The organism is Agromyces sp. NPDC056389 (assembly GCF_042262385.1).
GTDB lineage: Bacteria > Actinomycetota > Actinomycetes > Actinomycetales > Microbacteriaceae > Agromyces.
In genome coordinates this window covers 57,358-111,882 of sequence record NZ_JBHJPN010000002.1, presented here as the reverse complement: position 1 = coordinate 111,882, position 54,525 = coordinate 57,358, and the positions used below count along the sequence as shown (strand labels likewise).

General features: G+C 70.5%; 56 protein-coding genes (2 of these 56 cut by a window edge). 36 read left to right on the top strand and 20 right to left on the bottom strand.

The window, feature by feature from the left end:
* Positions 1–449 carry the 3' portion of an LLM class flavin-dependent oxidoreductase gene (locus ACFCVM_RS13475; RefSeq protein ID WP_375836923.1) on the top strand. It extends 439 nt beyond the left edge of the window, so only the last 449 of its 888 coding nucleotides appear in the window; the start codon falls outside the window, past its left edge; it ends in the stop codon at positions 447–449.
* Positions 450–522: 73 nt separating this feature from the next.
* Positions 523–1,134, top strand: coding sequence for a hypothetical protein (locus ACFCVM_RS13470; RefSeq protein WP_375836921.1), 612 nt, complete (start codon positions 523–525; stop codon positions 1,132–1,134).
* A gap of 24 nt (positions 1,135–1,158) precedes the next feature.
* On the opposite strand, the gene ACFCVM_RS13465 is transcribed toward ACFCVM_RS13470, so the two are convergent.
* Complete coding sequence (locus ACFCVM_RS13465; protein ID WP_375836919.1) at positions 1,159–1,536, bottom strand: thioredoxin family protein; 378 nt, start codon at positions 1,534–1,536, stop codon at positions 1,159–1,161.
* Between the two features lie 271 nt (positions 1,537–1,807).
* Between ACFCVM_RS13465 and ACFCVM_RS13460 the strand changes: the two genes are divergently transcribed.
* Entirely contained in the window at positions 1,808–2,695 is an 888-nt protein-coding gene (locus tag ACFCVM_RS13460) for an alpha/beta fold hydrolase (protein WP_375837628.1), read from the top strand.
* Positions 2,696–2,724: 29 nt separating this feature from the next.
* Here the strand turns inward: ACFCVM_RS13460 and ACFCVM_RS13455 are convergent, their stop codons facing one another.
* On the bottom strand, positions 2,725–3,540 hold the full coding sequence (locus tag ACFCVM_RS13455; protein ID WP_375836917.1) for a glycosyltransferase family A protein: 816 nt from the start codon (positions 3,538–3,540) through the stop codon (positions 2,725–2,727).
* A gap of 155 nt (positions 3,541–3,695) precedes the next feature.
* Between ACFCVM_RS13455 and ACFCVM_RS13450 the strand changes: the two genes are divergently transcribed.
* The 3 genes from ACFCVM_RS13450 to ACFCVM_RS13440 all read left to right on the top strand — a co-directional run bounded on the left by ACFCVM_RS13450 (position 3,696) and on the right by ACFCVM_RS13440 (position 7,264).
* Positions 3,696–5,294, top strand: a complete 1,599-nt coding sequence (locus tag ACFCVM_RS13450) for a M28 family metallopeptidase (protein ID WP_375836915.1) — start codon at positions 3,696–3,698, stop codon at positions 5,292–5,294.
* Positions 5,295–5,483: 189 nt separating this feature from the next.
* Positions 5,484–6,632 (top strand): LLM class flavin-dependent oxidoreductase, encoded by a 1,149-nt coding sequence (locus tag ACFCVM_RS13445; protein ID WP_375836913.1) that lies wholly within the window; start codon positions 5,484–5,486, stop codon positions 6,630–6,632.
* Between the two features lie 2 nt (positions 6,633–6,634).
* Complete coding sequence (locus ACFCVM_RS13440) at positions 6,635–7,264, top strand: FMN reductase (RefSeq protein WP_375836911.1); 630 nt, start codon at positions 6,635–6,637, stop codon at positions 7,262–7,264.
* Here the strand turns inward: ACFCVM_RS13440 and ACFCVM_RS13435 are convergent.
* The 3 genes from ACFCVM_RS13435 to ACFCVM_RS13425 all read right to left on the bottom strand — a co-directional run bounded on the left by ACFCVM_RS13435 (position 7,190) and on the right by ACFCVM_RS13425 (position 9,891).
* Positions 7,190–7,867: a DedA family protein gene (locus ACFCVM_RS13435; RefSeq protein ID WP_375836909.1), complete on the bottom strand. Its 678-nt coding sequence runs from the start codon at positions 7,865–7,867 to the stop codon at positions 7,190–7,192. The two genes, ACFCVM_RS13440 and ACFCVM_RS13435, sit on opposite strands and share 75 nt — an antisense overlap.
* 81 nt (positions 7,868–7,948) lie before the next feature.
* Positions 7,949–9,376 carry a DUF5979 domain-containing protein gene (locus tag ACFCVM_RS13430; RefSeq protein ID WP_375836907.1) on the bottom strand — a complete coding sequence of 476 codons (1,428 nt, stop codon included), beginning with the start codon at positions 9,374–9,376 and terminating at the stop codon, positions 7,949–7,951.
* 308 nt (positions 9,377–9,684) lie between these two features.
* Complete coding sequence (locus ACFCVM_RS13425) at positions 9,685–9,891, bottom strand: dodecin family protein (protein WP_375836905.1); 207 nt, start codon at positions 9,889–9,891, stop codon at positions 9,685–9,687.
* A gap of 199 nt (positions 9,892–10,090) precedes the next feature.
* Between ACFCVM_RS13425 and ACFCVM_RS13420 the strand changes: the two genes are divergently transcribed.
* Positions 10,091–12,130, top strand: coding sequence for a glycosyltransferase (locus ACFCVM_RS13420; protein WP_375836903.1), 2,040 nt, complete (start codon positions 10,091–10,093; stop codon positions 12,128–12,130).
* Positions 12,131–12,137: 7 nt separating this feature from the next.
* On the opposite strand, the gene ACFCVM_RS13415 is transcribed toward ACFCVM_RS13420, so the two are convergent.
* Entirely contained in the window at positions 12,138–12,329 is a 192-nt protein-coding gene (locus tag ACFCVM_RS13415; protein WP_056658069.1) for a DUF5302 domain-containing protein, read from the bottom strand.
* A 331-nt stretch (positions 12,330–12,660) separates the two neighbouring features.
* Between ACFCVM_RS13415 and ACFCVM_RS13410 the strand changes: the two genes are divergently transcribed.
* Positions 12,661–14,943 carry a polyribonucleotide nucleotidyltransferase gene (locus ACFCVM_RS13410; protein WP_375836900.1) on the top strand — a complete coding sequence of 761 codons (2,283 nt, stop codon included), beginning with the start codon at positions 12,661–12,663 and terminating at the stop codon, positions 14,941–14,943.
* A gap of 168 nt (positions 14,944–15,111) precedes the next feature.
* Positions 15,112–15,972: an SGNH/GDSL hydrolase family protein gene (locus ACFCVM_RS13405; protein WP_375836898.1), complete on the top strand. Its 861-nt coding sequence runs from the start codon at positions 15,112–15,114 to the stop codon at positions 15,970–15,972.
* A 21-nt stretch (positions 15,973–15,993) separates the two neighbouring features.
* Here ACFCVM_RS13405 and ACFCVM_RS13400 read toward each other — a convergent pair whose 3' ends face one another.
* The 4 genes from ACFCVM_RS13400 to ACFCVM_RS13385 all read right to left on the bottom strand — a co-directional run bounded on the left by ACFCVM_RS13400 (position 15,994) and on the right by ACFCVM_RS13385 (position 18,953).
* Positions 15,994–16,203, bottom strand: a complete 210-nt coding sequence (locus tag ACFCVM_RS13400; protein ID WP_375836896.1) for a hypothetical protein — start codon at positions 16,201–16,203, stop codon at positions 15,994–15,996.
* Positions 16,200–16,862: an ArsR/SmtB family transcription factor gene (locus ACFCVM_RS13395; protein ID WP_375836894.1), complete on the bottom strand. Its 663-nt coding sequence runs from the start codon at positions 16,860–16,862 to the stop codon at positions 16,200–16,202. The genes ACFCVM_RS13400 and ACFCVM_RS13395 overlap by 4 nt, the downstream gene beginning before the upstream one ends.
* Before the next feature lie 58 nt (positions 16,863–16,920).
* Positions 16,921–17,856, bottom strand: coding sequence for a RimK family alpha-L-glutamate ligase (locus ACFCVM_RS13390; protein WP_375836891.1), 936 nt, complete (start codon positions 17,854–17,856; stop codon positions 16,921–16,923).
* A gap of 65 nt (positions 17,857–17,921) precedes the next feature.
* On the bottom strand, positions 17,922–18,953 hold the full coding sequence (locus tag ACFCVM_RS13385) for a LacI family DNA-binding transcriptional regulator (protein WP_375836889.1): 1,032 nt from the start codon (positions 18,951–18,953) through the stop codon (positions 17,922–17,924).
* A 211-nt stretch (positions 18,954–19,164) separates the two neighbouring features.
* Between ACFCVM_RS13385 and ACFCVM_RS13380 the strand changes: the two genes are divergently transcribed.
* The 4 genes from ACFCVM_RS13380 (at position 19,165) to ACFCVM_RS13365 (ending at position 24,249) form a co-directional block, all read left to right on the top strand.
* A complete protein-coding gene (locus tag ACFCVM_RS13380; RefSeq protein WP_375836887.1) occupies positions 19,165–20,457 on the top strand; it encodes an ABC transporter substrate-binding protein in 1,293 nt (430 codons plus the stop codon).
* A 95-nt stretch (positions 20,458–20,552) separates the two neighbouring features.
* A complete protein-coding gene (locus tag ACFCVM_RS13375) occupies positions 20,553–21,467 on the top strand; it encodes a carbohydrate ABC transporter permease (RefSeq protein ID WP_375836885.1) in 915 nt (304 codons plus the stop codon).
* The gene (locus ACFCVM_RS13370) at positions 21,464–22,339 is read left to right on the top strand and encodes a carbohydrate ABC transporter permease (RefSeq protein ID WP_375836883.1); all 876 of its coding nucleotides are present in this window, start codon (positions 21,464–21,466) and stop codon (positions 22,337–22,339) included. Before ACFCVM_RS13375 ends, ACFCVM_RS13370 begins: the two co-directional genes overlap by 4 nt.
* A 23-nt stretch (positions 22,340–22,362) precedes the next feature.
* The gene (locus ACFCVM_RS13365) at positions 22,363–24,249 is read left to right on the top strand and encodes a glycoside hydrolase family 35 protein (protein WP_375836881.1); all 1,887 of its coding nucleotides are present in this window, start codon (positions 22,363–22,365) and stop codon (positions 24,247–24,249) included.
* Between the two features lie 66 nt (positions 24,250–24,315).
* Here ACFCVM_RS13365 and ACFCVM_RS13360 read toward each other — a convergent pair whose 3' ends face one another.
* Positions 24,316–24,774, bottom strand: a complete 459-nt coding sequence (locus ACFCVM_RS13360; RefSeq protein ID WP_074261157.1) for an Lrp/AsnC family transcriptional regulator — start codon at positions 24,772–24,774, stop codon at positions 24,316–24,318.
* A gap of 166 nt (positions 24,775–24,940) precedes the next feature.
* Here ACFCVM_RS13360 and pdhA point away from each other — a divergent pair, with 166 nt between their 5' ends.
* The 4 genes from pdhA (at position 24,941) to ACFCVM_RS13340 (ending at position 28,937) form a co-directional block, all read left to right on the top strand.
* On the top strand, positions 24,941–26,125 hold the full coding sequence (pdhA, locus tag ACFCVM_RS13355; protein ID WP_375836878.1) for a pyruvate dehydrogenase (acetyl-transferring) E1 component subunit alpha: 1,185 nt from the start codon (positions 24,941–24,943) through the stop codon (positions 26,123–26,125).
* Positions 26,122–27,132: an alpha-ketoacid dehydrogenase subunit beta gene (locus ACFCVM_RS13350; RefSeq protein ID WP_375836876.1), complete on the top strand. Its 1,011-nt coding sequence runs from the start codon at positions 26,122–26,124 to the stop codon at positions 27,130–27,132. The genes pdhA and ACFCVM_RS13350 overlap by 4 nt, the downstream gene beginning before the upstream one ends.
* Before the next feature lie 2 nt (positions 27,133–27,134).
* Entirely contained in the window at positions 27,135–28,556 is a 1,422-nt protein-coding gene (locus ACFCVM_RS13345) for a dihydrolipoamide acetyltransferase family protein (RefSeq protein WP_375836873.1), read from the top strand.
* Positions 28,557–28,625: 69 nt separating this feature from the next.
* A complete protein-coding gene (locus ACFCVM_RS13340; RefSeq protein ID WP_375836871.1) occupies positions 28,626–28,937 on the top strand; it encodes a 4a-hydroxytetrahydrobiopterin dehydratase in 312 nt (103 codons plus the stop codon).
* Between the two features lie 57 nt (positions 28,938–28,994).
* On the opposite strand, the gene ACFCVM_RS13335 is transcribed toward ACFCVM_RS13340, so the two are convergent.
* Together ACFCVM_RS13335 and ACFCVM_RS13330 are read right to left on the bottom strand one after the other, a co-directional pair.
* Positions 28,995–29,477 (bottom strand): GNAT family N-acetyltransferase, encoded by a 483-nt coding sequence (locus tag ACFCVM_RS13335; protein WP_375836870.1) that lies wholly within the window; start codon positions 29,475–29,477, stop codon positions 28,995–28,997.
* Positions 29,456–30,124: a TetR/AcrR family transcriptional regulator gene (locus ACFCVM_RS13330; RefSeq protein ID WP_375836868.1), complete on the bottom strand. Its 669-nt coding sequence runs from the start codon at positions 30,122–30,124 to the stop codon at positions 29,456–29,458. The genes ACFCVM_RS13335 and ACFCVM_RS13330 overlap by 22 nt, the downstream gene beginning before the upstream one ends.
* Positions 30,125–30,228: 104 nt before the next feature.
* On the opposite strand from ACFCVM_RS13330, the gene ACFCVM_RS13325 reads away from it, so the two are divergent.
* The gene (locus tag ACFCVM_RS13325) at positions 30,229–31,836 is read left to right on the top strand and encodes a carboxyl transferase domain-containing protein (protein WP_375837627.1); all 1,608 of its coding nucleotides are present in this window, start codon (positions 30,229–30,231) and stop codon (positions 31,834–31,836) included.
* Between the two features lie 337 nt (positions 31,837–32,173).
* Entirely contained in the window at positions 32,174–33,076 is a 903-nt protein-coding gene (locus tag ACFCVM_RS13320; protein ID WP_375836866.1) for an endonuclease domain-containing protein, read from the top strand.
* Positions 33,077–33,247: 171 nt separating this feature from the next.
* Here the strand turns inward: ACFCVM_RS13320 and ACFCVM_RS13315 are convergent, their stop codons facing one another.
* On the bottom strand, positions 33,248–33,973 hold the full coding sequence (locus ACFCVM_RS13315; protein ID WP_375836864.1) for an MBL fold metallo-hydrolase: 726 nt from the start codon (positions 33,971–33,973) through the stop codon (positions 33,248–33,250).
* Positions 33,974–34,083: 110 nt separating this feature from the next.
* Here ACFCVM_RS13315 and ACFCVM_RS13310 point away from each other — a divergent pair, with 110 nt between their 5' ends.
* From ACFCVM_RS13310 to ACFCVM_RS13275, 8 genes are all read left to right on the top strand, one after another.
* A complete protein-coding gene (locus ACFCVM_RS13310; RefSeq protein WP_375836861.1) occupies positions 34,084–34,695 on the top strand; it encodes a TetR/AcrR family transcriptional regulator in 612 nt (203 codons plus the stop codon).
* A 102-nt stretch (positions 34,696–34,797) separates the two neighbouring features.
* Positions 34,798–36,783: a biotin carboxylase N-terminal domain-containing protein gene (locus tag ACFCVM_RS13305; RefSeq protein ID WP_375836859.1), complete on the top strand. Its 1,986-nt coding sequence runs from the start codon at positions 34,798–34,800 to the stop codon at positions 36,781–36,783.
* Positions 36,780–37,958, top strand: a complete 1,179-nt coding sequence (locus ACFCVM_RS13300; RefSeq protein ID WP_375836857.1) for an acyl-CoA dehydrogenase family protein — start codon at positions 36,780–36,782, stop codon at positions 37,956–37,958. Before ACFCVM_RS13305 ends, ACFCVM_RS13300 begins: the two co-directional genes overlap by 4 nt.
* 8 nt (positions 37,959–37,966) lie before the next feature.
* Complete coding sequence (locus ACFCVM_RS13295) at positions 37,967–38,524, top strand: MaoC family dehydratase (RefSeq protein ID WP_375836856.1); 558 nt, start codon at positions 37,967–37,969, stop codon at positions 38,522–38,524.
* Entirely contained in the window at positions 38,521–39,336 is an 816-nt protein-coding gene (locus tag ACFCVM_RS13290; protein ID WP_375836854.1) for an HpcH/HpaI aldolase/citrate lyase family protein, read from the top strand. Before ACFCVM_RS13295 ends, ACFCVM_RS13290 begins: the two co-directional genes overlap by 4 nt.
* A 102-nt stretch (positions 39,337–39,438) precedes the next feature.
* Positions 39,439–40,524: an aldo/keto reductase gene (locus ACFCVM_RS13285; protein ID WP_375836852.1), complete on the top strand. Its 1,086-nt coding sequence runs from the start codon at positions 39,439–39,441 to the stop codon at positions 40,522–40,524.
* Positions 40,525–40,594: 70 nt separating this feature from the next.
* The gene (locus ACFCVM_RS13280; protein WP_375836850.1) at positions 40,595–41,980 is read left to right on the top strand and encodes a M16 family metallopeptidase; all 1,386 of its coding nucleotides are present in this window, start codon (positions 40,595–40,597) and stop codon (positions 41,978–41,980) included.
* A 38-nt stretch (positions 41,981–42,018) separates the two neighbouring features.
* Entirely contained in the window at positions 42,019–42,621 is a 603-nt protein-coding gene (locus tag ACFCVM_RS13275; RefSeq protein WP_375836848.1) for a histidine phosphatase family protein, read from the top strand.
* Positions 42,622–42,650: 29 nt separating this feature from the next.
* Here the strand turns inward: ACFCVM_RS13275 and ACFCVM_RS13270 are convergent, their stop codons facing one another.
* Entirely contained in the window at positions 42,651–43,169 is a 519-nt protein-coding gene (locus ACFCVM_RS13270; protein WP_375836846.1) for a hypothetical protein, read from the bottom strand.
* Complete coding sequence (locus ACFCVM_RS13265; RefSeq protein ID WP_375836845.1) at positions 43,166–43,651, bottom strand: GNAT family N-acetyltransferase; 486 nt, start codon at positions 43,649–43,651, stop codon at positions 43,166–43,168. Before ACFCVM_RS13265 ends, ACFCVM_RS13270 begins: the two co-directional genes overlap by 4 nt.
* A gap of 94 nt (positions 43,652–43,745) precedes the next feature.
* Between ACFCVM_RS13265 and dapB the strand changes: the two genes are divergently transcribed.
* Positions 43,746–44,498 carry a 4-hydroxy-tetrahydrodipicolinate reductase gene (dapB, locus tag ACFCVM_RS13260; RefSeq protein WP_375836843.1) on the top strand — a complete coding sequence of 251 codons (753 nt, stop codon included), beginning with the start codon at positions 43,746–43,748 and terminating at the stop codon, positions 44,496–44,498.
* On the top strand, positions 44,495–44,935 hold the full coding sequence (locus ACFCVM_RS13255; protein WP_375836841.1) for a hypothetical protein: 441 nt from the start codon (positions 44,495–44,497) through the stop codon (positions 44,933–44,935). Before dapB ends, ACFCVM_RS13255 begins: the two co-directional genes overlap by 4 nt.
* Positions 44,936–44,986: 51 nt before the next feature.
* On the opposite strand, the gene ACFCVM_RS13250 is transcribed toward ACFCVM_RS13255, so the two are convergent.
* Genes ACFCVM_RS13250 through ACFCVM_RS13235 form a run of 4 tightly spaced genes read right to left on the bottom strand, consistent with a single transcriptional unit; the run spans position 44,987 to position 47,309 of the window.
* A complete protein-coding gene (locus ACFCVM_RS13250; protein ID WP_375836839.1) occupies positions 44,987–45,892 on the bottom strand; it encodes a TIGR01777 family oxidoreductase in 906 nt (301 codons plus the stop codon).
* Positions 45,893–45,895: 3 nt separating this feature from the next.
* A complete protein-coding gene (locus ACFCVM_RS13245) occupies positions 45,896–46,321 on the bottom strand; it encodes an OsmC family peroxiredoxin (protein ID WP_056013621.1) in 426 nt (141 codons plus the stop codon).
* A gap of 54 nt (positions 46,322–46,375) precedes the next feature.
* On the bottom strand, positions 46,376–46,885 hold the full coding sequence (locus tag ACFCVM_RS13240; RefSeq protein WP_375836835.1) for a DUF4395 domain-containing protein: 510 nt from the start codon (positions 46,883–46,885) through the stop codon (positions 46,376–46,378).
* Positions 46,869–47,309: a thioredoxin family protein gene (locus ACFCVM_RS13235; protein WP_375836833.1), complete on the bottom strand. Its 441-nt coding sequence runs from the start codon at positions 47,307–47,309 to the stop codon at positions 46,869–46,871. Before ACFCVM_RS13235 ends, ACFCVM_RS13240 begins: the two co-directional genes overlap by 17 nt.
* A 118-nt stretch (positions 47,310–47,427) precedes the next feature.
* Here ACFCVM_RS13235 and ACFCVM_RS13230 point away from each other — a divergent pair, with 118 nt between their 5' ends.
* The 7 genes from ACFCVM_RS13230 to ACFCVM_RS13200 form a co-directional block, all read left to right on the top strand.
* Positions 47,428–48,237, top strand: coding sequence for a thymidylate synthase (locus tag ACFCVM_RS13230; RefSeq protein ID WP_375836831.1), 810 nt, complete (start codon positions 47,428–47,430; stop codon positions 48,235–48,237).
* Positions 48,234–48,782: a dihydrofolate reductase gene (locus tag ACFCVM_RS13225; RefSeq protein ID WP_375836829.1), complete on the top strand. Its 549-nt coding sequence runs from the start codon at positions 48,234–48,236 to the stop codon at positions 48,780–48,782. Before ACFCVM_RS13230 ends, ACFCVM_RS13225 begins: the two co-directional genes overlap by 4 nt.
* A 183-nt stretch (positions 48,783–48,965) precedes the next feature.
* Positions 48,966–49,940, top strand: a complete 975-nt coding sequence (gene dapA, locus ACFCVM_RS13220; protein ID WP_375836828.1) for a 4-hydroxy-tetrahydrodipicolinate synthase — start codon at positions 48,966–48,968, stop codon at positions 49,938–49,940.
* 107 nt (positions 49,941–50,047) lie between these two features.
* Entirely contained in the window at positions 50,048–51,724 is a 1,677-nt protein-coding gene (locus tag ACFCVM_RS13215) for a ribonuclease J (RefSeq protein WP_375836826.1), read from the top strand.
* Between the two features lie 192 nt (positions 51,725–51,916).
* Positions 51,917–52,987: a hypothetical protein gene (locus ACFCVM_RS13210; RefSeq protein ID WP_375836824.1), complete on the top strand. Its 1,071-nt coding sequence runs from the start codon at positions 51,917–51,919 to the stop codon at positions 52,985–52,987.
* Entirely contained in the window at positions 52,984–53,772 is a 789-nt protein-coding gene (locus tag ACFCVM_RS13205; protein ID WP_375836822.1) for an ABC transporter ATP-binding protein, read from the top strand. Before ACFCVM_RS13210 ends, ACFCVM_RS13205 begins: the two co-directional genes overlap by 4 nt.
* Positions 53,769–54,525, top strand: partial view of an ABC transporter permease gene (locus ACFCVM_RS13200; protein WP_375836820.1) — the 5' portion only. It continues 485 nt past the right edge of the window; only the first 757 of its 1,242 coding nucleotides appear in the window; it begins with the start codon at positions 53,769–53,771; its stop codon lies off the right edge, out of view. The genes ACFCVM_RS13205 and ACFCVM_RS13200 overlap by 4 nt, the downstream gene beginning before the upstream one ends.

Below are 54,525 nucleotides of genomic sequence, written 5' to 3'. Positions count from 1 at the left end.
TCTCCTTCGAGGGCGAGTGGTTCACCGCATCCGGAGCCCGCATGGTCGGCGAACCCGCGCAGCGTCCCCGCATGCCGTTGCACCTCGCGGCCGAAGGCCCGAAGGGTCTCGATCTCGTCGCGCGCCTCGGCGACGGCTGGGTGACGACCGGCGGCACGGTCGACGACACCGACGCCTGGTGGCGACGGCTCGCGGAGTTGAGTGCACGGCTCGACGACGCCTGTGCACGTGAGGGCCGCGACCCGTCGAGCCTCGAGCGCATCCTGTCCCTCGACTCCGAGCCGAGGTACAGCCTCGAGAGCGCAGCCGCGTTCGAAGACGCCGTCGGGCGCGCGGCCGAGCTCGGATTCACCGACGTCGTCGCCCACTGGCCCCGCGAGCACGGCCTCTACGCCGGCGACGAGTCGGTGCTCGACGAAGTGGCGGAGCTCATGCGGCGCTTGCGCTGACGCGAGAGCCGAACACGTCGGCGGGGTCGTCCGGCGGGCTCGCGGCATCCGTGCTCGCGATAGCCTGAAGCACATGCCCGCGCCCCGTTCGAAGCCGTTTCTCGCCTGGGAGCCGCTCCCGTACCTCGTCGTGTTCGTGCTGCTCCTGTTGACGGGCGTGGTGCGGCCGGATGGCCCGCCGTGGCTGCTCTGGCCCTTCCTCGCCATCCTCGCGGCGGCGGTCGCATGGCTGATCCTCGGCCTCGTACGCGGGTCGCGGCGATCGAACCCCGACCAGTGGGGCGACCTCACGACACTCGACGGGATCGAGATCGTCGATGCGGTGCGCGTCGAGCGAGCGGTGCGTGCGGTGTCGCCCGTGGCCGATGTGCATCGGCACCAACCGGCGGTCGGGCTCGCGAGGTTGCACGGGGGCGCCGAACAGCACGCGGTGCTCGTGCCGCGCGCGAGCAGATGGCTGTCGCGGCGTTACCGGATCGGCGTGCAGCTCGTGGGCGGCGATCGTCCGCGTCACGCTGGATTCCTGAGCCCGGCGGCCGACGACCGGTGGCGCGAGCTGCTCGACGGGATGCGCGAGCGCGGCGCCTACGTGCGGGTGCCGGCCCTCATCACCGGCGGATCACGGCCGCACGGGGTCGAGCTCGACCTCAGCGGGCTCGAGCGTCTGGGTGCAGCGGAGGAGTGAGTCCGCGCGGGTGGAGCCGGTGGCTCAGGCCGAGGCCTCCTCGGCCTCCTGCTTGGCGAGGTCCGCTCGCACCTGCTCCATGTCGAGCGCCCGAACCTGGGAGATGAGCTCGTCGAGCATCGGGCGGGGCAGTGCGCCGGCCTGTGCGAACACGCCGATGCCGTCCTTGAACGCCATGATCGTCGGGATCGACGTGATGTTCATGGCCGCGGCGAGTTGCTGCTGGTCTTCGGTGTCGACCTTGGCGAACGTGAAGTCGGGGTTGGCCTCGGCTGCGGCCTCGTAGTTCGGCGCGAACTGCAGGCACGGACCGCACCAGCCGGCCCAGAAATCGACGAAGACGGTGCCGCCCTCGAGGATCGTCTTCTCGAAGGTGTCCAGGGTGAGCGCCACGGTAGCCATGCCCCCAGCCTAAGCGGGGTCCCTGTGGGCGGGCCCGGCGTTCGCTCAGCGCGAGCTGTGCGCCGGAACCGGTCGCTGCACCGATCGGGCTCGAGCGTTCTGGGCCGACGTGGGTCGGCGCCGGTATCGTGAAGGCGTGGTCGCATTCGGAGGCGCGCTCGGTTCGTTCCGTCGCCGCGGCTCGGTCTCCGACGAATCGTCGGAACCGGAGGTCGCGGTCGATGCCGCGCGACCGGGGGATTCGGCGCCTCCGGCAGGTCCGGCTCACCTGATCGATCCTGCGCGAGCGGCCGACGACGCGATCCCCGACCTCGACTGGCGGGTGTTCCCCGAGAACGCGGAGCATTCGAGCTTCGAGGCTCCGAGCGGCACGCTCGCCCGCGTCGCGCTGGGGGGGCCGTCGGCCCCGCGCATCGTGCTCGTGCCGGGCGCCACGGGCTCGAAAGAGGACTTCGTGCTCATGATGCCGCTCTTCGCGGAGGCCGGCTATCGAGTCGAGTCGTTCGATCTGGCGGGTCAGTACGAGTCGTGGCGCGCAGGTCCGTGGAACCTCCGCCCGCCGCGACAGCGATACGACGAGCGGCTCTTCCTCGACGATCTCCTCGCCGTGCTCGACGACGGCACGGCGCCCGCGCACGTGCTCGGCTACAGCTTCGCCGGCACGCTCGCCGAACTCGCACTGCTCGAACGACCCGAACGGTTCGCGAGCCTCACGCTGCTGAGCGCCCCGCCCGAACCCGGGCAGGCGTTCCGCGGGGTCAAGCGCATCGGGCCGATCAGTTCGTTCACCTCACCGCATCAGGGCGCCGCGCTCATGCTCTGGGGCATCCGGAACAACCTCAACCGGGTGCCGCCGCGCCGACTCGAGTTCGTGCGCGATCGCTTCGCACTCACCCGGCGCGAGAGCGTCGACGACATCATCGCGCTCATGATGCGGACGCCCGACCTGCGGGCGGGGCTCGTGGCGTCGACGATTCCGAAACTCGTCGCAGTGGGGGAGCACGACCTCTGGCCGCGTGAGCTGCACGAGCGGTTCGCGCGCGAGATCGGGGCGCACTTCGCGGTGTATCCCACCGGGCACAGCCCGTGCGAGACCGCGCCGCATCAGCTCGTGCGCGACATGCTCGCGCTCTTCGCCGCGACCGGGCTCACGCCGTAGGAACGTCGGCGGCGAGCCGCCGGTGCGCTTCACGCGGGCAGCGGTTCCTCGCCATCGGCCTCGGCCGCTTCGGCGACGTCGGGATCGGCGGGCAGTGCGTTCGCCTCCCAGACCCAGACGGGCGCACGACGGCGCTCGGCGCGCCGGGTGAGCGGCGGCCATTCCCGGGACTCGACCGACATCGTATGGAAGGCCATGCGCACACGCCGTGCGAGGCCGTCGAAGGTGTCGAACGGGCGCGCCGAGACGCCGACCTGCATTCGGCGGTCGCGCACGACCGTCATGCCGGGCTGCATCCACCACGCGAGGTCGAGGTCGTCGTGCACGTCGGCACGGTCGCGATGCACCAGATCACGGAGCCGCGCCCACGCGTCGGCGCGCATCGCGTAGTTCGAGCCGAAGATGGGCGGGTGGCCGAGCAGCGCGCCGATCACCGTGAAGTAGCCGCCGATGTAGATGTTGCGGGCGATCCACCGCACGACCGCATTGCGCCCGTAGAACGTGCCGCTGTTCGTCACGACGGTCGGTCGGTCGGCCATCGTCATGCGGCGCTCGACCTCTGCCATCCAGTCGGGCGCGGGGATCGAGTCGGCGTCGAGGCGGGCGAGCAGTTCGCCGGAGGCCGCGTCGAACCCGGCGGCAGTGGCAGGCCAGATCCCGCGGATCGGCTCGTGCACGACCCGTGCGCCGGCCGCGAGGGCGACCTCGGTCGTGGCATCCGTCGAGCCGTTGTCGACGACGACGATCTCGTCTGGGCGCCGGGTCTGCTTCGCGAGCGCATCGAGACACGCGGAGAGGAAGTCCGCGTCGTTCAGGCTCGGAATGATGACCGAAATCGTGCCCATCACGGCGAGTCTAGCCATGCGGCGGTGGCGCCACGCTCGATCCGTGCGTCGTTTCGGCGGATTCCGAACTGGGGCTGTCGGGCGGCGTCGTGAACGACATATGCTGACCGGCGACCGGGGGTCAATGGAGACGAACCGGCATGGAAGGGGAGACGATGTACCCATCTGCAACACTTTCCAAGCGCGCCCGCACGGTGGTGATCGCAACCGCGGCGATCGCCGGGCTGGCGCTCGTGCCCACCGGTGCTGCGATCGCGGCACCGTCCGGAAACGGCTGCGACAACCGCACCAACAACACGTATCAGAAGCTGCTCGAGTGCGTGCGCGTCGACGGAGTGCTCGAACACGAAGAGGCCCTGCAGGCGATCGCCGACGTCAATGACGGCAACCGTTCAGCGGGCACTTCGGGCTACACCGAGAGCGTCGACTACGTGGTCGAGACGCTGCAGGCCGCCGGGTGGAGCGTCGAGCTCGACGAGTTCGACTTCACCTACGTGCCGCCGCCCGAGCTCGAGCGGCTCACGCCGGCACCAGGGGCGAGCTACGAGACCGGCGTGTTCACGGGCACCGGCTACGGCGAGGTCAGCGGCAGGGTGATCCCCGTCGACATCGTGACGGCACTCCCGCGCGATCCGGTGAACAGCGGCTGCGAGGCATCCGACTTCACCGGCCTCGACTTCAGCGGCCCCGCCGACATCGCGCTCATCCAACGTGGAACGTGCGAGTTCGGCGTCAAGGCGGTGAACGCGCAGACCGCGGGCGCCGAGGCCGTGATCATCTTCAACCAGGGCAACACGCCGCTGCGCGAGGGCCTCGTCACCGGCACGCTCTTCGGCGTGAACACCCAGCCGCTCGACATCCCCGTCGTCGGAGCGAGCTACGCCGACGGCGTGGCCATGACGGCGGCAGGGTCGACGGCGAGGATCCTCGTCGATGCACCCGAGTCGCGTCCGCAGGTCAACGTGATCGCGGAACTGCCCGGCAGGAACGACGAGAACGTCGTGATGGCCGGAGCGCACCTCGACTCGGTGCAGGCCGGTCCCGGCATCAACGACAACGGCAGCGGATCGTCGGCTCTGCTCGAGATCGCCCAGCAGATCTCGAAGCTGAAGCCCGAGAACACCCTGCGGTTCGCATGGTGGGGTGCGGAGGAGAGCGGCCTGCTCGGCTCGCGCGCCTACGTGGCCGGACTCGATCAGGCGGCGCGCGACGACATCGCGCTCTACCTGAACTTCGACATGATCGCCTCGCCGAACTACATCTTCATGGTGTACGACGGCGACGAGTCGGGCTTCCCGGCGCCGGTCGTGGTGCCCGAGGGCTCGGTGCAGATCGAGGACCTCTTCGAGAGCTACTTCACGAAGATGGGCATCCCGTACGACGATGCCGAGTTCAGCGGTCGCAGCGACTACCAGGCGTTCATCCAGAACGGCATCCCGGCGGGCGGCCTGTTCACGGGTGCCGAAGTCGTGAAGACCGATGAGCAGGCGGCGATCTGGGGCGGAACCGCCGGCGAGCAGTACGACCAGTGCTACCACCTCGCCTGCGACACGATCGACAACCTCGCGCTCGATGCGCTCGACGTCAACAGCGACGCGATCGCGACGGCGGTGCTGACGTACGCGTACTCCACCGAGACGGTGAACGGCGTCAAGGGCAAGAAGGTGCCCGGCGGCTTCACCCTGCCGGCGCCCGCCGGCCCGCAGGGCACGGTCGGCAGCGACGGAGGGCACGAGCACTCCTCGGCCGACTGAGTCGCGGCGAAACAGGGCGGGGGTGCCGATGGCACCCCCGCCTTGCGCGTGCACAACCGAGTGCACGAGCCCCGGCGTGCGCGACCCGGAGCGATCGGGAATAGTGGGCGGGGGGCATCCGTTGTCGGAGATGTATGCAAAAGCATGCAACGCGGAAATCTCCCACGAGGAAGAGCCCAGGAGGGCACCATGCAGTTCGGAATCTTCACCGTCAGCGACATCACTCAAGACCCGACGACGGGGCGCACGCCGAGCGAGCACGAGCGCATCACCGACGTGCTGACGATCGCCCAGCACGCCGAAGAGGTGGGCCTCGACGTCTTCGCACTCGGCGAGCACCACAACCCGCCCTTCTTCTCCTCCTCGCCGACCACGACCCTCGCCTACATCGCGGCGAAGACGTCGAGGATCCAGCTGACGACCTCGACGACGCTCATCACGACGAACGACCCCGTGAAGATCGCCGAGGACTTCGCGATGCTCCAGCACGTGGCCGACGGCCGTGTCGACCTCATGCTCGGCCGCGGCAACACCGGCCCCGTCTACCCGTGGTTCGGCAAGGACATCCGCCAGGGCATCAACCTCGCGCTCGAGAACTACAACCTGCTGCATCGCCTGTGGCGCGAGGACTTCGTCGACTGGGAGGGCCAGTTCCGCACCCCGCTGCAGGGCTTCCAGTCCACCCCGCGCCCCCTCGACGACGTGCCCCCGTTCGTCTGGCACGGCTCGATCCGCAGCCCCGAGATCGCCGAGCAGGCCGCCTACTACGGCGACGGCTTCTTCGCGAACCACATCTTCTGGCCGGCCTCGCACACCCAGCGCATGGTGGCGCTCTACCGCCAGCGCTTCGAGCACTACGAGCACGGCACGGCCGAGCAGGCGATCGTCGGGCTCGGCGGCCAGGTGTTCATGCGCAAGAACTCGCAGGACGCCGTTCGCGAGTTCCGCCCGTACTTCGACAACGCGCCCGTCTACGGGCACGGCCCGAGCCTCGAGGAGTTCACCGCGCAGACGCCGCTCACCGTCGGCAGCCCGCAGGAGGTCATCGACAAGACGCTCGGCTTCCGCGACTACGTGGGCGACTACCAGCGCCAGCTGTTCCTCATGGACCACGCGGGCCTGCCGCTGAAGACGGTGCTCGAGCAGCTCGACCTGCTCGGCTCCGAGGTCGTGCCGGTGCTGCGCAAGGAGTTCGGCGAGAACCGCCCCGCGACGGTTCCGGATGCCCCGACGCACGACTCGCTCGTCGCCGCGCGCAACGCGGCGAAGGCCGCCGGCGGCACGAGCGCAGCCCCGCAGGGCGCCGCATTCGGCGCCGCAGCCGTGAAGGGAGCCTGACCATGACGACCCGCACCCTCGCCGTCGTCTCGGCCGGGCTCAGCCAGCCGTCGTCGACGCGCATGCTCGCCGACAAGCTCAGCGACGCCACCGTGGCCAAGCTCACCGAGCAGGGCATCGACACGACCGTCGAGACCTTCGAGCTCCGTGATGTCGCGACCGACATCATGAACCACATGCTCACGGGCTTCCCGAGTCCGAAGCTCGAGGCGGTCATCGGGGCCGTGACGGGCGCCGACGGACTCATCGCCGTCACGCCCATCTTCACGACGAGCTACTCGGGGCTGTTCAAGTCGTTCTTCGACGTGATCGACAGCGCCGCGCTCGCCGACCTGCCCGTCGTGATCGGCGCGACGGCCGGCACGCCGCGGCATTCGCTCGCGCTCGACTACGCGCTGCGGCCGATGTTCACCTACCTGCACGCGATCGTGGCGCCGACCGGCGTGTTCGCGGCGACCGGCGACTGGGGCGAATCGGTCGACAGCGTGAAGACGCTGCCGGCGCGCATCGAGCGAGCGTCGGGTGAGCTCGCAGCACTCGTCGCCGCGAGCGACCGTTCAGCGAACGTCAGGGACCCCTTCGCCCTCGACCGGCCCTTCGGTCACCTCATCGGGGGACTCACGGGCGAGTGACTCCTCCCTGAGCGCTCGGCGACGATCGAGCCTCACGATCGCACGATCGACGAGGAGCCCGAGCGCCACGGCGATCGGGATCGAGACGGCGATCGCGAGGAGCGGGGAGTCTCGCAGCATGCTGCCGATGATCGCGCCGATTGCGACGTTGTACGCGGCCCATGCCATCCCTGCCGCGGCCGACAGCGGGAGGTAGCGCCGGAGCGGGACCCGACCCGCTCCGGCGGCCAGGTTCACCGCGATGCGGGCGAACGGCACGTACCGTGCAGTGAACACGAGCAGCGCCGTCCTCCGGTGCACGGCCGTCCGGATCCGCTGGATCGCGGCGGCGAGGCGACCCGTGCGCTGCCAACGCCACCGGTCGAGGCCGACGCGTCGCCCGATCAGGTAGCAGAGCCCGTCGCCGAGGATCGCGCCGGCTGCGGCGACGGGAACGACCTGCCAGAGCGCCGGTTCCCCGGTCGTCGCCGCGAGCGCGCCGAGCGCGACGACCAGGGTCTCGCTCGGCAGCACGACGAGGAACGCATCGCCGACGACGAGCGCGAAGAGCGCGGGCAGGAGCCATGGCGAGGCGGCGAGCGAGACCAGCCAGGCGTCATCCACGTGCCCGTTCTAGCGGTTCGAGGTGAACGGCAGGAGACGACACCGCACCGCAGGGATCGATCCCTGCGGTGCGGATGTCGGTCAGCCGGCGTTCGCGCGGCGGCGGGCGCCGACGAGCGCTGCTCCGCCGAGGAGCGTCAAGAGGATCGCCCCGGCGATCGGCCATCCGAGCTGGACGCCTGTGGAGGCCAACGACGTGTTCGGTGCCGGGGGCGTCGGCATGGTGGCCGGCGGCGTCGGCGGAGTGGACGGCGTCGGTGGCACGAGGGCGATCGGGTTGTCGAGCGTCACGGCGACGGTCGTACGGTCGCCGATCACCAGGGTCGTGGCGCCGTCTTCCGTCATGACGCCGTCGCCCGAGAACCGGGGCGTTCCGTAGCGCGCCCCGCTAATCGGCTCGGGCTCCGTCTCGTTCAGGGTCACGACCGTGCCGGACGGCAGGCCGTCGACGCCCTGCGGCGTGCCTGGCGCGAGTGCGAGCGATCCGGTGACGGATGCACCGTCGCGCAGGTACGAGTAGGTCACGGTGTAGGCGGTGCCGTCGGGCACGACGGCCGCGCCGTCGCCGGAGAGATGCTTGGTCACGGTGAATCCGCCGACATTGCCGGTGCCGCCGCCCTCGCCGCCTGCCGTGACGAACTCGACCGGCCACGTGGCGAACTGCTCGCCCGATGCCGTGACGGTGTTGCCGAAGAGATCTCCCTGGCGGGCGTCCGCGGGCAGCGTCGTGCGGTACTGCAGCGTGTACACGCGATCCTCCGAGGTCACCGGTTCGTTGAAGGTGAACTCGAAGGAGTGGGTGGCTGGTGAGTCGACGAGCGTGAAGGTCTCGGGGCCGGTGCCCGCGACGACCTCGTGGTACTCCCATGACGCCCACTTCGATGCGGGAACCCAGCCGGCCGTGACGCTCGAGGAGTCGAAGCCCATGCGCGCGTCGTAGACGTCCTCGAGTACGACGGGGGAGCCGCCTGCGAGCACGTTCGACGGGACGACGACCTGCCACGTGATCGAAGTGCCGTCGTCGTTCAGCCAGCCCCACTTCTGCGGCGAGGTCGGAGCGGGGCCGGGCTCGCCGCCCTCGACGATCCCTCCGCCCGGGATCGGGACGCGGATCTCGATGCCGTTGCCGGTGGTGAAGACGTACGAGTCGTCATCGGTCGCCGTCGTGGACTGCGCGAAGAAGTGCAGGGTCCCGCGCACGTCGTGGTGCGACTCGACGTAGTCGCCGAGGGTGCACAGGATGCTCGACTCGGTGACGACGCAGTCGCCGACCGTCGCGCCCGAGGCGTCGCGGAGCACGAAGGCCGCCGAATACGCGCGCACGGGACTCGGGAAGTCGAGACGGAAGGTGTCGCCCTCGACGGCGCCCGCCGGCGCGGCCCATGTGGCATCCACGGTGTAGCGCTGCCCGACCCCGATCGGGCTGCTCGGGGCGTCGGCGTTGATCGTGACGCTCGTGATGGCGTCGAGTTCGATCGCGTTCGCTGCGGCCGGGGCCGCGATCACCATCGCCAATGCGGCGAGTGATGCTGCCAGTGACGCCGCGATCGCTCGGAGGCCTCGGGGTGTTCGGGTGGGGGTGTGCGCATTCGGGTGCACGGTGGATCAGCTCCTTCGGGTGGAAAGCGGAGGAGCTGTGGGTGCAGCCCTCCACCCGAAGAGACGGTCCGCACCCTGATCGATGATGCGGATCGAGCGATGCTCACGGGTTTCTCAGGTTCGGCAGCGTGCGGATCGGCACAGCGATCGTTCCGGCGCGCCGAACTCGCGCACCGGCGTCTCGCGCGGCGCGGCGGGTGCGTCCCGAAGACCGCGCCTCAGTCGTCGAGCACGAAGGTCACCTCGAGCGTGACCGACCACGACGTGACGGCGCCGTCGGCGACGTCGACCTTCTGCTCCTTGACCCAGGCGCCGGTGACGTTGCGCAGGGTCTCCGACGCCCGAGCGACGCCGGCGGCGACCGCGTCGTCGAAGCCCGTCTCCGAACGTACGGTGATGGTGGTGACACGTGCGACGGAAGTCATTGCATTCCCCCTCGAATGAAGTGCGTGCGTACGGGACTCATCTTGCGCCTCCGTCGTGCGGAAAGCGAGGGGCTTGCGGCGTCCGCGAAGGTCCGCCTCGTCGACGGGGCGGCGAACGGCAGTCGACCAGTCGATGAATCCTCGGTTCCCGGGGGCGATTCCGGCAGTCCGCCGCCCGAGCAGCCCCCACGCTGGATGCGTGAAGGTCGTCCTCCTCGCAGAATCGTTCCTCCCGCACATGAACGGAGTGACGCACTCGCTGCTGCAGGCGCTGCGCCACCTCGAACATCGGGGGCACGAGGCCCTCGTGATCGCCCCGCGCTCGGGGCCGATCGACCACACGCTCTACGGCGCCCGGGCCGTGCTGCTGCCGTCGGTGCCGCTGCCGAGCTACCCCGATGTGCGCGTCACCCTCGCCGGTGCGCACCGCCTCGCCGAGGTGATGCGCGCGCACGAGGCCGATGTCGTGCACCTCGCGTCGCCGTTCGTGCTCGGTTGGCGCGGCGTGCTCGCCGCGGAGACCCTGGGGATCCCGAGCGTCGCCATCTACCAGACCGACATCCCCTCGTACGCCGAGCGCTACGGGGTTCCGGGTGCCGCGCCAGCGCTCACCCGCCACCTCGGGCGCCTCCACCGTCGCGCCACCCTGACGCTCGCGCCGTCGTCGTCGGCGGTCGACAAGCTCGAGGCCCTCGGCGTCGATCGCCTCCGGCTCTGGCGTCGCGGCGTCGACACCGAACGCTTCGCCCCCGGCCGACGCGACGAGGCCTGGCGTCGCGAGATGGCGCCGAACGGCGAGGTGCTGGTCGGCTACGTCGGCCGACTGGCACCCGAGAAGCAGGTCGAGGATCTCCGCGGCATCGCGGCGCTGCCGGGCGTGCGCCTCGTCGTCATCGGCGAGGGCCCGTCGCGAGCGCAGCTCGAACGCCTGCTGCCCGAGGCCCGCTTCACCGGGTTCCTCGGCGGCGACGAGCTTGCGCGCGCGATGGCGAGCCTCGACGTCTTCGTGCATCCCGGAGAGAGCGAGACCTTCTGCCAGACCGTGCAGGAGGCGATGGCGAGCGGCGTGCCAGTCGTGGCGACCGGCCGCGGCGGCCCGATCGACCTCGTGCAGAACAGCGCGAACGGATGGCTCTACCGCCCGGGCGACCTCGACGAACTGCGCGACCGGGTGCGCGATCTCACGGGCGACGACGCGAAGCGCCGTGCATTCGGCGAACGCGCACGCGACTCCGTCGCCGGTCGCAGCTGGGAGCGCCTCGGCGACGAGCTGATCGGCCACTACGCGACGGCGATGGGGCGGGCGGCGATCACGGCGACGGATGCTTCGGCGCCACTGCCGCTCGCTCGGGACGCCGGCCCCGCGGCATCCGCACCGCCCGCTGCCGCCCATCGCCGCTGGAGTCGCTACATCGCGGTCGGCGACTCGCTGACCGAGGGGCTCTGCGACACCTCACGCGTGTCGGCGGGGGAGTACCGCGGCTGGGCCGACCGCCTCGCGATGCTCATCGCCGGCGCGAGCTCGGCGGGCGAATCCGTCGCGTACGCGAACCTCGCGGTGCGCAGTCGCAAGGTGCGCGACGCGGTCGATGTGCAGATGCCGCAGGCCGCCGCACTCGGAGCCGACCTCGTCTCGGTGCTCATCGGGGCCAACGACCTCGTGGGGCGGCGAGCCGATCCCGAGGGCCTCGCGCGCGACCTCGGCGCGGCCGTGGCGCGGCTGCGATCGACGGGATGCGACGTGCTCCTCGTGACTCCGTTCCTGCCGCGCCGCCCCGTGACCCGGTTCTTCGCCCGGCGCTTCCGGGCCTACAACGCGCTCCTGAGAGACCTCGCGGATGCCACAGGCTCGATGCTCCTCGATGTCGACGCCCACCCCGAGCTCGTCGACGACGAGCGGTGGGCCGAGGACCGCGTGCACCTGAACGCCGCGGGGCATCGAGGCATCGCGTACGCCGCGGCGCGCGTGCTCGGCATGCGGGATGCGGGCGTGCTCGGCGAACTCGAGCACGCCGTGCACGAGCCGGAGGAGCAGTTCGACCGCACCGTGGTCGGCGACGCCGAATGGCTCCTGCGGCACGCGGTGCCATGGATTCGGCGTCGTCTCGCAGGGCGCGCAGCGGGCGACGGCCGAGCGCCGAAGCGCGAGCAGTTGCTGCCCGTCATCGTTCCGGCGGCGGAGCGAGCCTCGCGGACGACGCCCATTGCCGCGGCGCAGCGTGCGGTGCCGCGGAAGTGACGCCGAATCAGCCGCTCTTGCGGCGGAACTCGCGCTTGTGGTCGGCCGGACCCTGCGTGTGCTGTGCGGCGCCGCCACCGTCGAGGTGGGCTTCGCCCGAGCGCTTCTTCGCCGCGTTGTTCTTGCGATCGAGCGCTTCGCGGAACTTGCGCTTCGCCTCGTCGGACGGGCCCTGGTTGGTCTGCTCGTCGGAACTCATGCGTTCGAGTCTGGCACGGATGCCTCGTGCTCGCGCACGCCGGAGGGGTGCCGGGGCAGCGCTCGCCACGCGACATCCGCTGTTCACCGGCCGAAAACCTGTGCTCTGCTAGGATTGGGGGAGGTTGCCCGTGCGATTCGTGCGGGCGATCTCTTGGAGCAGGCCGGCAGGAAGCTGGTCCCCTGTGGTGGATTACCAAACCGAGGGTTTGGTGGACTTCTACTGGTGGCCAGCGTGAACGCAAGACCTTGCGATTCGTATTGCCTGTTCCTGCTCCTCTGGATGAGTCGCGCCCACACGGGGTGCGACGGTAAACAAAGGAGACGACCTCTTGGAAGGTCCTGAAATCACGTTCGCCGAAGCCGTCATCGACAATGGCAAGTTCGGCACCCGTACCATCCGCTTCGAGACCGGACGACTCGCGCAGCAGGCGCAGGGTTCCGCCGCGGCCTACATCGACGAAGAGACCATGCTGCTCTCGGCGACCTCGGTCTCCAAGCAGCCGAAGGAGCACTTCGACTTCTTCCCGCTCACGATCGACGTCGAAGAGCGCATGTACGCAGCGGGACGCATCCCGGGCTCGTTCTTCCGTCGCGAGGGCCGCCCCTCGACCGAGGCGATCCTCACCTGCCGTCTGATCGACCGCCCCCTGCGCCCCTCGTTCGTCGAGGGTCTCCGCAACGAGGTGCAGGTCGTCGTCACCGTGCTCGCGATCGAGCCCGACGAGTTCTACGACGTGCTCGCCATCAACGCCGCGTCGCTCTCGACGCAGCTCTCCGGCCTCCCGTTCTCGGGCCCGGTCGGCGGCGTCCGCGTCGCCCTCATCGACGGCCAGTGGGTCGCGTTCCCGAAGTACTCGCAGATCGAGGAGGCCGTGTTCAGCATGGTCGTCGCCGGTCGCGTGGTCACCGAGGCCGACGGCTCGCAGGACGTCGCGATCATGATGATCGAGGCCGAGGCGACCGACAACGCGTGGAACCTCATCCAGGCCGGTGGCATCAAGCCCGACGAGGCCGTCATCGCGCAGGGCATCGAGGCATCGAAGCCCTTCATCAAGCAGCTCGTCGAGGCGCAGCAGCAGGTCGCGAAGACCGCCGCGAAGCCGACCGCCGACTACCCGACGTTCCCGCCCTACCAGGCTGAGACGAAGGCCGTCGTCGAGGCGATCGCGCTCGAAGAGCTCAAGGGCATCTACCAGATCGCCGAGAAGGTCGCCCGCCAAGACGCCGACGACGCACTGAAGTCGCGCGTCAAGGAGCAGGTCGCCGCCAAGGTCCAGGCCGGGGAACTCCCCGAGTCGGCCAACGCAGAGGTCTCCGCCGCGTACAAGTCGGTCACGAAACACGTCGTGCGTTCGCGCGTCCTCGAAGAGGGTGTGCGCATCGACGGCCGCGGGCTCGCCGACATCCGCCCGCTCGACGCCGAGGTGCAGGTCGTTCCCCGCGTTCACGGCTCGGCCATCTTCCAGCGCGGTGAGACCCAGATCCTGGGCGTCACGACGCTGAACATGCTGAAGCTCGAGCAGTCGATCGACTCGCTGAGCCCGGTCACCAAGAAGCGCTACATGCACAACTACAACTTCCCGCCCTACTCGACCGGTGAGACCGGTCGCGTCGGGTCGCCGAAGCGTCGCGAGATCGGGCACGGCGCACTCGCCGAGCGCGCGCTCGTGCCCGTGCTGCCGACGCGCGAGGAGTTCCCCTACGCGATCCGCCAGGTGTCCGAGGCTCTCGGCTCCAACGGCTCGACGTCGATGGGCTCCGTCTGCGCCTCGACCCTCGCGCTCCTGAACGCGGGCGTGCCGCTGCGCGCACCCGTCGCCGGCATCGCGATGGGCCTCATCTCCGACACCGTGAACGGCGAGACCCGCTACGCGGCGCTCACCGACATCCTCGGCGCCGAAGACGCGCTCGGCGACATGGACTTCAAGGTCGCCGGCACGTCGGAGTTCGTCACCGCGATCCAGCTCGACACGAAGCTCGACGGCATCCCCGCCTCGGTGCTCGCCGGCGCGCTGACGCAGGCGAAGGACGCCCGCACGACGATCCTCGCCGTGCTGAACGCCGCCATCGACGGCCCCGACGAGATGGCCCCGACCGCGCCCCGCGTGATCTCGGTGCAGATCCCCGTCGACAAGATCGGCGAGCTGATCGGCCCGAAGGGCAAGACGATCAACGCGATCCAGGACGAGACCGGCGCCGACATCTCCATCGAGGAGGACGGCACCGTCTACATCGGCGCGACCGACGGCCCCTCGGCCGAGGCCGCCCGCGCCCAGGTCAACGCGATCGCGAACCCGACGAACCCCGAGGTCGGCGAGCAGTTCCTCGGAACCGTCGTCAAGATCGCGGCGTTCGGCGCGTTCGTCTCGCTGCTCCCCGGCAAGGACGGCCTGCTGCACATCAGCGAGGTGCGCAAGCTCGCCGGTGGCAAGCGCGTCGAGAACGTCGAAGACGTGCTCGGCGTCGGCCAGAAGATCCTCGTCGAGATCACGAAGATCGACGACCGCGGCAAGCTGTCGCTCGCCCCGGTGCTGGCCGAAGACGCCGACACCGAGGGTCGCGAGACCGCAGGCACCCACGCCGAGGAGCCCGCAGAGGGCGCCGACGCGTAGGTCGCAGGCAGTACAGCGGATGCCCCGCCCGATTCGTTCGGGCGGGGCATCCGTCGTTTCAGCGCGAACTCGCGGTGCGAATGGCCCCTTACCGAGGGCTTGTCGCGGTGATCGGCGGGGAGTACCTTCACCTCCATGCTGAGAAAATCTCATGATCAACGTCGATTCATGTCGCGCCTCGGCGCCATCTCGCTGCTCGCCCTCGGGCTGGTCGCAGGCGTCGCTGCAGCGCCGGCCGCGGCCCTCCCCGCGGCATCCCTGCAGGGCACGACCGTCTCCGTCGGCACCCCGACGGCAGTCCATTCCTCGTTCTGGACGATGCGGAGCTACGTGGCGCTCGGCGATTCGTTCACTGCCGGGCAGGGTGCGCCGCCCTACCGCCCGGGTGCGTGCATGCAGAGCCGCTACGCCGGCTACCCGACCATCGCGGCAGCGCTCAGCGTCTACCGGTTGACCGAGAACCGGGCCTGCTCCGGGGCGACCGTCGCCGATACGACCGCGCAGCTCGCCGGAGTCGGGGCGTCGACTGCGCTCGTCACCCTGACGGTCGGCGCGATCGATGTCGGATCGAACGACGTCTTCGCCGCATGCTCGGCGAACCCGGATCCGACCGTCGACCCGTGCAAGACGGCGATCGCGACCAGTACGGCGAAGCTCGCGGAACTCGGTCCGAAGCTCGCCACGCTCTACGCGACCATCGCCGCGACCCTGCCCCAGGCGCGCGTCGCGGTGCTGAACTATCCGCGTCTGTTCGAACCGGGTGTCGCGCCCCTCGGTGATCTGGTCAACACCGCGACCAACGGATTGAACGCCGTGATCCAGGGCGCCGTCGCCGCGACCGGCAATCCGCGCGTCAGCTACGTCGATGCGACCGATGAGTTCGCCGGCCACGGCATCGGCTCGCGGGTGCCGTTCATCGCCTTCGATCAGGCCGATCTGCTCGCCCCTGCGAACTTCCACCCGAATGCGCTCGGAAACCTGCTGGGCTACGGGCGGGCGCTCGCGCAGGACCGGGTGTTCAGCCGCTGACGACCGGTCGGCCGTCGGCCGTCAGAGCGGCAGGAAGCCCGCGCTGCGGTGGAGCGCGTCGCGCTCGGCGAGGGCCGCCTCTGCGACGGCTCGGGCTTCGATCCGGCGCAGCAGTCGGTCGCGATCGTTGCGCCGTGCTTCGCGCTGCAGGCCCCAGCTCGCGAGGCCGAGTCCGCTGCGCACCGCCCATCCGGAGAGGAGCCCCGCGTCGGGGGAGAGAAGGGTGGTCATCGTTCCTCCTTCGGAGAAGTGTCGGCGGTCGGTTCCCCGCGGACGAGCGGGAAGGCGTTGATGTGGATCTGCACCGGACGGGATCCCGGCGACGGGGTGCGCTTGTAGGCGTCGATGTATCGCTTGAGCACCAGATCGATGTCGGTGACGAGTTCATGCAGCTGCTCGGGGGTAAGGCGCACGTTGATGGTGTCGGAGGTCGCGATATCGAGCCACTCGGGACCGAACACCGCCTCGCCCTCAGTGAGGAAGTCCCGCATGTTCTGTTCCCTCGTGCGGAACCACTCGTCTTCGACGAGCTTGACGGCGAGACGGTCGGCGCTGCCCGGCGGCAGCGACCGGGCGTCGGGGATCGCGATCGAACCCGGCGTGCGTTCCCACCACCGCTCCCGGCCCTTGCCCTTCGTGGTGTCCTCGCGCACGAGGCCGGCGCGCTCGAGCTGCCGCAGGTGGTAGCTCGTCGAGCCGCTCGACTCGCCCAGCCGTTCACCGAGGCCGCTCGCGGTCAGGGGGCCGTAGGCGGAGAGTTCGTCGTAGATGCGAACACGCAGTGGATGCGCGAGGGACTTGAGGCTCGCCGACGGCAGCACGTGATCGATGCCGGGGTGTCGGCTGCTGCTCGGCTGTGCCGCGATGTCGTCGGGGTTCTTGGTTGCCATGTTGCAAAGATATCGCTGCAAAGAAGTCTTTGCAAGGGTTTCTTTGCAAGTCGTTCGTTCAGCCTCGTTGAGCCTGCTCGAGCCACGCGATCGTGGCGTCGGCGAACCGCTCGGCGCTGCCGGGTGCAAGGCCGAGGTAGAGCATCGGTTCGATGAGCTCCAGTTCGAGCACCGAGAGCCGCCCCTCGAAGCGGACGACGTCGACGCGGGCGTAGAGCAGCTCGAAGGGGAGACGCGTGAGCATCGACTGCACGGCCGTCGCGTCAGACCGGTCGACGGAGATCGTCTCGACGGTGCCGCCGTAGATCCCGTGCGCGCGGAAGTCGCCCGTCGCCGGCCGCTTGCGAAGGGTGTGGCTCAGGGCGCCGCCGATGAAGATGAAGGAGAGCTCGCCCTCGTCGAGGATCTCCGCGGCGAACGGCTGCACCATGACCTCGGTCTCCGGCGGGAGCGCGTCGAGGACGAGGCGGAGGGTTGCGGCGGTCGTGCGCACGACGCCCGAGCCGCCCACGCCGACCGCGGGCTTCAGCACGAGTTCGTCCCAGCCTGCTGCGGCGACCTCCGCGCTCAGTCGGGCTCCGCCGGCCGGAGTTCCGCGCACGAGCGGCACGATGGGAACGCCGAGTCGATCGAGATCGTCGAGGTAGCGCTTGTCGGAGTTCCATCGCACGGGCCCCTCGGAATTGAGCAGCTGCGCACCCGACCGTTCGACGGCGGCGAGCACCTCGAGGAACTGCGGCAGATGGTCGATGTAGTCCCAGGTGCTCCGCACCACGACGGCGTCGTACGCGTTCCAGTCGACCCGCGCCGCGCTCCACGCCACGGGCTCGGCCGAGACGCCTCGCTCGGCGAGTGCGTCGATGAGCCGGTGATCGTCGTCGAAGAGCGACTCCACGTCGGGGATCTCCCACGTCACGAAGCGGGGGAGTCGTTCGCAGCGGAGGACGGCGACGCGCAGCTGCCGCGCCTCCCGTGCCGGGTCGGTGCCGGTCATGGCGCCAGACGATAGCACGGGCGGCGCGGATGCGCCGGTACGTGTCCGGGGTCGCGCGCTCAGAATCAGGTGAGTGCGGGCGCCGCCGTGCTGCCGCGCACGACGAGCGTCGCGGCGACGTTCGTCTGCTCGGGTGTCGAGTCGGGGTCGGCGATGACCTCGATGAGGTGGTCGACCGCGAGTCGCCCGATCTCCTCGAACGGCTGGGCCACGGTCGTGAGTGCCGGGCTGCAGTAGGCGGCGAGCGCGATGTCGTCGACCCCGATGACCGAGACGTCATCGGGCACGCGTCGACCGTGTTCGTGCAGCGCTCGGATGACGCCGAACGCCATCTCGTCACTCGAGGCGAAGATCGCCGTCACCTCGGGCATGCGGGCGAGGAGCAGGCCCGCCTGGTATCCCGACTCGGGCGACCAGTCGCCTCGCAGGATCGGGGGCGCGTCGCGGCCCGCCGCTGCGAGCGCTGCGCGCCATCCGGCCTCGCGTTCGCCGGCTTCGACCCACTCGCCGGGCCCGGCCAGGTGCCATGCCGTCTCGTGCCCGAGCGACAGCAGGTGCTCGGTCGCGATGCGCCCGACGGAGGTCTGGTCGACGGCGACCACCTGGGTCGACGCCGACCTCGATCCGTCGATGGTCACGGTCGGGATGCGGCGGCTGATCTCCTCGGTCGCGTCGCTGCCGACGAGCAGGGGCACGGCGAGCACGATGCCCTCGACGGCCTGTTCGGCGAGACGCGACATCGCCTCGGCGATGGACTCGGGGGAGAGGGAGGTCGTGGTCGCCATGCTCACGGCGTAGCCGGCCGTGCGTGCTGCGCGCTCCATGCCGTAGCTGATCACGGCACTCGAGTAGTTGAGGGTCGGCATGCTCACGACGCCGATCGTCCGGCTGCGTCCGGACGAGAGCATGCTCGCCGCCGCATTGCGTCGGTAGCCGAGCTGGGCGACCGCCTGTTCGACCTTCGCCCGGGTGCGAGCCGTGACGTTCGGGTGGTTGCTGAGGGCCCGTGAGACGGTCTGCTTCGAGACACCCGCGAGTGCGGCGACATCGGCCATGTCGGGGGCTCGACCGGCGAAGGATCTCGGTGTGCTGCTCATGGTCGCTCCATCGGGGCGTCAGTGCGGCATGGACCCTCCATCCGCGGCGATGTTACCGATCATACCGGTTCGACACGTCCAGGTAGGGGATGTCGAAAGTTCCGTGGTGTCGTTGGGCATAGTGCTGTTGATATCGGTAACAATCTGTGTAATGCTGTCCGACGACGGCCCCTCGGCCAGCACCTCTGCATTCACATTCAAGGGAGATTCAGTGAAGAAGACAGCACTTCGCTCGGCCGGTCTGGCCGGAGCGGTCGCGGTGGGCCTCGCGCTCACGGCCTGCTCGAGCGGTGGCGGCGCGAGCGCCGATGGCCCCGTCGAGATCGACTTCTGGGGCTGGGCCCCGGGCTACGCCGACGCCGTCTCGGCATACAACGCCTCGCAGGACGAGGTGAAGGTCAACTACGAAGAGGTGGCTCCCGGCGCCAAGGGCGGCTACGAGAAGATGCTCAACGCCGTGACCGCCGGCAATGCGCCGTGCCTCGGTCAGGTCGGCTACGAGACGCTCACGAGCTTCGCCGCGCAGGGCGCGCTCGAAGACGTGTCCGAGGTCGCCGCCGGCGACGAGGGCGACTTCAGCGCAGCCACGTGGGCGGCGATGAGCGTCGGCGACGCCGTCTACGGCGTGCCGGTCGACCAGGGGCCGATGGCCCTGTTCTACAACACCGAGGTCTTCGACTCGCTCGGCCTCGCCGTGCCGACCACGTGGGACGAGTACAAGGCCGCCGCGCAGCAGATCCACGCGGCCGACCCGTCGAAGTACATCTCGGCGACGTACCTGAACTACGACTACGCCGGGTTCGACTGGCAGGCGCAGGCGCCGTGGTTCGGCGTCGAGGGCGACTCGTGGAACGTCTCGATCGACTCGCCCGAAGGTGAAGAGGTCGCCTCGTACTGGCAGGGCATGGTCGACGAGGGCCTGCTGAGCCCTGCTCCCATGTGGGACCAGTCCTGGTACACGGGGCTCGGTGACGGCAGCATCGCCACGCACGTCGGCGCCGTCTGGATCGCCGGCATCCTCAAGGGCAGCGCGCCCGACGGTGCGGGCAAGTGGGCCGTCGCGCCCATGCCGCAGTGGAACGCCGGCGACGAGGTCACCGGCAACGTCGGCGGCTCCGGCACCGCGGTGCTGAAGGGCTGCGACGACCCCGAAGCGGCGTGGGACTTCGCGCACTTCATGAGCACCGACCCCGACACCTTCTCGGCGCTCGTCGAGTCCGCCGGCTTCTACCCGGCCGCCACCGAGCTGCTCTCGCTCCCGGTGCTCAGCGAGGGTGACGACTACTTCGGCGGACAGAACATCTACGAGGTCTTCACCGAGTCCTCGGAGCACGTCGCAGAGGGCTGGGTCTGGGGCCCGAACATGCCCGAGACGGTCGGGTTCCTCGACGACGGGCTGAGCGGCGCGTGGGCCGGTACCGGCACCATCGCCGATGCGCTCGCGAACACCCAGCAGAAGACGGTCGACGCGCTCGAAGCGCAGGGCCTCTCGGTCTCCGAGTAGAGCACGGGACGCGGCATCCGCCGCGCACCGACGGGTGGCGGGCCGGACGACCGGCCCGCCATCCGGCCCACGACGCACGCACGACAAGGAGCGACATGACCACCACCACCGCGAACGGAGCGAGCGCACGCGTGCGCCGGTGGCGCACGCCATGGCTCTTCCTCACCCCGTTCCTCGTGCTCTTCGTCGCGATGTACCTGGCTCCGATCGCGTTCGCGTTCATCCAGAGCCTCTTCACCCTGCAGCGCGACGGGCTCGGCCTGACCGCGCCGACGCTCACCTTCGATCCGTTCGCGAACTACGCGCGGGTCTTCACCGATGACGAGTTCATCGCCTCCCTCGGCCGGGTGCTGCTCTTCGGCGTCGTGCAGGTTCCCGTCATGCTCGGCCTCGCCCTCTTCATCGCCCTGCTCATCGACTCGAAGTCGGCTCGCGGTCGCGGCTTCTTCCGCCTCGGCAGCTTCCTGCCGTTCGCGGTGCCCGGTGTCGTGGCCGCGGTGATGTGGTCGTTCCTCTACTCGCCCGTCACGAGCCCGATCAACGGGTTCCTCGAGGCGACGTTCGGGTTCAGCATCCCGTTCTTCAGCGACGCGCTCGCCCTCTGGTCGGTCGCGAACGTCGTCACCTGGTGCTGGACCGGCTACAACATGCTCATCATCTACTCGGCCCTGCAGACCATTCCCGCCGAGACCCTCGAAGCGGCGAAGATCGACGGCGCCTCGTCGTGGCGCACCGCCTGGAGCATCAAGATCCCGATGGTGCGGCCCGCCCTCATCCTCACGACGGTCTTCTCGATCATCGGCTCCGCGCAGCTCTTCAACGAACCCACCGTGCTGAAGTCCATCTCGGGCGGTGCGATCACCTCGACGTACACGCCGCTCATGGCGGCGCAGGCCCAGGTCGCGGCGCAGAACTACCCCTATGCCGCCGCGGAGTCCGTCGTGCTCGCCGTGCTCGTCGGCGTGACGTCCTTCGTCTTCTTCAAGATCACCGGAAGGGGAGATCGTTGACCCCGACCCTCGCCTCAGCGACCCGCCCCCGAGGCCAGCGCGACACCTCGCCCGCCAGCCGCACCGGCGTCATGGCCGTGCTGCTCCTCGCGGCGTTCTACTTCCTCATGCCGATCTGGTGGCTCATCGTCGCCGCCACGAAGCCCGCCGGCCACCAGTTCAGCGGCAGCGGCCTCTGGTTCGACGGCTTCGGCCTCTTCGAGAACATCGCCCTCGTCTTCGACGTGAACGACGGCATCTTCGGCAAGTGGATGCTGAACAGCATCTTCTACTCGGGCACCGCCGCCCTCGTCGGCACCGTCATCTCGGCCATGGCCGGGTACGCGATCGCGAAGTACGCGTTCCGCGGCCGCGGCGTCGTGTTCGGGGTCATCCTCGCCGCGGTGCTGATCCCGAAGGTCATGTTCACGTTGCCCCTCTTCCTGATGTTCAACCAGATCGGGCTGCTGAACACCCCCCTCGCGATGCTGCTGCCCTCGATCGTCAGCCCGTTCGGCGTGTACCTCGCGAGCGTGTTCGCGGCGCAGTCGGTGCCCGACGAGCTCATCGAGGCCGGCCGCCTCGACGGGGCGGGCGAGTTCCGCATCTTCCGCTCGGTCTCGATGCGCATCATGACTCCGGCGCTCGTCACGATCTTCCTCTTCCAGTTCGTCGAGGTCTGGAACAACTACCTCCTGCCGGCGATGGTGCTGAACGACAGCTCCCTGCAGCCGGTCGTCGTCGGGCTCGTCGGCTGGTCCGCCTCGAACGGCAACGTGCCCGCGGGCACCGTCGTCGTCGGAGCCTTCCTCTCGATCATCCCGCTCGTCATCGCATTCCTCTCCCTGCAGCGCTTCTGGCGCGCGGGCCTCACCGCCGGAGCCATCAAGTGACCCGCCCCGCTCCATCCGAGACCATGAGCCCATCCGAGACCGCCAACGCGACCGCGGTCGGCACAGCTTCCGCGGCCGGTGCTCGATCCGCCCCGATCCTCACGTTCCGCGACGGCGAACTGCTCCGAGACGGGGTCCCGCACCGGGTGCTGAGCGGCTCGATCCACTACTTCCGAGTGCACCCCGAGCTCTGGCGCGATCGTCTCGAACGACTCGCCGCGCTCGGCCTCAACACGATCGACACCTACATCGCATGGAATTTCCACCAGCGGGGCATCGGCCCGGCCGACTTCAGCGGATGGCGCGACGTCGAACGCTTCATCGCGCTGGCCGGCGAGCTCGGTTTCGACGTGATCGTGCGGCCCGGCCCCTACATCTGCGCGGAGTGGGACAACGGCGGTCTGCCGTCGTGGCTGACCGGCGTGCCCGGACTCCGGCCCCGATCGAGCGATGAGCGCTATATGGCGGCCGTCGAGGAGTGGTTCGACGAGCTCATCCCGCGACTCGCCGCGTTGCAGGCGGATCGCGGCGGCCCCGTCGTCGCGGTGCAGCTCGAGAACGAGTTCGGCAGCTACGGCGACGACGCCGGCTACCTCCGCCGCCTCCGCGACGGGCTCGTCGCCCGCGGCGTGACCGAGTTGCTCTACACCGCCGACGGCCCGACCGAGCTCATGCTCGACGGCGGCACGCTGCCCGACGTGCTGGCGACCGCGACCTTCGGCTCGCGCGCCCGCGAGGCGGCCGAACTGCTGCGGTCGCGCCGCGACGGCGAGCCGTTCCTCTGCGCCGAGTACTGGAACGGCTGGTTCGACCACTGGGGCGAGCACCACCACGTGCGGGAGCCACGCGGCTCCGTTGGCGTGATCGACGAGATCCTCGAGGTCGGCGGTTCCGTGAGCATCTACATGGCGCACGGCGGCACGAACTTCGGGCTCTGGTCGGGTGCCAACCACGACGGCAGCGTGCTGCAGCCGACGGTCACGAGCTACGACTCCGACGCACCGGTGAGCGAGCACGGCGCGATCACCGAGAAGGGCCGGATGCTCCGGCAGCGACTCAAGGCGTTCACGGGCGTCGTTCCCCCCGATGTGCCTGAGGAGCGACCCGTGCTCGCCGCGCGGAGTATGCCGACGGTGCCCGGGGCGGCACTGCTGCCGGCGCTTCGGGCAGGCGGCGGCGGCGAGGCATCCGTCACCGTGGCGCCGGCGAGCTTCGAAGAGCTCGGTCTCGACGCCGGTCTCATGCTCTACGAGGCGGCGCCGATCCTGCCGAGCGGCACGAGCACGCTCTCGATGCGAGGCCTGCACGACCGCGCCCAGGTCTGGGTCGACGGCCGGTTCATCGGCGTCGTCGACACCGCGAGCGCCGCCGCGGGCATCGAGCTCACCGGGCACGGCGAGCCGGTGCGCCTCGAGATCCTCGTCGAGAACCAGGGCCGCATCAACTACGGTCCGTTGCTCGGTCAGGGCAAGGGCATCCTCGGAGCGGTGCAGGTCGACCGGCGGATCGTGCAGGGCTGGCGGAGCCGGCCGATCGCGCTCGCCGACTGGAGCGCATCCGAGCTCGAAGCCGCCGCCGCGGGGGCGGGCGACCCTGGATCCGCGGGCGGCGAAGCCGTCGAACAGGGCGCTGCCGGGTTCCGCATCTCGACGTTCGAGATCGAGGCCGCCGCCGACACCTTCCTCGCGTTGCCCGGCTTCGCGAAGGGCTTCGTCTGGGTCAACGGGTTCATGCTCGGCCGGTACTGGGAGATCGGGCCGCAGGTCACGCTCTACGTGCCGGCGCCGCTGCTGCGCCCCGGTGCCAACACCGTCACGGTGCTCGAACTCGAGCGGGCCGGCGACGACCTCGAATTGCGGGAAGCCCCCGAGCTCGGGCCGGAAGAGGAGTACATCGAGTCGTTCGGCTGAGCGAACGGCCGGATCGGCCGGGGCGCCGGACCGGCCGGGGCGCCGGACCGGCCCGATCGGCGCGCCTCAGCGCTCGAGCAGCGGGGCGAGCCGGTAGGGGATGAGCTCGCCCATGGCGAGCGAGGTCTCGGTGCGTTCGACGCCGTCGATCGCGAGGATCTCGCCGTCGATGCGGAAGAGATCGTGCGCGTCGCGGCAGACGACCCGCACGAGCAGGTCGATCGATCCCGAGAGCCCGTGCGCCTGGATCACCTCGGGGATGCGCCCGATCTCGTCGACGACGTCGCCGAGGAGCTTCTGGCGCACGTGCACCGAGATGAACGCCTCGATCGGGTACCCGAGCGGCGCCGGATCCATGCTGCGCTCGAACGAGAGGAAGGCGCCGGAGGCCTCGAGGCGCGCCATGCGCGCCTGCACCGTGTTGCGGGAGAGGCCGAGGCGGTCGGCGAGCGCCACCACGGTCGCTCTCGGGTCGGGCGCGAGCGCCGTCAGCAGCGCCTTGTCGACAGCGTCGTAACCGGTCATAACGCCACACGATAGCAGTCGAGCGGGCGATCGAACCGTGCAACATGCTCAACGGTGCTCTCGTTGGTTGAGCTGTGTGCGAGATCGACGTACGCTCTGGGTATCCGGCAGTGCCGCCGGGCGCGGGCAGCCCACGAAGCGGGCCCGCCGACAGCGAGGATCGACGATGACCCCATCCGACCGAGACGCCACCGGGCTTCTGACCCAGCGCGAGCTCACGCAGCCCGACGACTTCGTACAGCTCGTGACCCCGACGGGCGAACGCCACGCGAACGCGGAGTTCGATCCGTGGATCGCCGACATCGACCTCGGAGCCCTCGGCCGCCTCTACCGCGACATGGCGATCGTGCGGCGCATCGACTCGGAGGCCACGGCACTGCAGCGCCAGGGCGAACTCGGACTCTGGCCGCCGCTCGCCGGTCAGGAGGCCGCGCAGATCGGTGCTGGCCGCGCGCTCCGCGACGACGACTTCATCTTCTCCAGCTACCGCGAGCACGCGCTCGCGTGGGTGCGCGGGGTCGAGCCCGCCGAGCTCCTCTCGGTCTGGCGCGGCACCGCGGCATCGGGCTGGAACCCGTTCGAGCACGGCATGGCCGTGCCGCAGATCATCATCGGCGCCCAGACCCTGCACGCCACCGGCTACGCCATGGGTGCGGCATGGGAGGGCTCGGATGCCGCGGCGATCACCTTCTTCGGCGACGGCGCGACGAGCGAGGGCGACGTCAATGAGGCACTCGTCTTCGCAGCGAGCTTCGACGCCCCCGTCGTCTTCTTCTGCCAGAACAACCAGTGGGCGATCTCCGAACCTGTGGGCCTGCAGTCGAAGCAGCACCTCGCGCGCCGCGCCGACGGCTTCGGCATGCCGGGAGTGCGCGTCGACGGCAACGACGTGCTCGCCGTGCTCGCCGCCACGCGCATCGCGCTCGAACGCGCTCGCCGCGGCGGCGGGCCGACGTTCATCGAAGCGGTCACGTATCGCATGGGCCCGCACACGACCGCCGATGATCCCAAGCGCTACCGCGCCGACGACGAGCTCGCAGAGTGGCGCGAGCGCGACCCGCTCGCACGGGTGCTCGCGCTGCTCGAGGCATCCGGAGTCGACGTCGCCGGCCTCGAGCGCGACGTCGCGGCCGACGCCGACCGTGCCGCCGCCGAACTGCGCGCCGCGATCACGACGATCGCCGACCCCGAGGCGCTGACGGTCTTCGACCACGTCTACGCCGAGCCGAACAGCCACCTCGAGCGCCAGCGCGACCACTACACGCGCTACCTCGCGATGTTCGACGACGCCTCGCCGGTGCAGAGCACGGATGCCGCGGCATCCGGGACCGCCGAAGGAGGCGCACGATGACCACGCTCACCCTTGCGAAAGCCCTCAACGCCGGCCTCCGCCGTGCACTCGCCGACGACGACAAGGTCGTGCTCATGGGCGAGGACATCGGCACGCTCGGCGGCGTCTTCCGCGTCACCGACGGGCTGAAGGCCGAGTTCGGGGCGAAGCGCGTCGTCGACGCGCCGCTCTCCGAGGCGGGCATCGTCGGCACCGCCGTCGGGCTCGCCTACCGCGGGTTCCGGCCGGTGATCGAGATCCAGTTCGACGGATTCATCTATCCGGGCTTCGACCAGATCGTCGCGCAGGTCGCGAAGCTGCACTACCGCTCGCGCGGGAATGTCCGCATGCCGATCACGATCCGCGTGCCGTTCGGCGGCGGCATCGGCGCGGCCGAGCACCACTCGGAGTCGCCCGAGGCGTACTTCGCCCACACCGCGGGGCTGCGCGTCGTGGCGTGCTCGAACCCCGCCGACGCGTACGTGATGGTGCGCCAGGCGATCGCGAGCGACGACCCCGTGCTGTTCTTCGAACCGAAGCGGCGCTACCACGTGAAGGGCGAGGTCGACGAGGCAGCCAGCCTCGCCGACGCGCGGCCGATGGGCGTCGCGACGACCATCACGACGGGTGACGACGTGACCCTCGTGACCTACGGCGCGCTCGTGCAGACGGCGCGCGACGTCGCGACCGCGGCCGCGGAGGACGGGGTGTCGATCGAGGTGATCGACCTGCGCTCGCTCGCACCCGTCGACTACGCGACCATCGAGGCCTCCGTGCGCCGCACCGGTCGGCTCGTGATCACCCACGAGGCGGGTCAGCAGGGCGGCGTGGGCGCCGAGCTCGCCGCGTCGATCACCGAGCGCTGCTTCGAGTTCCTCGAGGCCGCCCCGGTGCGCGTCACGGGGCACGACATCCCATACCCGCCGGCGAAGCTCGAGCGGCACCACCTGCCCGACCTCGACCGCATCCTCGACGGGGTCGATCGGGTGCTCGGCCGGCCGAACTCGCTGAGCGGGGTGGAGGCGTGAGCATGATCCGCGACTTCCCGCTGCCCGACCTCGGCGAGGGTCTCACCGAGTCCGAGCTCGTCGCCTGGCGCGTCGCCGTGGGCGACCGCGTCGAGCTCAACCAGATCATCGCCGACGTCGAGACCGCGAAGGCCGTCGTGGAGCTGCCCTCGCCGTACGCGGGCGTCATCACGGCGCTGCATGCGGCCGAGGGGGAGACGATCGACGTCGGCGCACCGCTCTTCTCCTGCGACACGGGCGAAGCGGATGCCTCGGGCTCTGCCCCGACGGCGGCGTCCGCGTCGCCCGCCGAGCAGGCCGCGCCTGCGGCTTCGTCGGCTTCGGCGACCTCGGCGTCGAGCGCCGGCCAGGATGCCGCGTCCGACGCCGCCCCCGGACCGAACCTCGTCGGGTACGGTGCCGCAGCCGAGACCGGCCCCAAGCGTCGTGCACGCCGGTCGGCGCTCGTCGCCGACCTCGTGCCGGCGGTTCCCGCGTCGCCTGCCGAGGTGTCCGCCGTCGAGGCCGCTCCCGCCGCCGCGTCGGCGCGCACCGAGCGTCCGCGCTCGACGCCCCCCGTGCGCAAGCTCGCCCGCGATCTCGGCCTCGACCTCGAGGCGATCGATGGCAGTGGCGAGCGCGGCCTCATCACCCGTGACGACGTCGAGCGCGCGGCATCCGCTCTCTCGATGCCGGTACCCGACGACGTGTCGTCGCTCACGGCGCCCGGGCGCACCGACGCGCCCGCCGAGACGCGGATCCCGATCAAGGGGGTGCGCAAGCACACGGCGGCGGCGATGGTCCGGAGCGCGTTCACCGCGCCGCACGTCACCGAGTTCCTGACCGTCGACGTGACGGCCACGATGGAGCTCCTCCGCGGACTCCGCGACGATCGCGAGTTCACTGGTCGCAAGGTGACGCCGCTCACGGTCGTCGCGAAGGCCGTGTGCCTCGCCGCCCGGCGCACCCCCGAGGTCAACTCGCGGTGGGACGAGGAGGCGCAGGAGATCGTGCGGTACGGCGGGGTCAACCTCGGCATCGCCGCCGCGACCGAGCGCGGCCTCGTGGTGCCGAACGTGAAGGCCGCCGAGCGCATGTCGCTCGGCGAACTCGCCGATGCGATCGCCGCGCTCGCCGAGACCGCGCGTGCCGGGCGCACGAGCCCGGCCGACCTCTCGGGCGGCACGATCTCGATCACGAACATCGGGGTCTTCGGCATCGATGCGGGCACGCCGATCCTGAATCCCGGTGAGGCGGCGATCCTCGCGATGGGTGCGGTGCGTCGTCAACCGTGGGAGCACCGCGGCGAGATCGCGCTCCGCGAGGTGATGACGCTGAGCCTCTCGTTCGACCACCGGCTCGTCGACGGGGCGCAGGGGTCGCGCTTCCTCGCGGATGTCGGTGCGATCCTGCGGGAGCCCGGGCGAGCGCTCACGATGATGTGACGCCGTGCCGGCCGTGCCCGGCGCGTTCGCCGCTGGCGGCATCGGCGCTCCGGCGGGAGGATAGTGGGCATGAACGCACGCAGCATCCTCTCGCCGGGCGAGACCGCCGACGAGCTCGCCGGCACGGCCTTCAGCCACGACGGCGATCGGCTCGTCGCGGCCTACTCGACCTCAGACTTCGCGAGCGCGGTCCGCTTCGTCGACGCGGTCGCCCTCGTCGCCGACGAGCTGAACCACCACCCCGACGTGCAGCTCGGTTGGGGCCGGGTCGGGTTCGAGCTGAGCTCCCACGACGTCGGCGGCGTCACCTCGCGCGACCTCGAGCTCGCAGCGCGCATCTCGGGCATCGCGGCCGAGCAGGGAGCTCGCGCGGGAGGCTGAGTCCCGAGACGCGGCGCGGCGGCATCCCGAACGCACCGCGACCTTGACGGGGGCGTCTCAGTCGAGCGTGTAGACGCGCTCCTCGACCTCGGTGTCGCGCGCATTCGCGAAGCTCGTCTGGGTGGTCGTATGCCGGAAGCCGAGCTTCTCGAGCAGCGCGATCGACGCAGCGTTGTCGGTGGCCAGGCGGGCGCGCACCGGGCGCTCGTGGACCTCGTCGAGGAACAACCGCATCGCCCGGGTCGCGATGCCCTCGCCCCAGCGGGCCGGGTCGATCCAGCACGTGACCTCAGCCACTCCGTCGTCGAACCACCGGGCGACGCTGCCCGCGATCTCGCCGTCGGCGCGCACCGTGCGGGCATCGACCGTGGGGTCTGCGAGGAGTCGCCGCCAATGGGCGTCGAACATCGCGCGATCGCTCGGGTCGGGCGGTGTGAACGCGGCCATGCGAACGGCGGTGGGGTCCTGCTCGAATCCGAACAGAGCGTCGAGATCGCCCGCGCGAGTGGCGCGCAGGGTCACGACATGAGGCTCGCCCATGTCATTTCCTCCAGGATGCCGCGGATGGTGCCGTCGGCGGGTCTGCGTCCAGGGATGCGGGCGCTGTGCGGAGTGGAGTTCAGGAGGCCGAAGGCGGCGTGTGCCCGGATCCTGAGCTCCGTCTCGGCCCGATCGGGCCGAAGTCTTTCGAGGGTGTCGACCCAGTGCTCGACGTACTGGCGCTGGAGGAGTCGCACCTCGTGTCGTGCCCCGACGTCGAGTTGTTCGAGCTCACGGTCCTGGACGAGGATCACGTCGGCGTCGCCCAGGGCGAAGTCGACGTGGAACGCGATGAGCTCGCGAAGCGTCGCGGTCGGGTCGGATGTCTCGCCGAGCACCCGCTCGGCGCCGTCGAGCAGCGTGCGGCTCGCGCCCTGGAGGATCGCGGCGAGCACGGCGGCCTTGCCCGGGAAGTGGCGGTAGACCGCGGGGCCGCTCACGCCGACCGCTGCGCCGAGATCCTCGATCGTCACCCCGGCGTACCCCCGCTGGGCGAAGAGCGTCGCGGCCGCTGCGAGGATGGCTTGCCGGCGATCGGCCTTCAACCGGCTGCGCTCGGTCGCCGTCGCGGTCACGACAGCTGCTGCTGCCGGCGCATCGGCGAATGCGTCGCCGGCGATCTCAGCCGCGTTCGGTGTGGTTGCCATCTCGGTTAATGCTCGCTAACATCGGGAATCGAGTTAGTGCACACTAACCGAAATCCTGCGCCGGCCACAAGTGGGCGCGCCGTCGACGAAGACTGGTGGCACGAATGCCGATCCTGCAGACGAGCATCGACCCGAATGGCGATGCCGCGCGCTCCAACACCGAAGCGCACGCGGCGCTCGTCGGCGAGCTGCGCGAGCGGCTCGCGGCGGCGGCGCTCGGCGGCCCCGCGGCATCCCGCGACCGTCATGTGGCGCGCGGGAAGCTGCTGCCGCGCGACCGGGTCGACCGGCTGCTCGACGAGGGCAGTCCGTTCCTCGAGCTCTCGCCGCTCGCCGCCGAGGGGCTCTACGGCGGCGATTCGCCGGGGGCGGGCATCATCACCGGAATCGGCCTCGTGCACGGTCGCCCCGTGCTCGTCGTCTGCAACGACGCGACCGTCAAGGGCGGCACCTATTACCCGATGACGGTGAAGAAGCACTTGCGCGCGCAGGAGGTCGCGAAGGAGCACCGGCTGCCGTGCATCTACCTCGTCGATTCGGGCGGGGCGTTCCTGCCCCTGCAGGACGAGGTGTTCCCCGACCGCGATCACTTCGGGCGCATCTTCTTCAACCAGGCCCAGCTCTCGTCGATGCGCATCCCGCAGCTCGCGGCCGTGCTCGGCTCCTGCACGGCCGGCGGCGCCTACGTGCCCGCGATGAGCGACGAGACCGTCATCGTGCGCGATCAGGGCACCATCTTCCTCGGCGGCCCGCCGCTCGTGAAGGCGGCGATCGGCGAGGTCGTGACCCCCGAAGAGCTCGGTGGCGGCGAACTGCACTCCCGGGTCTCGGGCGTCACCGATCACCTCGCCGAAGACGACGAGCACGCGCTCGAGCTCGTGCGCGACATGGTCGCGACCCTGCCCGAGCCCGCGCCGAGGGCGTGGACGGTGCGCGAGCCGCGACCGCCGGCCGTCGACCCGTCGACGCTCCTCGCCGCCGTGCCGGTCGACGTGCAGCAGCCCTACGACGTGCGCGAGGTCATCGCGCGCCTCGTCGACGGCAGCGAGTTCTCCGAGTTCAAGCGCGAGTACGGCGACACGCTCGTGACGGGCTTCGCGCACATCGACGGCCACCCCGTCGGCATCGTCGCGAACAACGGCGTGCTGTTCAGCGAGTCGGCCATGAAGGGCGCCCACTTCATCGAACTGTGCGACCAGCGGGGCATTCCGCTGCTGTTCCTGCAGAACATCTCGGGCTTCATGGTCGGCCGCGACGCCGAGGCGGGCGGCATCGCCAAGCACGGCGCGAAGATGGTCACCGCGGTCGCCACGACCCGGGTGCCGAAGTTCACGGTCGTCATCGGCGGCTCGTTCGGCGCCGGCAACTACTCGATGTGCGGCCGGGCGTACTCGCCCCGGTTCCTCTGGATGTGGCCGAACGCCCGCATCTCGGTGATGGGCGGCGAGCAGGCGGCATCCGTGCTCTCGACCGTCAAGCGCGACCAGCTCGCGGTGAAGGGCGAGACCTGGTCGGATGCCGCGGAGCAGGCGTTCAAGGATCCGATCCGCGCCCAGTACGAAGACCAGGGCAGCCCGTACCATTCGACCGCTCGCCTGTGGGACGACGGCATCATCGCGCCGGAGGACACGCGCACGGTGCTCGCCCTCGCGCTCGAGCTCGCGAGCCGCACGCCGCTGCCCGAGCCTGCGTTCGGTCTCTTCCGCATGTAGTTCGTCTGTTCCGCATGTCGCGAGCTGTCCTGCATGTCGCGACCTGTGCCCCTGTGCCCCTGTGCCCCTGCGCCCCGGTGCCCTGGTGTCCCTGGGCCCCTCGGTGTCCCTGGGCCCTCGGCGTCCCCCTGCGTCCCCAAAGTCGCGCCGACGCCCCGGGGGAACCGAGGAGATCGGCGATCTTGAGGAACCATGCCTCTGGTTCGCTCCTCGGAATCGCAGTTCTCCTCGGAATCGCGTTGGCGGACTCTCCCTCCACAGCGCTCCCGCTGGGTGAGTCATCCCCGCTCCCGCCTCATCGCGGGCGCCCCGCGTCCGCGCGGCCACGCTCGATGGGGTGAACACGGCCCGATCCGACACGCCCGCCTTCGAACCCACGCCGGGGGTCAGGCCCGCGGCCGCCGCCGTCTCGACCGATCCCGTCGCCGCGACGACACGGGGTGCCGGAGGCGTCGTTCGCACCCGGTTCCTGCTGCGGGCGGGCTTCAGCCGTCACCGCATCGAGCGGAGTCTCGTGGCCGGGTCCCTCATCCGAGTGCGCAAGGGGTGGGTCGCGGTGCCGTCGGCCGACGGATACCTGATCGCCGCTGCCCACGCGGGGGTCGTGGTCTCGTGCATCACGCAGGCCGAGCGGCTCGGATTGTGGGTGCTCTCGCACGACCGTCCGCATGTCGCCGCGCCGGCGCATTCCGGGGCGGTCTCGCTCCGTGGGATGAGGGTGCACTGGGCGCAGCCGCTCGTGCCGCGGCATCCCGATGCGCTCGTCGACCCGATCGAGAACGTGCTGGCCATCGTGGCGGCATGCCAGCCGTACGAGGCGGCCCTCGCCGTGTGGGAGTCCGCGCTGCGGAAGGGCCTCGTCGATCGACACGTGATCGGGCGGTTGCCGCTGTCGACGACCGCGCGGAGGATCCTCGACTCCGCGATGCCGTACTCGGACTCGGGCCTCGAATCGTTCGTGGTGCCGCGGCTCGGCTGGTTGAACGTCCGGATCACGCCGCAGGTCTGGATCACGGGACACCGCGTCGACTTCTTGATCGGCGATCGACTGGTGCTGCAGATCGACGGAGGACACCATGTCGGCGCGCAGCGCGAGGCCGACATCGAGCACGATGCGACATTGATGCTGCTCGGGTACCACGTGGTGCGGGTCGGTTACCGGCAGATCATCGAACGCTGGCACACCGTGCAGGACGTGATCGCACGGGCGGTGGCCCAAGGGCTGCATCGCGTGCACTGAGGTGACCGGCTCGCCAGACGCCTGCCATGCGCTCGGTCTCGACCGGCGGCGATGACGCGATTCCGAGGAGATCTGCGATTCAGAGGTCGATCAAAGCCCGATCCGCCCTCGGAATCGCAGATCTCCTCGCGTCAGCGATTGGGCACTGCCGGAACCGGATCAGGAACACGATCAGGCACCGGATGCCGCGGCAGCTGCTTCGACCTCGCGGATCGCCTCGTCGACGCCGCGGTTCCACGGCGTGCCGTGGCCGGGCAGCACCCACGTCGCCCCGAGTCCCGCGATGCGATGGAGCGAGACGAGCGCCTCGGCCGGGTCGTCGGTGAAGGGTGCGGGCTGAGGGCCGGTCGCGCCGGTCAGCACGTGGCGGGTCGTGAGCGCATCGCCGACGAAGACGGCGTCGGCGACCGGCACGTGGATCGCGACGCTGCCGGGGGAGTGGCCCGGCATGCTGATCACATGCGGGGCGCCAGGCAGGTCGAGCACGTCGCCGTCGTTCACAGTGACGACGTCGGTGAGCGGGGTCGTGCGCAGGCCGTTGCGGGTGAGCGCGTACCAGAGGAACTTCGCGGTCGCCCCGAGCTTCATGCCGCCCCACTCGGGCTTCGTCGACTCCTCGCCCCGAGCCCGTGCGGCGTCGGCCGTGTGCACGAAGACCGGTACGCCGTGCTCGCGGCGCAGTCGCTCGGCGAAGCCGATGTGGTCGGAGTCGCCGTGCGTCAGCACGACGCCGCGGATGTCGCCGATCGATCTGCCCATCGCGGCGAGCTCTGCCGTCAGCTCCTTCCACTGACCAGCGAGCCCTGCGTCGATGACGGTGACGCCCTCGGGGGTGTCGACGAGATAGACCGCGACGATGTCGGAGCCGATGCGGTGGAGGGAGGGGCCGAGCTTCATCAGATGCCTCGCTTGATCAGGTGGGAAGTTGATGGCTATGCTACATAGCCATCATGGCTAAGCGCAATAGCCTAGAGTCGAATGGTCGAATGGTCGAAAGGATCCCGCCGATGCCGACACCCGAACGAACCTCGCTCGACGCCATCGTCGGCGCGGGGCGCGCCATCCTCGAGTCCGACGGATTCGGCGGGCTCACGATGCAGGCCGTCGCGGAGCGCGTCGGCGTGCGCGCCCCGTCGCTCTACAAGCGTGTGCGCAACCGCAGCGATCTCGTGCGGCTGATCGCCGCGTCGGCGGTCGCAGAGCTCGGGGAACGCCTCGATGCCGAGCGGCTCCCCGTCGCGGGCGGTGCGGTCGCCGCAGGCAGTGGAGGCGGAGCGGAGTCGGATGCTGCCGTCGCCGAGGTCGCCCGACTCGCCCGTGTCGTGCGCGCGTTCGCCCATGAGCAGCCGGCGGCCTATCGCCTCGTCTTCACGTCGGGCGACGAGTCGGGGCTCGATGTCGCGACGCTCCGCGAGGCCAGTGCGCCGTTGCTCGCCGTCGCCGCCGTGCTCGCCGGCCCCGACCATGCCCTCGACGCCGCCCGCACGCTCACGGCGTGGGTCACGGGCTTCGTGAGCATGGAGCTCTCGGGCGCCTTCCGCCTGGGCGGCGACGTCGACCGTGCGTTCGAGTTCGGCGTCGAGCGCATCGCCGCCGCGCTGGCGCCGCGATCGGGGTGAGCGGGGAGTTCCCGCTTGTGATTTCAGTTAACGCCCACTAACATCGAATCCAGTTAGTGCGCGTTAACTTAGTTCGCGCACCTCGAGCGCAGGGAGGCGCGGATGGGCACGGTCGACGCCGTCGATGAGGCACGGTCGACTCGTCCGTTCGACCGGGTGCTCGTCGCCAATCGCGGCGAGATCGCGGTGCGGGTGATCCGCACGCTCCGTCGTCTCGGCATCCGCTCGATCGCCGTCTTCTCCGACGCCGACGCCGACGCTCCGCACGTGCGCCTCGCCGACGAATCCGTGCGCATCGGCCCCGCCGCTGCCGCCGAGAGCTACCTCGACCCCGCACGCATCATCGCGGCGGCGCGCGAGACGGGGGCCGAGGCGATCCACCCGGGGTACGGGTTCCTCTCCGAGCACGCGGGCTTCGCCGAGGCCTGCCGTGACGCCGGCATCGTCTTCGTCGGCCCCGGAGTCGACGCGCTCGAGGTCATGGGCGACAAGATCCGCGCGAAGCGCCACGTCGAGGCATCCGGTGTGCCGACGGTTCCCGGCGTCTCCGATCCCTCGCTCGACGACGGCGCGCTCGCCGCTGCCGGCGAGGCCGTGGGCTTCCCGCTGCTCGTGAAGCCGAGCGCAGGCGGCGGCGGCAAGGGCATGCAGATCGCCCGCGATGCCCGGGAGCTCGCAGCGGCGATCCCGGCGGCCAGGCGCGTCGCGCTCGCGGCGTTCGGCGACGACACCCTGCTGCTCGAACGGCTCATCGAGCGCCCGCGCCACATCGAGGTGCAGGTGCTCGCCGACGACTTCGGCGCGGTCATCCACCTCGGTGAGCGCGAGTGCTCGCTGCAGCGCCGCCACCAGAAGGTCATCGAGGAGGCGCCCTCGCCGCTGCTCGACACCGAGACCCGCGCCCGCATCGGGCGGGCCGCATGCGACGCCGCCCGCAGCGTCGACTACCGCGGGGCCGGCACGGTCGAGTTCCTGGTGTCGGATGCCGCGCCCGACGAGTTCTTCTTCATCGAGATGAACACCCGGCTCCAGGTCGAGCACCCCGTCACCGAACTCGTGACCGGCGTCGACCTCGTCGAACAGCAGCTGCGCGTCGCAGCGGGGCAGCCCCTCGCATTGAAGCAGGCCGATATCGAGCTCACGGGCCATGCGATCGAGGCGCGCGTCTACGCCGAGAGCCCCGAGCGCGGCTTCCTGCCGTCGATCGGCGAACTGCTCGTCTGGCGCGAGCCGACCGGCGACGGCGTGCGCGTCGACGGCGGCATCCGCTCGGGTCAGCAGATCACCGCCGACTACGACCCCATGCTCGCCAAGGTCATCGCGTACGGCGCCGATCGTGCCGAGGCGCTCGCCCGTCTCGACGCCGCCCTCGCCGACACCGTCGTGCTCGGCGTCGAGACGAACCTCGGGTTCCTTCGACGGCTCCTCGCCGACCCCGCCGTGCAGCGCGGCGACCTCGACACCGGCCTCATCGACCGCATGCCCGACCCCGAATCGGATGCCGCCCCGCCCGAGGTGCTCGCCGCGACCGCGGCGTTCCGCGCGGCCGAGGCGATCGACGACGCGCTCGCCTCCGGCGCCCGTGCCTGGCAGACGGCCCGAGGCTGGCGCCTCGGCAGGCCGGCGGCAGATGCGATCGACGGCACCGCCGCGGCACCCGACGTCATCGCGACCGCGGCCGACGGCGCGGTCTGGCTGCACTCTCCCGCCGGCATCTGGCGGATGCCCGCCCCGGATCGCCGCGCCGCGCTCGATGCTCGCCTCGCCATGATCGAACGCGGCGGCCTCGCCGACCCCGAGCTCCGTGCACCCATGCCCGGCACCGTCACCGCCGTGTTCGTCGCCGACGGCGACGCCGTGGCACCCGGCGACGCCGTCGTCGCCATCGAGGCGATGAAGATGGAGCACCGCGTCACGGCATCGGTCGCGGGCGCCGTGCGACTCGCCGTCGCGGTGGGGGAGCAGGTCTCCCGCGACCAGCCCGTCGCCCGCGTGGAGCCGCAGCACGAGGCATCCGACACCGAACCCACCGCACTGTCGAACGCACCCCACGAGGGTGCGCACCCGATCGCATCCCACCAGGAATGAGGAGCACCACCGTGAGCACCGAGCTGAGCGCCGAGGAACAGCAGCTGTACGACATGGTCTGCGAGTTCGCAGACACCGTCGTCGCCCCGCAGTCCTACGAGGCCGACCGCACCCACACGCTCTCGATGGACGTCGTCGCGCAGATGGGCGAGCTCGGGCTCTTCGGCCTGCCGTTCCCCGAAGACGTCGGCGGTCAGGGGGGCGACTACATGGCGCTGGGCCTCGCCATCGAGGCGCTCGCCCGTGTCGACCAGTCGATCGCGATCACCCTCGAGGCGGCCGTGGGCCTCGGCGCCATGCCCGTGTTCCGTCACGGCACCGACGTGCAGAAGGCCGAGCTCCTGCCCGACCTCGTCGCGGGTCGCACGCTGGCCGGGTTCGGCCTCACCGAGTCCGAGGCCGGGTCCGACGCCGGCGCCACGCGCACCACCGCGGTGCTCGACGGCGACGAGTGGGTCGTCAACGGCTCGAAGCAGTTCATCACGAACTCGGGCACGCCCATCACGAAGTTCGTCACGGTCACGGCCGTGACCGGCGAGCGCGCGCGCCCCGACGGCTCGGTCTCCAAGGAACTCTCGACGATCATCGTCCCGAACGGCACGCCCGGGTTCACGGTGGACCCCGGCTACGACAAGTCGGGATGGCGCGCGTCCGACACGCATCCGCTCACCTTCGAGGACGTGCGCGTGCCCGCAGGGAACCTGCTGGGCGAGCGCGGGCGCGGCTTCGCGAACTTCCTGCGCACGCTCGACGAGGGCCGCATCGCGATCGCCGCCCTCGCGACCGGCGTCGCGCAGGGCTGCCTCGATGAGGCGCTCGCCTACGCGAAGACCCGCAACGTCTTCGGCGTGCCGATCGCGTCGCACCAATACATCGCCTTCACGATCGCCCAGATGCAGGCTCGCGTGTACACCGCGCGCCTCGCGTGGCATGACGCGGCCCGTCGGCTCGACGCGGGTCTGCCGTTCAAGAAGGAGGCCGCGATGGCCAAGCTCGTCTCGAGCGACGCCGCGATGCTGAACTCCCGCGACGCCACGCAGATCTTCGGCGGCATGGGATTCATGAACGAGTCCCTCGTCGCGAGGCACTACCGTGACTCGAAGATCCTCGAGATCGGCGAGGGCACGAACGAAGTGCAGCTCATGGTCATCGCGCGCGAGCTGGGCATCGGCTAGGGGGAACCATGACGGATGCTTCGGCAGCGCAGGCGCCACTCCGCGACGTGGTCCAGCGCGGACTCTGGTTCGAGGAGTTCGAGGAGGGCGTGCGCTACCTGCATCGTCCCGGCCGCACGGTCACCGAGGCCGACAACGTGCTCTTCACGACCCTCACGATGAATCCGCAGCCGCTGCACCTCGACGCGGCGTGGTCGGCCCAGCAGCCGTTCGGCGAACGGCTCGTGAACTCGATGTTCACGCTCTCGACGCTCGTCGGCCAGTCGGTCGGCCAGCTCACGCAGGGAACGCTCGTCGCGAACCTCGGCTTCGGTGCCGTGGCGTTCCCGCACCCCGTGTTCGTCGGCGACACCCTCTACGGCGAGAGCGTCGTAGAGTCGAAGCGCGAGTCGGCCTCGCGCCCGGGGCAAGGCGTGGTCGTGGTCGCGCACACCGCTCGCAACCAGCGCGGGGAGGTCGTCACGACGGCATCGCGCTCGATGCTCGTGTGGCTCCGCGAACCGGGGGAGCGGCAGCAGGCGGCCGAGCCGACGACGGGCGCCGACGAGAGCGAGGCGAACGGATGACGCATCCGACCTTCCGGTTCGGCCCGGCCCTGCTCTTCTGTCCGGCCGACCGGCCCGACCGGTTCGCGAAAGCCCTCGATCGCGCAGACGCCGTGATCCTCGACCTCGAAGACGCCGTCGCCGCCGACGCGAAGCACGCGGCGCGCCTCGCGCTCCTCCGCACGCCACTCGATCCCGAGCGGGTGATCGTGCGCGTGAACCCGGCGTCGAGCCCGGAGTTCGGAGAAGACCTCGCTGCCCTCGCCGGCACCGGCTACCGCACGGTCATGCTCGCAAAGTGCGAGGGCACCGCCGACCTCGTCGACCTCGCCGAGTTCGAGGTCATCGCGCTCTGCGAGACCGCACGCGGAGTGATCGCTGCGAACGAGATCGCAGCGCTCCCGAACGTCTCGGCGCTCATGTGGGGGGCCGAAGACCTCGTCGCCTCGCTCGGCGGTTCGTCGAGTCGCTTCCCCGACGGTCGATACCGCGACGTCGCGAGGCACGCCAGGTCCCAGGTGTGCCTCGCGGCGGCGGCGCACGACGTGGCCGCCATCGACACCGTGCACCTCGAGATCGGCGATCTCGACGGACTCCGAGCCGAGGCCGAAGACGCGGTGGCCGTCGGATTCGCTGCGACGGCGTGCATCCACCCCGGCCAGGTCGAGGTCGTCCGCGAGGCGTACCTGCCCGACGCCGAGCAGTTGGAGTGGGCGCGCGCCGTGCTCGAGGCGGCAGAGGAGCAGGGCGGCGTCTTCGCGTTCCGGGGCGGAATGGTCGATGCACCCGTGCTCCGACAGGCCGTCGCGCTCATCCGTCGAGCGAGAGGCTGAGCAGAACGATTCGATAACGGTTCACACGCCGTTCGCCGAATCGCGCCCTCCGAGCGTCGAACGCATCGTATCCTCGGAGTCAATCCTGGGGAGGAGGGGAACGTGGCACGACGACACGTCTTTCGAGCGAACGAAGCAAGCGGTGCGGGGGCAGCGCTCGCGCTCGCCGAGTCGATCTCGCGCGACGAGCACGACGCCCGAGCCGATGCCTTCGACGGACTGCACGTCGACGTGATCGCATCGAACCCGCTCTCCGGTCCCATCATCGTTCCCCGACGCGCGCCGATCGGCGACTCCGGCATCCAGGTGCATCCGCTCGCGCTCGGCGCCAGCACGTTCGGCTGGACCCTCAGCACCGAGCAGGCCTTCGACGTGCTCGACCGCTTCGCCGGTCTCGGCGGCGCACTCGTCGATACCGCCGACAGCTACGCCGCTGGGCGCAGCGAATCGATCATCGGCAAGTGGATGGACTCGCGTGGCACGCGCGATCGCATGGCCATCGCGACGAAGATCGGCCACCACCCCGATCACCGCGGGCTGTCGCCCGCAGAGATCTCGGCGGCGGTCGACGACTCGCTGCTGCGTCTCGGTATCGAGCGCATCGACCTGCTCTACTTCCACGGCGACGACACCGAGGTGCCCCTCGAAGAGAGCCTCGGCGCGGTCGACGCCCTCATCGCGGCCGGCAAGGTCGGTGCGATCGGTGCAGCGGACTTCACGCCCGACCGGCTCATCGAGGCGCGCGTGCTCGCCGCCAACGGCCTGCCGCGGTTCCAGGCGCTCACGACCAAGTACAACCTCATGGAGCGCCGACCCTTCGAGGGCGCGCCCGAACTCGTCGCCCACGCGCAGGGGCTCGCGGTGCTGCCGTACTTCGGCCTCGCGAGCGGCTTCCTCGGCGGGCAGGTGCGGCGCCGCGCCGACGTGCGCCACGACGCCAGGGGCGAGCGCCAGGCACGATACCTCGGGCGACGCGGCTACCGTGTGCTCGCAGCGGTCGACGAGATCGCCTTCGCGCACGGCGTGCAGCCCGCGACGATCTCGCTCGCCTGGCTGCTCGCGAAGCCCACGGTCGTGGCTCCGGTCGTGAGTGCGAGCAGACCCGACCAGGTCGATGCGCTCATGGCTGCGGCATCCGTCGAACTGCAGCGCTCGGAGATCGTCGAACTCGACCGCGCTTCCGGCTGAGCGCGCGCTCGGCGCGCCCGGGTGTTCTCCGCCTGAGCGCGCTCGACGAGGGTGGCATAGGCTGATCGGGATGAACGGCGCTGTCGACCTCCCACTCGGCCAGGCCGAGCTCTCCTTCACCGCAGCAGGCGACGCGCGAGTTCGGCGCAGCGTGCTCCCATCGGGCGTGCGAGTGCTCAGCGAACAGGTACCGGGCAGCCGCAGCGCGACGATCGGCTTCTGGGTCGCGGTCGGCTCCCGCGACGAGCAGCGAGCGGATGCCGCGCACCCCGCGACGTACGGATCGACGCACTTCCTCGAGCACCTCCTCTTCAAGGGCACCGCGACGCGCTCGGCCCTCGACATCGCGATCTCCTTCGACGCGGTCGGCGGCGAGCACAACGCGCTCACGGCGAAGGAGTACACCTGCTACTACGCCAAGGTGCAGGACCGAGACCTGCCGATGGCGGTCGAGGTGCTCGCCGACATGTTCACCTCGTCGCTGCTCGATCCGGTCGAGTTCGAGAGCGAGCGCGGGGTCATCCTCGAAGAGCTCTCGATGGCGGGTGACGACCCGGGCGACGTCGCGAACGAGCGCTTCTTCGAGGCGGTGCTCGGCGCGCATCCGCTGGGCCGGCCGATCGGCGGCAACCCCGAGACCATCCGCGGTGCCACGCGCGACGCCGTGTGGGAGCACTACCGGGCGAACTATCGCCCGCAGGACCTCGTCGTCACCGTCGCCGGTGCCGTCGACCACGACCTGCTGCTGACCGAGCTCGAGCGGGCGCTCGCCGCCGCCGGGTGGGACCCGACCGCCGAGGGGCGACCCGTCGAACGGCGATCCGTCGTGCCGGCAGCGCTCGAGGCCGGTGCCGAGGTCTCCGTCGTCGCGCGACCGAACGAGCAGGTGAACCTGCTGCTCGGCGTTCCGGGCCTCGTCGCGACCGACGAACGGCGCCCGACGATGAGCATGCTGAACGCGATCTTCGGCTCCGGCATGTCGTCACGACTCTTCCAGCAGGTGCGCGAGCGCCGCGGCCTCGCGTATTCGGTGTACTCCTTCGCGCCGGGCTACTCCGATGCCGGCCTCTTCGGCATGTACGCCGGATGCGCCCCGGCGAAGGCCGGCACCGTCGCCGCGCTCATGCGCGACGAGCTCGAACGGCTCGCGGAGCACGGCGTCACCGCAGAGGAGCTCCGTCGCGCGTCCGGACAGCTCGCGGGTGCCTCGGCGCTCGCGCTCGAAGACTCCGACACCCGGATGTCACGGCTCGGAAGATCTGAACTGACCCTCGGCGAGTTCGTCGACCTCGATGAAGCCCTCCGACGCATCTCGCTCGTCACCGCCGACGACGTGCAGGCGCTGGCGGGCGACCTCGTCGCACGCCCGTTCTCGCTCGTCGCCGTCGGCGCGATCGACGAGTCCGCGTTCACCGGAGCGGCCGCCGCGGTCGCTCCGAGCTCCGACGTCGCCTGACCGCGACACCCGCCCTGCATTCAGAGGAACCGATACCCGTGGCCCACCACCTCTACCTCGTCCGTCACGGCGAGCAGCTCGACGCCGAGCACGGCCTTCCCGACGGCCCGCTCTCGCCCAGGGGGCGCCGTCAGGCCGAGCTCCTCGCCGAACGCCTCGGTGGTGTGCCGTTCGACAACGCATGGCACTCGCCGCTGCAGCGGGCGACCGAGACAGCGCAGATCATCGCGGCGAAGATGCCGGCGCTGAGCGTCGAGCCGTCGCCCCTGCTCTTCGACTGCGTGCCCACGGGGCCCGCGCCCGAGACGCCGAAGGCGTACGACGCCTTCTTCGGCTCGGTGACCGAGGCCGAGATCGAGGCCGGCAGCGCGCAGATGGAGGACGCCGCCGCCGAGTTCCTCCGCTCGCACCGCGAGGATCGGCACGAGCTCCTCATCACCCACAACTTCGTCATCGGATGGTTCGTGCGCGAGGTGCTCGGCGCCCCCGATTGGCGATGGGTCTCGATCAATCAGGCGAACTGCGGCCTCACGGTGCTCACCCAGCGGCCCGGTCGGCCGTGGAGCCTCGTCTCCCACAACGACATCGCGCACCTGCCGCCCGAGCTCCGCACGGGCCTGGCCGAGCCGTACGCGATCTGAGCGCCACCCGCGTCAGCCGACGCTGCGCATCAGCCGACGGCGATGATCTGCTCGGCGAGCCTCCTGATGCTCCGAGCGATCGGCTGTGTCGTGCCACCGGTCGACTCGGCGAGGTCGTAGTCGTCGTCGAGCTGCGCGAGCCGCTCGAGAACCTCGGACTCGCTCTCGTGGTGGAACCGATCATGAACCCACCGACTCAGTTCCCGCTCGGTCAGCTCGCCCGCGAGGACCATTCGGCAGATCCGGCGCGTGGCCACGACATCCACGTCGCTGGAGAGCTCGCCGCGCAGGTCGCACTCGTCGACCATTCGGTCGATGAGTGCATCGACCGAGAAGGGGTTCTCGTCGGCCGGGAGTCCCGCCGCTTCGGCGAGGCTGGTACCACCCGCGCCGGCCGACAACGCGTCGGTCGCCGCGCACGCAAGGACGGCGCGCCCATCGGGAAGGCCGGCCCTCCACCACGCGACGGCTTCGATCAGCTGATTCCGTATCGCTCCGTCGAAGCCGGGAGCCTGCCCGCTCGCTCCCGCTTCGGGCGCGACACTCACGTCGACACGACCTTGCCGTACCAGTTCGTCGCGTTGGGGTTGGCGTTGTAGGGCTCGATGTCGACGTAGCCGCTCGAGCGGTAGAGGCCGCCGGCCGCCTCGAGGCTCGCGTTCGTGTCGAGCACCAGTTCCTGCGCCCCGTACTCGATCGCCCGGCGTTCGAGCTCGGCGAGCAGCCGGCGCCCTTCTCCGCCGCCCCGGGCTGCCGGCGCGAGCCACAGGTGCTTGATCTCGAAGCGCACCTCGAGGGTCGTGGGGCGCTGCTCGATGCGCCGCACCCCGCCGCATCCGACCGCCGTGCCCGACTCGTCGACGACGATCAGGAAGACGCCCGCCGGCGGCGTGAACTGCTCCGCGGTCGGCCACGTCGGACGGTATTCGCCCTGCGCCGACGGAAACCCCACGGCACGCTCGGCGAAGTAGTCGGCGAGCAGCGCGTGCGCGTCGGCGTCGGTCACTGAGGCGTCTCGGTAGCGCAGCATCCCACCACACTATTCGCGAAGGCCGGCGGATGCCCCGTGCGCGGCGCCGCCCCGACCCGGCCGGCGCCCGGCTCCCGCTTGCTAGGGTGAATCCGTGACGATACGGGTCGCCGTGGCGGGAGCCACCGGCAAGATGGGGCAACTGGCGCTTCGACTGATCGAGGAGGCCGACGACCTCGAACTGCACGCCGCGCTCGACTCGAAGTCGAGCCTCGACCTCATGCTCGGCGCCGACGTGGCGTTCGACGTCACGCATCCCGGTGCGAGCGGCGAGATCGTCGAGTTCGCCGCCGGCGCCGGCATCCCGATCGTCGTCGGCACCTCGGGCTGGTCGAGCGATCGCATCGCCGAGATCTCCGCGTTCGTGCGCGGCCACGCCGACGCCGGAGCCGTGCTCTTCGTGCCGAACTTCTCGATCGGCAGCGTGCTCGGCACCGCCTTCGCGAAGCTGGCGGCGCCGTTCTTCGACTCGATCGAGATCGTCGAGGCGCACCACGAGGGCAAGGTCGACTCGCCCTCGGGCACGGCCGTGCGCACGGCGGAGCTCATCGGCGAGGCGCGCGCCGCGCGCGGCCCCGTCGCTGCGCCGCACGCCGACCAGCGCGCTCGCGGGCAGCTCGTGAGCGGAGTGCCCGTGCACAGCCTGCGCCTCGCCGGCGTCGCGGCCGAGCAGCGCGTCGTCTTCGGCGGCGACGGCGAGACCCTCACGATCACGCACTCCACGCTCTCGTCGAGCTCGTACGAGGCCGGCATCCTGCTCGCGCTCCGCAGCGCCCCCGAGGCATCCGGCGTCACGGTCGGCCTCGACACGCTGCTCGACCTCGGACTGCCCGGCACCTCCCGATGACCACGAAGCTCGGCGCGCTCATCATGGCCGCGCTCCTCGTGCTCTACCTCGCGCTGGTCGGATGGCGCGCCGTGCAGTTCATGGCCACGGGGGAGCCGATCGCGATCGCCATGGGCGTCGCCCTGCTCGTGCTGCCGCTCATCGCGCTCTGGGCGCTCTGGCGGGAACTCAGCTTCGGCATCCGCTCGCACGAGCTCGTGAAGCGGCTCGACGCCGAAGGCGAGCTCGATCTCGAATTGCCGATGATGCCGAGCGGACGCCCGGAACGGGCGGCTGCGCGGGAGGCCGTCGACGGATTCCGCACGGCGGCCGATGCAGCTCCCGAGTCATGGCAGGCGGCGCTCCGCCTCGGGCTCGCGTACGACGCGGCGGGTGACCGGCGCAACGCGCGGCAGGCCGTGCGGCGGGCGATCGAGCTGTCGCGCGCACCTCGTTGAGGATGCGGCCGTGAGCTCGTCGGCTCGCGAGCGGTGGCCGGTCGGAACCGTCTAGCGCGCCGAGCTGTGCGGTACGGCGAGCATCGCGTCGATCGCCGATTCGACCGTCGGGTGCGTGAACCGGTAGCCGTCGTCGATGAGCCGTTGCGGACGCACCTTCTGGCTCGAGAGCAGCAGCTCGTCGGCGGCACGGCCGAGGGCGACCTCGAGCATGCGCTCGGGCACGCCGAAGACGTGCGGCCGATGCATCCGCTCGGCCATCGCGGTCATCACGCGATCGGCGGTCGCCGGTGTCGGGCCGGCGATGTTCACGGGCCCCGACAGCGACGACCCGAGCAGGTGCACGATGGCGCCGACCTCGTCGTCGAGCGCGACCCAGGGCCAGTGCTGGCCACCGGTGCCGAGCCGCGCCGAGACTCCGAAGCGGGTGAGGGTGCCGACGCGCTTCATGGCGCCGCCGTGCCCGACCACCATGCCGCTCCGGAAGACGACGGTGCGGGTCTCTTCGGGCGCGAGCCCCGCTGCGGACTCCCAGCGGCCGACGACCCCGGCGAGGAAGCCCGTGCCCGCGCTCGAGTACTCGGTGAGCAGCTCGCCTGGGCGATCGCCGTAGTACCCGACCGCCGAGGCGTTGAGGAAGACCGCCGGCGGCTGCCGGGCCTTGCGCATCGCATCGGCGAGGGTGCGGGTCGCCGTGATGCGCGACTCGAGGATCTCGCCGCGGTACGACTTCGACCACGGCAGGCGGGCGAGCGAGGCGCCCGAGAGGTTCACGACGGCGTCGACGCGGTCCATGACCGTGAAGTCGATGATGCCCGCCGCCGGCGACCAGGCGGCCTCGTCGGCGCCCTGTGCGCGTCGGCGCACGAGGCGCACGACGTCGTGCCCGTCATCGGTCAGTGCGGTGACCAGCGCGGTGCCGATGAATCCGGACGCGCCGGCGACGAGTACCCGCATCGATCAGGCGAGTTCGGCTTCGATCGTGATCGGAATGCCGGCGAGCGCCTGTGAGATCGGGCAGTTCTTCTTCGCGTCTTCAGCGAGGGCCTCGAACTGCTCCTCGCTGAGTCCGGGAACGCGGGCGCTCACGAGCAGGTGGCTGCCGAGCACGCCCTTGCCCGCCTCGAATGTGACGGCCGCGGTGGTCTGGATGCTCTCGGCCGGAGTGCCCGCCTGAGCGAGCCCCAGTGAGAGCGCCATCGAGAAGCACGAGGAGTGCGCCGCTGCGAGCAGTTCTTCGGGGTTGGTCGTGCCCTCGGCGCCCTCGGCGCGCGCCTTCCAGTTGACGGGGAAGGAGGCGAGGCCCGAGGAGTCGAGGGCGACATCGCCCGATCCTTCGAAGAGCGTGCCCTTCCAGACGGTGGTCGCTTCACTCGTGACTGCCATGTGATCCTCCTCGTCGAGCCGGGACACCAGCCTATCGGCGAGCGGTGCCGCCGGTCAGACCCCCGGGACGATCCGGGCCCGAGCGAGCAGCAGGTAGATCTGGCAGCCGAGGCAGAAGTCGAACGCGGCGTTCAGGAACGCCGCGAAGAAGGCGATCGCCGCGGCGATCGGCACCGCGTACTCGAGGCCGAGGAGCGAGAGCACGACGCCCGCGAGCGCGACGGCGAAGCCGACGCCCTGCGCGAAGGTCGGCGGGCGCGGGTCCTCGAGCTCGGCGGGCGGCGCGAGCCGCGGGCGCACGAGCTTTGCGAAGATCAGGCCGTACGGATGCCGCCGGATGCCGGCGAACGCGCCCCACGCGAAGAGCAGCGTGATCGCGACGAGCAGCCAGAATGCCGCGGTCTCGGCCCCTGCGATCGCGAGCACGACCGTGATGAGCAGCAGGGTCGCCGTGATGGCCGCGCCGAAGCGCGGGCCGCGCGGGTCGATGCCCGCCGATGCGCGGGCGGTCGTGCGGTCGGCTGCCGGTGCTGCTGCCTGTGCCGATTCAGCCGGAGATGACATGGGGGCTCCTCAGGAGGTCGTCGAGTCGTTCACGCACGGCGGCGGCGCGGGGGAGGCCAGCGATGCGGGCGAACACCGCGCCGTCGGCGTCGAGCAGCAGGGTCGTCGGCGTCTCGGTGACGCGGAAGCGGCCGGCGAGGTCGGGGCGATGCGTGAGGTCGACCTCGACGTGCGCCGCGCCGTCGTGCTCGCCGGCGAGTTGCGTGAGCAGCCGCCCCGTCGCCGGGCAGCGGGCGCAGAACTCGGTCGAGAACTGCACGAGCGTGGCCCGCTCGCCGAACGCGGCGACGCCGAGCTCGGCCGGCTGCACCACGTCACCCGAGCCGTTGCGGGCGATGCCCTGCCGCGAACGCCAGACGAGGCCGAACGCGGTCGCCGCGGCAACGAGCGCCGCGCCGGTCGCGAGTGCGGGGAGCCAGTCCATGCGGTCGAGCGTACGCAGCGCGCGTCGCCCCATGCGGAGTGTGACCGAGGATGACGGTCTGCCGCGGCATCCGCTCGCCTTCGCCGAACTGCCGCCGGCGCGGGTTAGCCTTGTGTGGATGGCCGAGACGATCTCAACTCCGTACGAAGACCTGCTGCGCGACGTGCTCGAACACGGCGCCGTCAAGACCGATCGCACGGGCACGGGCACGCGAAGCGTGTTCGGCCGCCAGCTGCGGTTCGACCTCTCCGAGGGCTTCCCGCTCGTCACGACGAAGCGCGTGCACTTCAAGTCGATCGCCTACGAGCTGCTGTGGTTCCTGCAGGGCTCGTCGAACGTCGGCTGGCTGCGGGAGCACGGCGTCACCATCTGGGACGAATGGGCCGATTCCGCCGGCGAGCTCGGTCCCGTCTACGGCGTGCAATGGCGGTCGTGGCCGACGCCGTCGGGCGAGACGATCGACCAGATCTCCGAGGTGATCGAGCAGATCCGCACGAACCCCGACTCGCGCCGCCTCATCGTCTCTGCGTGGAACCCCGCTGACATCCCCGACATGGCGCTCGCGCCGTGCCACGCGCTCTTCCAGTTCTACGTGGCCGACGGCAAGCTCTCGTGCCAGCTCTACCAGCGCAGCGCCGACCTCTTCCTCGGCGTGCCGTTCAACATCGCCTCCTACGCGTTGCTGACCCACATGATCGCGGCGCAGACCGGCCTCGAGGTCGGCGACTTCGTCTGGACGGGCGGCGACTGCCACATCTACGACAACCACGTCGAGCAGGTCGCCGAGCAGCTCACTCGCGAGCCGTTCGCGCCGCCGACCCTGCGCCTCGCGCGCACGCCCGACTCGGTCTTCGACTACGAGTACGAGGACTTCATCGTCGAGGGCTACCAGCACCACCCGCCGATCCGCGCGGCCGTCGCGGTATGAGCGAAGCGGATGCCTCGGCCGGCCCCGCCTCGGCTGCACCCGCGCCGAGGCTCGGCCTCATCTGGGCCGAGGCGCACGGCGGCGTGATCGGAGCCGGCGGCGTGATGCCGTGGCACGTGCCAGAAGACCTCGCCCATTTCAAGGCGGTCACGCTCGGCAGCCCCGTCGTGATGGGACGCAAGACCTGGGACTCGCTGCCCGAGCGCTTCCGCCCGCTGCCGGGGCGCGCGAACATCGTCGTCACCCGCAACGAGGAGTGGGCGGCCGACGGTGCGATCCGGGCGGGCTCGATCGACGACGGGCTGGCGGTGGCCGCGGCATCGGACCCCGAGTGGATCTGGGCGATCGGCGGAGGCGAGCTCTTCGCCCGGCTCATCGACCGGGCCGATCGGCTCGAGGTCACCGAGCTCGACCTCGACATCCCCGGCGACGCCTACGCCCCCTCGATCGACCTGAGCTGGCGGCTCGTCGAGACCGACGACACCGCGACGCATGCCTCTCGCACGGGCGTCGGCTACCGCTTCCGCCGCTACGCCCGGCCCTGACGCCGAGGCGCTGACTGCGTCGCTGAGTCACAGGATGAAACACGTGGCGCGCCGATGCGCGGCGGCGCGTCGCGTGTTTCATCCTGCGACCCAGCGTCGCGGGTGATGCGCGGGGCGCGTCGGCGGCGGGAGCGGGCGACCGTCGGGCCCGCCGCGCGGGGTCGACCCGATACGCTGGAGAGCGTGACCTCAGAGAACCCCTTCGGACAAGTGCTCGTCGCGCTCGTCACGCCGATGACGGCGGACGGCGAAGTCGATTGGGCCGGGGTCGAGAAGCACATCGACGATGTCATCTCGGCCGGCGCCGACGGCATCGTCGTCACGGGCACCACGGGCGAGACCTCGACGCTCACCGACCCCGAGAAGATCCGACTCGTCGAGGTCGGCAAGGATGTCGCCGCGGGCCGCGCCAAGATCATCACGGGCGGCGGGTCGAACGAGACCGCCCACGCGATCGAGCTCTACAAGCACTCCGAGCGCGTCGGCGCCGACGGCATCATGATCGTCACGCCGTACTACAACAAGCCGACGCAGGCCGGCATCCTGACCCACTTCCGGCTCGTGGCCGACGCCACCGACCTGCCGGTCATCCTCTACGACATCCCCGGCCGCACGGGCGTGCCCATCAAGTACGAGACGATCCTGCGTCTCGCCAAGCACCCCAACATCCTCGCCGTGAAAGACGCCAAGGGCGACTTCTCCGAGGTCAGCCGGGTGCTGAACCAGACCGACCTCATGTACTTCTCGGGCGACGACGCCAACGTGCTGCCGCACCTCGCGATCGGCGCCACGGGCCTCATCGGCGTCACCGCGAACATCGCGCCCGCGCCGTACCGCACGATCGTCGACGCCGTGAACCGCGGCGACCTCGCCACCGCGACGGCCGCCCACCAGCAGCTCGAACCGCTCGTGCGCGCCACCATGACGCACGTGCCGGGAACGGTCGCCGCGAAGTACATCCTGCACGGCCTCGGCCGCATCTCGAGCCCGCGCGTGCGCCTGCCCCTCGTCGGCCCCGAAGAGTGGGAGGCCGCCCTCATCGAGGACGAGATCGACCACGTGCAGGGCATCCCGGGCGTCGACTTCCACAACTTCCGCCCCGACCGCAACGCCGCAGCCGGCGGCGCGCTGCCGAAGGTCGCCGGAACCACCCGCTGAACCAGCGGATGCCGCGGCGCGCACCCGCCCGCTCCGACATCCGCCCCGAGACATCCGCCGGTCACAGGGCCGGCACCGAACTGAACACCGCAACAGAAGGAGGGCACATGCCCGACGTCGTCATCGATCCCGCCCCGCTCGAGGCCGGAACGCTCCGCATCATCCCCATCGGCGGCCTGGGGGAGGTCGGCCGCAACATGACCAGCTACGAGATCGACGGCAAGATCCTCATCGTCGACTGCGGCGTGCTCTTCCCCGAAGAGCACCAGCCGGGCGTCGACCTGATCCTGCCCGACTTCGGCTTCCTGAAGTCGCGCATCGACGACATCGTCGGCGTCGTGCTCACGCACGGCCACGAAGACCACATCGGCGCGGTTCCCTACCTGCTGAAGCTCCGGGGCGACATCCCCCTGATCGGCTCGCAGCTCACGCTCGCGCTCATCGAGGCGAAGCTCAAGGAACACCGCATCAAGCCGTACACCCTCACGGTGAAAGAGGGCGGGCACGAGCAGATCGGCCCGTTCCGGCTCGAGTTCATCGCCGTCAACCACTCGATCCCCGACGCTCTCGCCGTGGCGATCAAGACCGACGCGGGCACCGTGCTCGCGACCGGCGACTTCAAGATGGACCAGCTGCCGCTCGACGGCCGCCTCACCGACCTGCGCGAGTTCGCGCGTCTCGGCGAAGAGGGCGTCGACGTCTTCATGGTCGACTCCACGAACGCGGATGTCCCGGGCTTCACGCCGCTCGAGCGCTCGATCGGCCCCGTGCTCGACGAGGTCATCAACCGCGCGCCGCGACGGGTCATCGTCGCGAGCTTCTCGAGCCACGTGCACCGCGTGCAGCAGGTGCTCGATGCCGCTTGGGCGAATCACCGGCGCGTCGCGCTCCTCGGCCGCAGCATGGTGCGCAACATGACGATCGCCGCCGAACTCGGCTACCTGAAGGTGCCCGAGGGTGTGCTCATCGACTACAAGAAGGCCGGCAACATCCCCGACGACGAGATCGTCTACATGTCGACCGGGTCGCAGGGCGAGCCGATGGCGGTGCTCTCGCGCATGGCCAATCGCGATCACCAGATCGAGATCGGCGAGGGCGACACGGTGATCCTCGCGTCGAGCCTGATCCCGGGCAACGAGAACGCGGTCTACCGCGTCATCGACGGCCTCACGAAGCTCGGTGCGAACGTCGTGCACAAGGCGAACGCGAAGGTGCACGTCTCGGGCCACGCGGCCGCCGGCGAACTGCTCTACTGCTACAACATCCTGAAGCCGAAGAACGTGCTGCCGATCCACGGCGAGTACCGGCACCTCTTCGCGAACGCGAAGCTCGCTCAAGACACCGGCATTCCCGAGAAGAACACCTTCATCGGCGAGAACGGCACGGTCTACGACCTGCGCGGAGGTGCGCTCAGCGTGGTCGGCCAGCTCGACCTCGGGTTCGTCTACGTCGACGGCTCGACCGTCGGCGAGATCACCGACGCCGACCTGAAGGACCGCCGCATCCTCGCGGAGGAGGGCTTCATCTCGGTCATCGTCGTGGTCGACGCCTCGACGGGCCGAGTCATCACCGGACCCGAGATCCACGCGCGCGGCTTCGCCGAAGACGACTCGGTCTTCGACGACGTCAAGCCGAAGATCATCGACGCCCTCGCCGAGGCCGCTCGCAACGGCGTGCGCGACTCGCACGCGCTCTCGCAGATTGTACGGCGGGTGCTCGGCGGCTGGGTCAACCGTCGCCTGCGCCGTCGCCCGATGCTCGTGCCCCTCGTCATCGAGGCGTAGCCACCGCGCACCAGCACGCCCAGAACGGCCCGTCCTCGGACGGGCCGTTCCTCGTTTCCTGCGCGTTGGAGGCGGGTCTCGGGGATGACCCGGAATCCTCCCTGAGAAGGATTCCCCTGTCGTCGCCGACTCCCTAGGGTGGGGGAGATGCCCGGCGACCCATCCCGCCCGGGCGACCCGACAAGGAGTGCCGTGGCCGTCTGGCGCAAGTGGATCTTCCCGACCGTTCGAATCGTGCTCGTGGCGGTGATCGCGATCGCACTGGCGAAGCTCGCGTTCTTCCCCGATCGCGCCGAGGCCGACAGCGAGACCCTCTCGCCGACCGGCAGCGTCTCCGAGCCGCAGGTCGTGGTCGCGCGCGGATCGATCGCGAACGACGTGGTGCTGACGGGCACGGTCAACGCGGATGCCTCGGCGCCCGTCAAGGCGACCGGCACCGGCGCCGTCGACGAGGTCTTCGCCGCAGCCGGGCAGCAGGTCGCAGCCGGGCAGAAGCTCTACGACATCAAGGTGCAGGACGAAGTGGAACCGGTCGAGACCGTCGGGCCCGACGGCATGCCGACGATGACGACGCCGAAGCCCTCGTTCCACTTCGAGAAGGTGCTCGCCCCCACCGCAGGCGTGCTCTCCTCGCTCGACGTGATCACGGGCCAGCCGGTGGCGACCGGGGACGTCACCGGGCAGGTGGCGCCGCCGAGCTTCAACGTCACCGCGACCCTCAGCCCCGAGCAGCAGTACCGACTGACGAGCGCGCCGACCGAGGCGCTCGTGACGATCGCGGGCGGGCCCGCCCCCTTCACCTGCGGCGGTCTCGTGATCTCGACGCCGCTGTCGGGCGCCGGCGCGGGCGCGGGCGGAGCCGGCGCGGGAGCGGCGGGCGGCGCGGGAGGCACGGGCGGCGAGGCATCCGGTGGCACGACCGTTCGGTGCGCGGTGCCGGGCGACGTGCGCGTGTTCCCGGGGCTCTCTGCCCAGGTCAAGATCTCGGCCGGCAGCGCCGACGACGTGCTCGTGGTGCCGATCACGGCGGTCGAGGGCGGGGCGGAGACGGGCGTCGTCTGGCTCGTGACGGCCGAGGGCGAACGCGTCGAGCAGCCCGTGAAGCTCGGGCTCAGCGACGGAACGCAGGTCGAGGTCGTCGAGGGCGTCGCCGAAGGCGACCAGGTGCTCGAGTTCGTGCCCGGCGCGCCGGGCGAGGCGGGCCAGGAGGGCTGCGTGCAGTCGCCCGACGGCATGATGATGTGCGGAACCCTCACCCAATGACGCTCGTCGAGGCACGCGGCGTCGGCCGCACCGTCGAACTGCCCGACGGACGGCCGCTCACGATCCTGTCGGGCGTCGACCTCTCGGTCTCCGAGGGCGACCGCGTCTCGATCGTCGGCCGCTCGGGCTCGGGCAAGTCGACGCTCCTGAACCTGCTCGGACTGCTCGATGCACCGACCGAGGGCGAGCTCGCCTTCCTCGGCCACGATGTGCGTCGCATCGGCAGCGGTGCTCGCGACCGCCTGCGCGGCAGCGAGGTCGGCTTCGTCTTCCAGCAGTTCAACCTGCTGCCGGGCCGCACTGCGCTCGAGAACGTGCAGACGCCGCTCCTGTACTCCGGCGGCCGTGAGTTCTGGCGGCGCGAGCGCATCGCGCGTGACATGCTCGAACGCGTCGGGCTCGGCGAACGGCTCACGACGAAGCCCGAGCGGTTGTCGGGCGGTGAGCAGCAGCGGGTGGCGATCGCTCGGGCCCTGGTGCGCAAGCCCCGACTCATCCTCGCCGATGAACCGACCGGCGCCCTCGATCTCGAGACGGGCGCCGAGGTCATGGCGCTCATCGAGGCTGTGGCGGCCGAGACCGGTGCTGCGCTCGTGACGATCACGCACGATCCGACGATCGCGGCGCGATCGAATCGCCACTTCCTGCTTCGCGGCGGCAGGCTCGAGTCCGCGGATGCCGCGGGCGACGACTCGAACGACGGGGTCGCGCGCTCCGTGGTCGAGGCTGGCGCGAAGCCTGCGGCGGAGACCGATGCAGCAGCCGAGATCGAGGCCGTCGCATGAAGGGCTGGCTGATCCGAACCGCGACCGGCATCGTGAGCACCATCGTCGAGGCGCTCGAAGAACTGCGCATCCACCGCGGACGAGTGCTGCTCTCGCTCATCGGGGTCGCAGTCGCCGTCTGCGCGCTCACGACCGTGGTCGGCGCCGGAGCCATCGCCGAGCAGGCGGGCCGGGAGATGTCGGAGCGATTCGGCGGTCGCCCCGCCACCGTGTCGATGAACGTCAGCACCGGCGGCAGCACGCCCGACACCGAGACGGTGGGCGCTGCGTGGCAGACCACGCTCGACCGGCACGGGATCGACTACGCGAGCCGATCGGGCTACGGGAGCCTCACGGTCCAGTTCGTCGACGGCGCGGTGCCGGTGGCGATGCAGGTCGTCGATCCCGACTACGGGCTGATGCACCGCATCCGACTCGCGGAGGGCGCCTGGTTCACCGACCGCGACGCCGACCGCATGGCTCCGGCCGTCATCGTGAACGAGGCCTTCTGGAAGCGGCTCGGAAGCCCGGCCCTCTCGACGCACCCCACGGTCGAGCTGGTCGGCAATGGGCGCGTCATCGCCGTCATCACGGGCGTGACACCCGCGCAGAACGAGTGGGACACCGAACCGACCGCGTTCATGCTCACCGACTCGTTCATCCCATTGCAGCCCGAGACGGCTGATCCGATGATGGGCGCCTACATGCCGTCGTACGAGATGTGGGTTCCCGACGGGTCGGCCGATCAACTCACGGAGTCGGTGAAGCGCGCAC

What these genes read in the sequence shown, in the direction of transcription:
- ACFCVM_RS13470 (WP_375836921.1), top strand. Translation starts at nt 523, where the DNA reads ATGCCCGCGCCCCGTTCGAAGCCGTTTCTCGCCTGGGAGCCGCTCCCG.
- ACFCVM_RS13465 (WP_375836919.1), bottom strand. Translation starts at nt 1,536, where the DNA reads ATGGCTACCGTGGCGCTCACCCTGGACACCTTCGAGAAGACGATCCTC.
- ACFCVM_RS13455 (WP_375836917.1), bottom strand. Translation starts at nt 3,540, where the DNA reads ATGGGCACGATTTCGGTCATCATTCCGAGCCTGAACGACGCGGACTTC.
- ACFCVM_RS13450 (WP_375836915.1), top strand. Translation starts at nt 3,696, where the DNA reads ATGTACCCATCTGCAACACTTTCCAAGCGCGCCCGCACGGTGGTGATC.
- ACFCVM_RS13445 (WP_375836913.1), top strand. Translation starts at nt 5,484, where the DNA reads ATGCAGTTCGGAATCTTCACCGTCAGCGACATCACTCAAGACCCGACG.
- ACFCVM_RS13440 (WP_375836911.1), top strand. Translation starts at nt 6,635, where the DNA reads ATGACGACCCGCACCCTCGCCGTCGTCTCGGCCGGGCTCAGCCAGCCG.
- ACFCVM_RS13430 (WP_375836907.1), bottom strand. Translation starts at nt 9,376, where the DNA reads ATGGTGATCGCGGCCCCGGCCGCAGCGAACGCGATCGAACTCGACGCC.
- ACFCVM_RS13425 (WP_375836905.1), bottom strand. Translation starts at nt 9,891, where the DNA reads ATGACTTCCGTCGCACGTGTCACCACCATCACCGTACGTTCGGAGACG.
- ACFCVM_RS13415 (WP_056658069.1), bottom strand. Translation starts at nt 12,329, where the DNA reads ATGAGTTCCGACGAGCAGACCAACCAGGGCCCGTCCGACGAGGCGAAG.
- ACFCVM_RS13405 (WP_375836898.1), top strand. Translation starts at nt 15,112, where the DNA reads ATGTCGCGCCTCGGCGCCATCTCGCTGCTCGCCCTCGGGCTGGTCGCA.
- ACFCVM_RS13400 (WP_375836896.1), bottom strand. Translation starts at nt 16,203, where the DNA reads ATGACCACCCTTCTCTCCCCCGACGCGGGGCTCCTCTCCGGATGGGCG.
- ACFCVM_RS13395 (WP_375836894.1), bottom strand. Translation starts at nt 16,862, where the DNA reads ATGGCAACCAAGAACCCCGACGACATCGCGGCACAGCCGAGCAGCAGC.
- ACFCVM_RS13390 (WP_375836891.1), bottom strand. Translation starts at nt 17,856, where the DNA reads ATGACCGGCACCGACCCGGCACGGGAGGCGCGGCAGCTGCGCGTCGCC.
- ACFCVM_RS13385 (WP_375836889.1), bottom strand. Translation starts at nt 18,953, where the DNA reads ATGAGCAGCACACCGAGATCCTTCGCCGGTCGAGCCCCCGACATGGCC.
- ACFCVM_RS13375 (WP_375836885.1), top strand. Translation starts at nt 20,553, where the DNA reads ATGACCACCACCACCGCGAACGGAGCGAGCGCACGCGTGCGCCGGTGG.
- ACFCVM_RS13365 (WP_375836881.1), top strand. Translation starts at nt 22,363, where the DNA reads ATGAGCCCATCCGAGACCGCCAACGCGACCGCGGTCGGCACAGCTTCC.
- ACFCVM_RS13360 (WP_074261157.1), bottom strand. Translation starts at nt 24,774, where the DNA reads ATGACCGGTTACGACGCTGTCGACAAGGCGCTGCTGACGGCGCTCGCG.
- pdhA (WP_375836878.1), top strand. Translation starts at nt 24,941, where the DNA reads ATGACCCCATCCGACCGAGACGCCACCGGGCTTCTGACCCAGCGCGAG.
- ACFCVM_RS13350 (WP_375836876.1), top strand. Translation starts at nt 26,122, where the DNA reads ATGACCACGCTCACCCTTGCGAAAGCCCTCAACGCCGGCCTCCGCCGT.
- ACFCVM_RS13345 (WP_375836873.1), top strand. Translation starts at nt 27,135, where the DNA reads ATGATCCGCGACTTCCCGCTGCCCGACCTCGGCGAGGGTCTCACCGAG.
- ACFCVM_RS13340 (WP_375836871.1), top strand. Translation starts at nt 28,626, where the DNA reads ATGAACGCACGCAGCATCCTCTCGCCGGGCGAGACCGCCGACGAGCTC.
- ACFCVM_RS13335 (WP_375836870.1), bottom strand. Translation starts at nt 29,477, where the DNA reads ATGGGCGAGCCTCATGTCGTGACCCTGCGCGCCACTCGCGCGGGCGAT.
- ACFCVM_RS13330 (WP_375836868.1), bottom strand. Translation starts at nt 30,124, where the DNA reads ATGGCAACCACACCGAACGCGGCTGAGATCGCCGGCGACGCATTCGCC.
- ACFCVM_RS13325 (WP_375837627.1), top strand. Translation starts at nt 30,229, where the DNA reads ATGCCGATCCTGCAGACGAGCATCGACCCGAATGGCGATGCCGCGCGC.
- ACFCVM_RS13315 (WP_375836864.1), bottom strand. Translation starts at nt 33,973, where the DNA reads ATGAAGCTCGGCCCCTCCCTCCACCGCATCGGCTCCGACATCGTCGCG.
- ACFCVM_RS13310 (WP_375836861.1), top strand. Translation starts at nt 34,084, where the DNA reads ATGCCGACACCCGAACGAACCTCGCTCGACGCCATCGTCGGCGCGGGG.
- ACFCVM_RS13305 (WP_375836859.1), top strand. Translation starts at nt 34,798, where the DNA reads ATGGGCACGGTCGACGCCGTCGATGAGGCACGGTCGACTCGTCCGTTC.
- ACFCVM_RS13300 (WP_375836857.1), top strand. Translation starts at nt 36,780, where the DNA reads ATGAGGAGCACCACCGTGAGCACCGAGCTGAGCGCCGAGGAACAGCAG.
- ACFCVM_RS13295 (WP_375836856.1), top strand. Translation starts at nt 37,967, where the DNA reads ATGACGGATGCTTCGGCAGCGCAGGCGCCACTCCGCGACGTGGTCCAG.
- ACFCVM_RS13290 (WP_375836854.1), top strand. Translation starts at nt 38,521, where the DNA reads ATGACGCATCCGACCTTCCGGTTCGGCCCGGCCCTGCTCTTCTGTCCG.
- ACFCVM_RS13280 (WP_375836850.1), top strand. Translation starts at nt 40,595, where the DNA reads ATGAACGGCGCTGTCGACCTCCCACTCGGCCAGGCCGAGCTCTCCTTC.
- ACFCVM_RS13265 (WP_375836845.1), bottom strand. Translation starts at nt 43,651, where the DNA reads ATGCTGCGCTACCGAGACGCCTCAGTGACCGACGCCGACGCGCACGCG.
- ACFCVM_RS13255 (WP_375836841.1), top strand. Translation starts at nt 44,495, where the DNA reads ATGACCACGAAGCTCGGCGCGCTCATCATGGCCGCGCTCCTCGTGCTC.
- ACFCVM_RS13250 (WP_375836839.1), bottom strand. Translation starts at nt 45,892, where the DNA reads ATGCGGGTACTCGTCGCCGGCGCGTCCGGATTCATCGGCACCGCGCTG.
- ACFCVM_RS13245 (WP_056013621.1), bottom strand. Translation starts at nt 46,321, where the DNA reads ATGGCAGTCACGAGTGAAGCGACCACCGTCTGGAAGGGCACGCTCTTC.
- ACFCVM_RS13240 (WP_375836835.1), bottom strand. Translation starts at nt 46,885, where the DNA reads ATGTCATCTCCGGCTGAATCGGCACAGGCAGCAGCACCGGCAGCCGAC.
- ACFCVM_RS13235 (WP_375836833.1), bottom strand. Translation starts at nt 47,309, where the DNA reads ATGGACTGGCTCCCCGCACTCGCGACCGGCGCGGCGCTCGTTGCCGCG.
- ACFCVM_RS13230 (WP_375836831.1), top strand. Translation starts at nt 47,428, where the DNA reads ATGGCCGAGACGATCTCAACTCCGTACGAAGACCTGCTGCGCGACGTG.
- ACFCVM_RS13225 (WP_375836829.1), top strand. Translation starts at nt 48,234, where the DNA reads ATGAGCGAAGCGGATGCCTCGGCCGGCCCCGCCTCGGCTGCACCCGCG.
- ACFCVM_RS13215 (WP_375836826.1), top strand. Translation starts at nt 50,048, where the DNA reads ATGCCCGACGTCGTCATCGATCCCGCCCCGCTCGAGGCCGGAACGCTC.
- ACFCVM_RS13205 (WP_375836822.1), top strand. Translation starts at nt 52,984, where the DNA reads ATGACGCTCGTCGAGGCACGCGGCGTCGGCCGCACCGTCGAACTGCCC.